This is a genomic window from Croceicoccus sp. BE223 (genome assembly GCF_031457155.1).
In the GTDB taxonomy this organism is placed as follows: Bacteria; Pseudomonadota; Alphaproteobacteria; order Sphingomonadales; family Sphingomonadaceae; genus Croceicoccus.
In genome coordinates this window covers 225,323-276,585 of record NZ_JAVDWB010000006.1, presented here as the reverse complement: position 1 = coordinate 276,585, position 51,263 = coordinate 225,323, and the positions used below count along the sequence as shown (strand labels likewise).

Below are 51,263 nucleotides of genomic sequence, written 5' to 3'. Positions count from 1 at the left end.
CGCCGGGTGGAAATCACCTACGGTCCGGGCTCGGGCATGTAAGCAACGCGCGTCACCGCAAACAGGAAAAGGGCCGGAGAAATCCGGCCCTTTTTCTTTGCCCGGCGCGGTGGCAGGGAGATTTACTCTCCACGCTCAATCGTCGGGGCAAAAATCACGTTTTAGGGGGCGATCTTCGCGTGGATCTTTGCCATAGCAGGCCCCAATGCGCCGCGATCACGACGGCGCACCGTCCTGTCAGCGGAGCCATTTTTCATGAGTGCCACCAAAGAAGCCCTCGTCACCGACGAGATGATCCAGCAGGCCCAGAAGGGCTCGCTTCGTGTTACCGAGGCGAGCGCGATCGCCATGGCCGGCGAACTCTACACGCGCGGCAAGTATCGCCAGGCCGAGAATGCCTGCCGCCAGATCATCGCGCACAAGCCGACCATTTCGGACGCGCACAACATCCTTGGCGTCGCGCTGAACGCGCAGGGCAAGGTCGAGGAGGGCATCGCCGCCATCCGCGAAGCGATCCGCCTCTCGCCCCGCATCGCCAGCTACTACGCCAATCTGGGCGAAGTGCAGCGGCTCGCGAAGATGACCGAGGAGGCGCAGGTCACGCTCGAGAAGGCGGTTCAGCTTGACGCCAGCAACGCCCAGGCGGCCAACAACCTCGGCATCGTCTATTACGAGCAGAAGGAGTTCGACAAGGCGATCGAGATGTACCGCCGCGCGATCGGCCTGAAGCACGACTTTCCCGAAGCGCACAACAATCTCGGCAATTCGCTGCGTGCCGCCGGCGAGCCTGATGCCGCGGTCGACGCCTATCAGACCGCCCTGGCCCAGCGCGAAGTCTATCCCGAGGCGTACAACAACCTCGGCACCCTGCTGCGCGAGCAGGGCAAGCCCGACCAGGCCCAGCACGCCTTGCGCAAGGCCCTGCAGCAGAGGCCCGACTACGTCGAGGCGCACAACAACCTGGCCGCGCTTCTCTATGGCGAGAAGCAGGAGGTCGAGGCGCTCCGTCAGCTCACCGACGTGCTGCGCATCGCACCGAACAACACGCGCAGCCTGCTGCTGACCGCGCGCATCCAGCTGCGCCGCGGCAATCATCGACCGGTCGAACAGGCTTGTCGGCTGGTCCTGAAGAACGAGGCCGACAATAGCGAAGCCTACACGATCCTGGGCCAGCTGATGCACGACCTCGACAAATACGAGCAGGCGATCGGGCTTCTCGAAAAAGCCCTCGAACTGAAGCCGGAGAATGCCGAGGCCCGCAATTTCTACGGCGTTGCGCTCAAATCGGTCGGCAGGCTCGACGAGGCGAGGGAGAACATCCTCAAGAGCATCGAGGCGAACGAGCAGATGTTCGCGGCCTATTCGAACCTCAACGACCTGGTCGACTACGCGAAGGAGCCGGAACTCTTCGAGCGCATCGAGCGGGTGATGGCCGAAGCGGAGAAGGACGACGCCGAACGCGTGCTGCCCCTCCACTTCGCCTACGGCAAGGCTCTCGACGATCGCGGCGAGCACGAAAAGGCGCTCGAGCACTATGTCGCGGGCGGCAAGCTCAAGCGCAAGACGCTCAGCTATGCCGAAGACAAGGTCGAACGTTTCTTCGACTCCATCAAGAAGCAGTTCACGGCCGAGATTTTCCGCGACCGCCCGTTCGAGGGACTGGATTCGCAACGTCCGGTCTTCATCGTCGGCATGCCGCGCTCGGGCTCGACCCTGTGCGAGCAGATCATCTCCGCGCACCCTGACGTCTTCGGCGCGGGCGAGGTAAAGGCGTGGAGCAGGTCGGTCCAGAACCTGCGCGATCGTTTCCCGGTCATGCCCAGCTATCCTGAGATGGTCGGCGCGATGAAGGACGAGCACTTCCGCCTGATCGGCGAAAACTACCTGAACGCGGTGGGTGCGCAGGCGGGAGAGGCAAAGCGTGTCACCGACAAGCTGCTGACCAACTACTTCTTCGTCGGGCTGATCCAACTTGTCTTCCCGCATGCGAAGATCATCAACACCCTGCGCAATCCGGTCGATACCTGCCTCTCGGCGTTCACCAAGCTGTTCAAGGATGACATGCCGCACAGCTACGACATGGGCGAACTCGGCCGCTACTACCGCCGCTACGAGGCGCTGATGGCGCATTGGCGCGATGTCCTGCCCGAAGGCGTCATGAAGACGGTTCGCTACGAAGACACGGTCGACAAGACCGAGGAGGTCGCCCGCGAACTCATCGAATTCATCGGCCTGCCGTGGGACGACGCCTGCCTGGCATTCCACAAATCGTCGCGTCCGGTAAAGACCGCCAGCGTCGCGCAGATCCGCAAGCCGATCTACACCAGCTCGGTCGAGCGCTGGCGCAAGTACGGCAAGGGCATGCAGCCGTTGCTGGACGCGCTCGAATACGAGGGCTGACGGCGCAAGGCGTGGCCCTGCGGCGACGCAGTAATCAGATAGGGCTCCCGGGCTGCGGCTCGGGAGCCCTTCTCGTGATACGCGGGGACTTGTACCGCGCGGATGCCAGACATGAGAAAGCCCGCAAGCGCCTGAGCACTTGCGGGCTTTCGCATGGTCAGCGGCCGGAAGTGCCGCCCTAAGACGAAGCCTTTATCGCCTCACGCCCGTAAAGGGCGGTGAATTACCGATAATGCCTCGTGATGGACTTCTCCGACCTCTTAGCTGAACCATGAGACATCGGATCACCTCCTTTCGCGCGGGGCCAAGTGTTGCCGCGTTCGCAAGCCCCCTTGAAGCCTTGCGTGCGGCGGGGCCGGGGCGGTGCTGAAGTCGAGGATTTCTGCCGTTCGCTCGGCCATCCCCGTCACCGCTCCGTCCTTGCTGACAAACATGATGATTCGCGCGCCGCTCGGCAAGACTTGCGTTGAATTTATTCGCTGTCATACTCGGGCACTTGGCGCATAGGGACCGAACCCCAACCGGCTGACCAGACGCGCTTTTTTCCGCCATTTCGCAGATCGGCACCGGCTCGGATCCGCGAGGTTCCGCCGGGTCCGGCGGGGCCAATTTCCAGCGACTCAGCGACTATCCACAGTTCCCTGAAACGCCTCGGTCAGCGGCAATCCTCGACCACCCTGGCGATCTCCGGCCAGCTAGGCAGGTAGAGCGTTTCCGTGCCCTGCACCTGCACCATGAAGCGGCCGCGGGTGAAGACCATGGCGTCGAGGATCGGGTCGTGCGGGGCGAGGGCGGCGACGATCTGAGGCAGGGTGCCGCCGCTCCGCTCCGTAGTCAGCGTGCGGGCGGCTTCGGTCGTCGTCACGCTCATCGCCGGCGAAGCCTCGCTCGCGGTCGTGTTCGGATTTGTGGTGCGCCACAGCTTCACCTGCCGCGTCGCCGGTTCGCAGGCGACGATGAAGCGCGCCTCCGAATTTGCGGGACCGAAGAGCGCCCGGCTGGCGCGGGCGTCGGAAACGTAGTGCCAGTCGCCCTGCGTCAGCGGCGCGTCGCGCCAGTCGGCGGGCACCGGAAGCGGCGCGGGCGCAGGGGCGGGCGACGGTGTCGGGGCCGGGCCGGGCGTGGCGACGGGCGGCGGCGCCGAGGTGCAGGCGGCAAGCCCAAGCCCCGTGGCCGCGATCATCCCGCCCGCCAGAAGCCAGCAGCGCCGCATTGCGGTACGGGCGATGGCGCGGCGTTCGGCGGGGTTCGGTTCTGCGGCAGTGAGATTGGAAACCGGGGCGGAGTTATCGTCGCTTGGCGTCATGACCCCGTTATGCGAAGGGCATGGGGCCGCTACAAGCCCCATCCGGCCAAGCGGTCTGTCTTTTCGCCCACCCGCGGTCCGCCGCCAGACGAAGACCATCCCGAGATCATGGAAAAACCCCCGAAGAACAAGGCCGCAAAGCAGCGCGTGGACCAGTTGCTGGTTGCCCGCGGCCATGCCGAGAGCCGCGCCCGGGCGCAGGCGCTGGTCATGGCCGGGCTGGTCTTTTCGGGGGAGACGAAAATCGCCAAGCCGGGCCAGGCGCTGGCCGAGGATGCGCCGCTCGACGTGCGCGGGCGCGACCACCCGTGGGTCAGCCGGGGCGGCATCAAGCTGGCCCACGCGCTCGAAACCTTCGCGCTCGATCCGGCAGGGGCCGTGGCGATGGACATCGGCAGTTCGACCGGCGGCTTCACCGACGTGCTGCTGACCCACGGGGCGGCCCACGTCTTCGCGGTGGACAGCGGCACCAACCAGCTCGCGTGGAAGCTGCGGCAGGACCCGCGCGTCACCGTGCTGGAACAGACGAGCGCGCGAATCCTCACGCCCGCCCACATCGACCGCGCTTGCGACTGGGTGGTCTGCGACGCCAGCTTCATCGGCCTGGCCAAGGTGCTCGAGGTGCCGCTGCGCCTCGCCGCGCCGGTCGCCACGCTCGTCGCGCTGATCAAGCCGCAGTTCGAGGTCGGGCGCGGCGAAGTGGGCAAGGGCGGGGTGGTGCGCGATCCGACTCTCCACGCCCGCGTCTGCGAGGACGTGTCGGACTGGCTCGTCGCATCGGGATGGACCGTGCAGGGCCTGGTGCCGAGCCCGATCACCGGGCCGGAAGGCAATGTCGAATTCCTGGTCTGGGCCTCGCGCGGTCGGTGAGACGGAACGGCGCGCCGTATCGTTCGTTCATCGTGCATGGACACCACCGACCACATCGCCACCCGCCCCGTCGCCCCGGCCGAGGCCGATCCCGCCGCCGCATCCCCTGCCGTCCCCTATGCTGACAGGCGCCCGGAAGCGCGATCCGTGCTGAAATGGGCGATCCTTACCGTGCCGCTCGTGGTCGTGCTCGGACTCGCTTCGGGCTGGGCCTCTGGGTCGGGCGCGAACAGTCCGTGGTTCGATGCGCTGGTCAAGCCCGACATCTATCCGCCCTCGTTCCTGTTCGGCATCGTCTGGACGATCCTCTACGTTCTCATCGGTTTTTCGCTGGCCTTCGTTCTCGCCACGCCGCCGCATCCCCTGAAACGGTTCGCGCTGACCGTCTTTGCCGCGCAGCTTTTCGTCAACGTCCTCTGGTCGCCGTTGTTCTTCGGCGCGCAACTGATCGCCTTCGCCTTTTTCTGGATCGTGCTGATGATCGCACTGGTCATCGCGACGATGGCCTATTTCGCGAAGATCAGCCGGATGGCCGCGCTGCTGCTGGTGCCTTACCTCGCGTGGATCAGCTTTGCCGCGGTGCTCAACCTCCAGTTCTGGCAGTTGAATTGATCGAACGAGAGGTCCATCTAGTCATTATGCAGAGCGACAATCCCCGTATCTCGGATCTCACCCGGATGTTCACCGCCGCCGCCGGCACCTTTGCGGGCATGGCGCAGGAATCGGCAGAAGCCGCGCGCGAACGGCTCAAGGAAGCCTTCGGCGGCCTCGATTTCGTCAGTCGCGAGGAGTTCGAGGCGGTGAAGGAAATGGCCGCCAAGGCGCGGGAAGAGAACGACGCGCTTTCGGCCCGCATCGCCGCGCTCGAAGCGGCGGCAGCGGCGCCCAAGCCCTCGGCCAGGAAGACTCCGCCCGCGCAGTAATGCGATGAAGCGAGGGGCGTTCGTGGAACGTCCGCATTGCCCTGCGGTTAAGTCGATGAATATCGGCCCCCGCAAGGAACCCGCCCTCATGTTTACGCAGCTCAATCCCACCATACCCGTCCACGTGCTGGGCCGGGGCGACGGCTATGCGATCGGCATGATCGACTACGGCCAGGAACATAACCTGATCTGGGTCACCGCCATCGACGAGACAGGCGAGATCTGGTGTGCCCCCAATGCCAAGGTGCGCCTGGGCCGCAACTGGACGATGGGGCGCAAGGAGAACCCGCAAGTCGCGGCCGACAAGGCGGCGATGAAGATCGAGGAGGAAATGACCGACGCGGCCTGTGCCTGCGGCAAGGACATCGCGTCCTGAGCTGACCGCTTGCACCGGGCCCTTGCCGTCGGCACAGCGGTGCAGCCATGGAAATCCGCGCCCCCGCCATTCTTTGCGCCAGCCGCCCGCATGGCGAAACCGCCGCCATCGTCCGGGTCCTGAGCCGCGAACACGGAATGCTGGCGGGCTATGTCGCCGGGGGGAGGGGGCGTCAATTGCGCCCTGTGCTGATCCCCGGAAACATCGTCGAGGCGGACCTGCGCGCCCGTTCGGCCAGCCAGCTTCCCTTCCTCAAGCTCGAACTGGTGCAAAGCCGCGGCCCGTGGCTGACCGAACCGTTGCCCGCCGGTGCGATCGGTTGGGCGACGACGCTCGCCGCCGCCGTCCTGCCCGAACACAATCCCTACCCCGCGCTGCACGATACGCTGGCCGCCTTGCTCGATGCGATCTGCCATGCGCCCTCTGCCCGGGGTTGGGCGCTGGCGATGGCGAAGTACGAGACACTGGTGCTGCGCGACATGGGTTACGGCTGCGACGCGCCGCTGCCGCCGGCCGAGGACTGGCCCGACATCATGGCCGCGCTCGACCTGTCGGGACGGCAATTATCCCACCGCCTGCTTGCGGATCGGCGCACGAATGTTATGGGCGCGCGCGAAGTGATGATGCAGCGGCTCGCCCGGATCGATGGGGCCGCGCCCGGCAAGTGAGGGAACATTGGCCATGAAGATCGCGGTATTCGCAGGCGACGGGATCGGACCCGAAGTCGTCGCCCAGGCCATTCGCGTGCTCGACGCGCTGCCCTTGCGGGTCTCGCTGCTCGATGGCGATGTCGGCGGCGTCGCCTACAGGAAGCACGGCCACCCGCTGCCCGCCGAAACGCTGGTCGCCGCGCGCGAGGCCGATGCCATCCTGTTCGGCGCGGTGGGCGACTTCGATTGCGACCATCTCGAGCGCCACTTGCGGCCCGAACAGGCGATCCTGGGCCTGCGCAGCGAACTCGGCCTCTTCGCCAACTTGCGCCCGGCCAAGGTCTTTCCGGGGCTGGAGGACCGTTCGGCGCTCAAGCCCGAGATCGCCGCCGCGATCGATCTCCTCATCGTGCGCGAGCTGAACGGCGACGTCTATTTCGGCGAGAAGGGCATGCGCACCACGCCTGCCGGCCTGCGCCAGGGCTACGACATCATGTCATATGACGAGGGTGAGGTCCGCCGCATCGCGATCGCCGGGTTCGAGGCCGCGCGCAAGCGGCGCGGCAGGCTGTGCAGCGTCGACAAGGCCAACGTGCTGGAAACCAGCCAGCTTTGGCGCGACGTGGTGATCGAGACGCACAAGGACTATCCCGACGTCGAGCTGACCCACATGTATGTCGACAACGCCGCGATGCAGCTGGTCAAGTCGCCCGGCCAGTTCGACGTCGTCGTCACCGGCAACCTGTTCGGCGACATCCTCTCGGACCAGGCCTCGATGTGCGTCGGTTCGATCGGCCTGCTCGCCAGCGCTTCGCTGGGCGAGCGCAAGACCGAATACGGCACTTTCGGCCTTTACGAACCGATCCACGGCAGCGCGCCGGACATCGCCGGAAAGGGGATTGCAAACCCGATGGCGACGATCCTGAGCCTTGCCGAACTTCTCCGCCATTCGCTGGGGCAGCACGAGCAGGCCGCCCGCATCGAGGCCGCCGTGGGCCGCACGCTCGCCGACGGGATCCTGGGCGGCGACCTCGGCGGAAACGCCGGTTGCAGCGAAATAGGTGACGCGGTGCTCGCAAGGCTGTAAGGTCTCGCCATCGGATCAAAGGGCTGGGGGGCCTCAAGATTGGAACGACAAGCTGATTTGGGGGATGGGCCGGCGGCGACGCCGCGGCCCTGTTGCGTCAAGGTTTTCGAAGGTCTGCATATCGCCGCCTTGCCGGTGGGCCTGCTGCTGTCGCCTGCCGGGCAGGCGTGGGATGCCCTGCCGTGGCTGGTGCTGATGCTGCTGGCCGCGCTCGCGATCTCGCGGTTGCGGCTCGCGCTCGTGTGGCTGCTGGCGACGGCGGTGGCGATCGGCTTCATGATCTTTGTGCCCATCGGCGTGGCGTTTCAGGCCGCGCGCCTGGTCGAGGCTCCGATGTCTTGGCTGCGCGTCGCCTATGTTCTTTTCGTCGCGTCGGGTTCGTTGTTCTTCCTGTGGCGGCGCGACACGATGGTGTGGATGCGGGAAAAGGGCGGCCGGTTGTCGATGGCGGTGTTCTGACGCTGGCCTTTGCGGCAAAAATTGGGCATTGGGCGCGCCATTGGAGGCCCGATGCTCAAACTCGCGATTATCCTGCCCACGCTCAACGAACGCGACAATCTCGCCCCGCTGGTCGAACGGCTGGCCGGTGCGCTTGACGGTCCGCTCGGTGCGGACGCCTGGGAGGCGATCTTCGTCGACGACAATTCGCGCGACGGCACGGCCGAGGAAGGTCGCCGCCTGTCGCAGGTCGACCCGCGCGTCCGCGTCATCCAGCGCATCGGCCGCCGCGGCCTTGCCAGCGCCGCGATCGAGGGGATGCTGGCGACCGCCGCGCCTTTCGTGGCGGTGATGGACGCCGATCACCAGCACGACCCGGCGCTGCTGCCGCCGATGCTTGCCGCGCTGCAGGCGGGGGAGGCCGATGCCTGCGTCGCCAGCCGCTTCGCGCCCGGCGCCAGCATGGAAGCCTGGGGTCGGCCGGACCGCGAAAAGCATTCGGCGCTCGCCAACGGCCTCGCCCGCAAGCTGACCGGCGTGACGCTGACCGATCCGATGAGCGGCTATTTCATGCTGCCCGCCGCAACCTTCCGCGAAGTGGCGCCGCATCTTTCCGGCATCGGCTTCAAGATCCTGCTCGACATCCTCTCGACCGTGCACGCGCCGCTGCGGGTCAAGGAATTTCCCCTGTCCTTTGCCGCGCGCGCCACCGGAGAATCCAAGTTGGACCAGGCCATCGCCTTCGAATTCCTCGTCGGGCTTTATGACAAGACTTTGGGCCGCTTCATCCCGACGCGGTTCGCGCTGTTCGGCACGATCGGCGCGATGGGCGTGGTCGTGCACCTTGCCGTGCTGTGGATGCTGTTCCGCGCGGGCGGGCTGCCGTTCCTCTATGGCCAGATCGGCGCGGTGATCGCGGCGCTGACCTTCAACTTCATCCTCAACAACGAACTGACTTACGCCGACAAGCGGCTGCGCGGCATGGGCCGGCTGACCGTCGGCTGGATCAAGTTCGCGCTGACCTGCTCGATCGGCGCCTTCGCCAACGTCGGCGTCGCCGAGGCGCTGGTGACCCGCGGCGTCCACTGGGTCCTGGCGGCAGTGGCCGGGATCGTCATCGGCTCGGTGTGGAACTACGCCTTGTCGAGCAAGTTCGTCTGGGGCCGGTTCTGAGCGGGGTGCGCCTCGCGCGGACCGAGGGAAACCCCTTAGTCTGAAATTAACCCCTTTGCGGTCCAATGGCGGCCGAAAGGGCAGGCCGTTGATTCACGCACGCATCAGGGCTCGGACGAAGGAGGCGGAGCGGCGCTGGCAAGTGCGCCGCGACGTTGCCATCGCCACGTCCGCGCGGTCCGGCGACGATGGCCCGGGGCACGCGGCGCTGATCCGCAACCTGTCGGAAAAAGGTCTGCTGATCGAGACCGAGGCGCCGCTGGGCCCGCGCGACAGTTTCGAGATCACCCTGCCCGATCATCACGCGGTGGCCGCCGAAGTGGTCTGGGCGCGGGGCGATCTCAAGGGCTGCCGCTTCTTCACGCCGATCCCGCGCGCGGTGGTGAGCGCCGCGGTGCTGCTGTCCCCGGCAGAGGGGGAGGCGCAGGACATCTACCGCGAGCTGCGCCAGGTCCGCAGCGAACTGGACCACCAGGAGGAACGCCACCTGCCGACCGCGCTGTCGGTGCCGGGGCTGGCGCTGCTGCTGGTGATCGAACTGCTCGTGGTGGCGCTGATCCTCGCGGGCTAGCGCCAGCTTTTCAGGATCGCGAAGACCGTGAACGCGCCCTTTCCAGCCAGCGGCAGGGCGGTCAGGATCTTGAAGAAATAGAGGAACACCGCGCCGTTCAGCGCGTGAAAGGCGATCGCCCAGCCGCGCTTCACCCGGCGGAACGGTTGCTGCCAGACCGCGGCATCGAGCACCAGCGCCAGCGCGATCGACAGGAACATCGCGCAGATCAGGTAGTGGTAGTAGAACTGCACCGGCTTGGGCGCGACGACCCACATGCCGATCGCCGCCATCCATCCGCCCGCCAGCACCAGGCAGTCCCAGCGCCGCCGCCGCAGGCCGAGCCACAGGCACCCGAGCAGGGCGACCAGCCCGACCCACATCTGCAACGGGTTGCCGATCATGAGCAGTCCGCGCCAGGCGCCTTCGTATTCCTGGTAGAAATACCAGATCGGCCGCAGGTCGAGCGCCCATTGCCACCATTGCGACATGTAGTTGTGCGGCTTGGTGACGCTTTCCTGCAGCTGCATCATGTACTGCTGCCATTCGACCGGTCCGGTGTAGCGCGGGTTGGGATAGCGAAGCAGCTTGATGGTTTCGAAGCTGACGAGGTAGATCGCCAGCGGCACGGCGCCGAGCCACCAGCCCGCCTCGAAGATGGTCATCTGCCCCAGCGGCCGCCGCGTCCAGCCGAAGCGGGCCAGCACGTTGCCGGCAAATATGCACAAGCCGGCATAGGCGATGACCGGCGCGCCGTTCCATTTCACCGCGAACGACAGGCCGAACAACAGGCCCGCCAGGATCACGCGCGCTCGGACCCACCTTTGCGTCGCCACCGCGGCGACCAGCGACCAGCAGCCCAGCAGCAGGAACGCCAGCATGAGCCCGTCGAGCATGGCGATGCGCGACTGGACCAGCAGGACGAAGTTGGTCGCGGTGAAGATACCCGCCGAAATCGTCGCGAAGCGCGACACGCTGGCGTGCCACGTGATGCGCATCACTGCCAGCAGCGACAGGCAGCCCGACACAGCCGCCGGAAACCGCCAGCCGAACGAATTGTCGCCGAACATGCGGATCGAAAGCGCCATGATCTGCTTGCCCAGCACCGGATGTTCCGGGTTCAGCAGCCGCAGACCGCCGACCCACGCGCGCGAGGCGGGGACGTAGTGGATCTCGTCGAACATCATGTTGGCGATGGTGTCGAGACCGCGGAAGACGATGATGGCAAAGGCCAGGACAATCGCCGCGATCCAGCCGCGCGGGTCGCGCACGCCGCCGGGCCCGACGGTGCGCGCCTGCGGATATCGGACCGGTGCGGATCGGGCGGCGCGCTGCATGGCGGGGGGCGCGATACTTTGCCTTGGAGGCGGGCGCAATCGGGATTGCGGTTGCCGGCACCATCCGGGTCCGGCAGCGATCGCGCGGGAACCCGATTGCCTAGCGGCAGGCGGCGCGCTAACGGCAGCGCCATGAAGCGCACGACAGGACAGGACCGCTCGATCACCCGCAACTGGCGCCCGGCGACGCAGGCGATGCGCGCCGGCACCTGGCGGTCGGAAATGGGCGAGACGAGCGAGGCGATCTTCGCCACCAGCGGCTATTCCTACGAGGATGCGGCCACCCCGGCGGCCCGTTTCGCGGGCGAGCGGGACGGCATGACCTACTCGCGCCTGCAGAACCCGACCGTGCAGATGCTCGAGGAGCGGATCGCGGTGATGGAAGGGGCCGAGGCCTGCCGCACCCAGGCCAGCGGCATGGCGGCGATGACCGCGGCGCTGCTGTGCCAGCTTTCGGCGGGCGACCACATCGTCGCCGCGCGCGCCGCGTTCGGGTCCTGCCGCTGGCTGGTCGACAGCCTGCTGCCGCGTTTCGGCGTGGAAACGACGGTGATCGATTCGACCGACGACGGGGCATGGGAACGCGCCATCCGGCCCAATACGAAGGTCTTCTTCTTCGAAACGCCCGCCAACCCGACGCTCGACATCGTCGATCTCAAGCTGGTCTGCGACGTGGCCCGGGCGCATGGCGTGACCACGGTCGTCGACAACGCCTTCTGCACGCCGATCATGCAACGCCCGCTCGATTTCGGCGCCGATGTCGTGGCCTATTCGGCGACGAAGCTGATGGACGGGCAGGGCCGCGTGCTGGCCGGAGCGGTCTGCGGGACCGAGGAGTTCATCAACGACAAGCTGCTGCCGTTCCAGCGCAACACCGGGCCGAACCTGTCGCCGTTCAACGCCTGGGTGGTGCTGAAGGGCATGGAGACGCTCGCCCTGCGCGCCCGGCAGCAGTGCGACAACGCGCTGAAGGTCGGGCAATTCCTCGAAGGACGCGTGCCGAAGATCCTGCACCCGGGCCTTGCCTGCCATCCCCGGCACGAGCTTGCCATGCGGCAGATGCTGATGCCCGGCTGCATCTTCTCGATCGTGCTCGACGGCGGGCGCGAACAGGCCCACGCCTTCCTCGATGCGCTGGAGCTGGTCGACATTTCGAACAACATCGGCGACTCGCGCTCCTTGATGTGCCATCCTGCCAGCACCACGCACCATTCGGTGGGGCCCGAAGCCCGCGCCGAGATGGGTGTGCCCGAAGGGATGTTGCGCCTGAATGTCGGACTCGAGGATGCGGACGATGTCATCGAGGATCTCGAACGGGGGCTGCGCGCTGTCGGACTCTGACGGGAACCGGGGCGGCATGCGGAACGTCATGCAGGCATGACGTGGATTTTCACTTGATGTCCTCCACCGATCGACCTGCCTCGGAAGGGGCATCGCCGACATCCACCAACGGCCCCGATGCGGACGAGGCGGCAAAGACCCTTGCCATGTCGCCCGAATCGCTGCTCGCCGCTGTCGTCGAGAACTCGGACGACGCGATCATTGCCAAGAGCGTCGACGGCACCGTCCTGTCGTGGAACCGCGGTGCCGAAGACTTGTTCGGCTGGTCGGCGGGGGAGATGATCGGGAAATCGGTGCGGATCATCATTCCCGATGACCGGCAGGCCGAGGAAGACGCCATCGTCCGCCAGATCGTCGCCGGCCAGCGGGTATCGGCGATGCACACCGTGCGACTGCGCAAGACAGGGGCGCGCGTGCGCGTTTCGGTCACCGTGTCGCCGGTGCGCGACGCCGATGGCAGGATCGTCGGCGCCAGCACCATCGCCCGCGATGTCGGCGCGCTGGAGCTGGCGCGGCAGCAGCTGGCCGAAAGCGAGCGGCGCTTCAAGATGCTGGCGGACAACATCTCGCAGCTGGCGTGGATTGCCGACCAGGACGGCTATATCTTCTGGTACAACAAGCGCTGGTTCGAATACACCGGTACGACGCTGGACCAGATGCAAGGCTGGGGCTGGGGAACGGTCCACCATCCGGATCATCTCGCAGAGGTTACCGAACGCTGGAAGACGCATCTGGCCGCAGGCTTGTCCTGGGAAGACACGTTTCCGTTGAAGGGCCGGGACGGCCAGTATCGCTGGTTCCTGTCGCGCGCGCGGCCGATCCACGACGAGGCGGGCGGCATCGTCTGCTGGTTCGGCACCAACACCGACATCACCGAACAGCGCGCCCAGGCCGAATCGATCCAGACCCTGCTCGACGAGGTCAATCACCGGTCGAAGAACATGCTCACCCTGATCCAGTCGCTGGCGCGGCGCTCCGCCCCCGGCAACGAGGAGTTTCTCAAGCGCTTCGTGCGGCGGCTCGATGCGCTCGCCGCGAACCAGGACCTGCTGGTCCGCCGGGCCTGGCGACGCGTGGCGATGGATGAGCTGGTGAGGGCGCAGCTTTCCTTCGCGACCGACATCGCCGAAGGGCAGATCGCGATCGACGGCCCGGCGCTTGACGTGACCGCCCGCTCTGCCGAGGTGATCGGGATGGCGCTGCACGAACTGGCAACCAACGCGCTCAAGTACGGCGCGCTGACGCGCGAGGGCGGGCGGGTCGTCGTCGACTGGGCCGTGCACGATGACGCGTTTTTGATGCACTGGCGTGAAAGCGGCGGACCGCAGGTGGATGCGCCGACGCGCGCGGGCTTCGGCACCAGCGTCATCCGCGACATTCCCGCCGTCTCGCTGGATGCGGTCGCAACGCTCGACTTCGCGCCGAACGGTTTGGTCTGGACGCTGCGCTGCGCCGCCGAACGGGTCCTGGCCGCCGCGGTCTGATCCGCGACACGGAAAAGGGCATTTGGTCGAGGTCGACCGGATTGGGGCGCGCATGATCGTGGGTTGCGGATGCGGCCCGATTGCGGGGCCGTCCATTCGGTTCTAGGCTGAACCTCATGATCGACCAGCTTTTCGACCACGTCGCCCACACCGCCGGCATCACCGTGCGCGTCGCCGCCAGTTTCCTGCCCGAACAATCGCAAGTGGCGGCGGGGCGCTGGTTCTGGGCCTATCACATCCGGATCGAGAACCACGGCGACGACACGGTGCGGCTGGTCAGCCGGCACTGGCGGATCACCGATGCCAACGGGCGCGTCAGCCTGGTCGACGGCGAAGGGGTGGTCGGCGAACAGCCGCTCCTCGCGCCGGGCGAAAGCCACGACTACGTTTCGGGCTGCCCGCTGGAAACGCCGCACGGGTCGATGGAGGGCTACTACGGCTTCATCCACGCCGACGGCGTCGCGTTCGAGGCGGCGATCCCTTTCTTCCCGCTCGCCGCGCCTGCCACCGCGCGCTGAAGCGATGACGGGCTAACGCCAGCGGCGCCAGAGCCGGCGGCGCGAGCACGACAGAGCAAAGACGACCCACAGCCAGAACGCGAAGCTGCCGAGAAAAGCCCCGCCGCGAAAGGTGTCTTCCGGGCCCGGGGCTTGGGGGACGGATACGGCGGGTCGGTCCGCGATAAACGGCGCTGGCCAGCCGGCAACGACGCGCGGTCGATAATTCTCCTCGGGCGGCCCCATGTTGCCGTATTGCGCGATCTCGTCCGTACCGGGCCTGACCATGAGACTGGCAAGTGTCAGGCCCAGTGCCATCACGCTCATCACCATCCAACGCAACACAGCAGATCCTTGCCAATTTTCGCCGTGTCTGTGCGCCCAGGAATGGCTCTGCGGTGAATGGGTGGTCCTGGCATGGTGCGGTTCATCGTTTCGGGCCAACCCTGCCACCGCAGTTGCCGCCATGCCTTGCGTGCGGAAAGCGCGCTGTCGATCGTCGCGAAACGCCGCCGTTCAGGGTCGCTGCCGATCATGGTCTTCACGACGCCCCGAACGCCGTTTCGTGACGGAAGCATGCCGGCGATCCGGGGATTGCCCACGGACGTATCGCCGCCTAAACCCCGCGCGACATGAAGCGGACGCATCTTCCTCTCAATGGCCTGCGCGTGCTCGACGCGGCGGCGCGGCATCTTTCGTTCACCCGCGCGGCGGACGAACTGGCGGTGACCCCGGCGGCGGTCGGCCAGCAGATACGCGCGCTGGAGGACCTGCTCGGCGTCGTGCTGTTTCGCCGCACGCCCAAGGGACTGGAACTGACTGACGAGGCGGAAGCGGGGCTCGATTCCCTGCGCGAAGGGTTCCTGCGGTTCGAGGAATCGGTGCAGGCGATGCAGGCGGGGCAATTGAGCCACATCTTCACGTTCGCCGCCCCGCGCGACTTCTTCGGCGCGTGGTTCGCGCGCCGGATCGGCGATTTCCGCGATGCCCATCCCGACACCCGCTTCCACATGGCAGGCGGCGCCAATGCCGATTTTACCGAGGCGAACCTCGATTTCGCGGTGCGGCTGGCCGAGGGGCCGGGCGATCTGGAGGGCGTGCCGCTGCGCCCCGCCCGGCAAGTCGTCGTTGCCGCGCCGGGGGCCCAGGATTCGTGGATCGCATGGCCCGGCGGCCCCGCGCCCGACGGTATCGACGCTACGATGCAGGTCGGCGCGTCGGGCCAGGCTCTGGCGGCGGTGGAAAGCGGGCTGGGTCGCACGATCCTGCCCTTGCAACTGGTCGAGGACGCGCTGGATAGCGGCAAACTCGTTGCGCTCGGCCCGGTGGAGGAGAGCCGTTACGGCTACTGGCTCGTCGCCCCGCGGCCGCAATGGCGGCAGAAGAAGGTGAAGGCGCTGGTCGAGTTCCTGCAGGGCCGGTGACCGACGCGATCGCCCGCACCGAACGCCTTGTCCTGCGCCCGCTGGCAAGGCGCGATATCGGCCCCCTGTTCGAAGGGTTCGGTGATGCGCCGACGATGACCTACTGGAGCCGCGCGCCCTTCGCGAGCGAGGGCGAACTCGCCGCCTGGGCCTTTCCCGCCGATCCGGGCGCCAGCCTCGTTTGTGTCGCCGCCGATCCGGTCGACGACGAGGCGCTGATCTACGCCACGCTGATGCCCCGTGCGCGGGGGCAGGCCGAAATCGGTTTCCTGTCGCGCCCTGTCGCGAGGGGGCGGGGCCTGGCGAGAGAGGCGCTGGGCCTGCTGATCGATCACGGTTTCCGTTCGCTGGGCCTGCGCCGCATTTTCGCCGACACCGATCCGGACAATGCCGGCGCCAACCGCCTGCTCGCCGCGCTGAGCTTTACGCTGGAGGGGCGACTGCGCGAGAACTGGGAAACGCATATCGGCCTGCGCGATTCCCACATATGGGGCCTTTTGCAGGGCGAATGGCGTCAGCCGCCGATCGCGCGCGCCGCGCCTTGACCCGGCGGCGAATCCCGCGTAGGGGCGCGACCAATCTTCGGGGCCGGAGTTTCCTGCGCCGCTGACCATAGAGCTGAACATTGCCGGTGAGTCGGGCGCCAAGGCCCCCGGTTATCCGTCAAAGTAACCTGCCCGGCAGGTGGAGCGTTTCGGTTCGTGCGGTGACTGACCGGCAGGCCCTTCATACAGGGGCGCTTGCCGCGTTCCGCGTGATCCTTCCTCCATTTCCGGCAAACGGCTCGGCCAAGGATTTTTGGCCCGATCCCATTCGCATCCTTTCGGAGCGCGGGGGAGGGCGCAACCCGACCGGGGAAACCCGGCGGCCAAGGAAGGAAGCATAATGCCCACTATCAACCAGCTGGTCCGCAAGGGCCGCGTTCCGCAGAAGGCCAAGAGCAAGGTTCCTGCGATGGAGCAGAACCCGCAGAAGCGCGGCGTCTGCACCCGCGTCTACACCACGACCCCGAAGAAGCCGAACTCGGCGCTTCGCAAGGTCGCCAAGGTGCGCCTGACCAACGGCCGCGAAGTCATCAGCTACATCCCGGGCGAAGGTCACAACCTGCAGGAGCACTCGGTCGTGCTCATCCGCGGCGGCCGTGTCCGCGACCTTCCGGGCGTGCGCTACCACGTCCTGCGCGGCGTGCTGGATACCCAGGGCGTCAAGGATCGCAAGCAGAGCCGCTCGAAGTACGGCGCCAAGCGTCCGAAGTAAGAACAACGCGGTGACGGACCGCTTTCCCTCCCGACCATCCAACGAGTTAAGCTCTGGGTGGTCGGGAGGGGGAGCGGGCCGGCACCGCAGGGCAGCCACGGATGTGGCTGACCACTCCGAAGGAGTACGAAAACATGTCACGTCGTCGTCGTCCCGAGAAGCGGGAAATCCTGCCCGATCCCAAGTTCGGGGATCAGATCCTGTCGAAGTTCATGAACAACCTCATGCTCGACGGCAAGAAGTCGGTCGCCGAGAAGATCGTCTATGGCGCGCTCGAAACCGTCGAGGCGAAGGCCAAGACCGATCCGGTGCAGCTGTTCCACGATGCGCTGGGCAACGTCATGCCGCAGATCGAGGTCCGCAGCCGCCGCGTCGGCGGTGCGACCTACCAGGTCCCGGTCGAAGTCCGCCCCGAGCGTGCGCAGGCGCTGGCCATCCGCTGGCTGATCACCGCCGCGCGCAACCGTCCGGAAACGACGATGGCCGCGCGCCTGTCGGGCGAACTGATGGATGCCTCGAACAACCGCGGCAACGCCGTGAAGAAGCGCGAGGACACCCACCGCATGGCCGACGCCAACCGCGCCTTCTCGCACTACCGCTGGTAAGATGGTTCCGGTGCGCGGCGGGGTGCACCCGCCGCGTCTTCGGATCGTCATATTAGTCACTATATGGGGCGGGTCCGGTCCGGACCTTCTCCGAACCCTCTCGAAGCCCCTCAAGGAATTTTCCATGGCGCGCGAATATCCGCTCGAACGCTACCGCAACATCGGCATCATGGCGCACATCGATGCCGGCAAGACCACCACGACGGAGCGCATCCTCTACTACACCGGCAAGTCCTACAAGATCGGCGAAGTCCACGACGGCGCCGCCACCATGGACTGGATGGAGCAGGAGCAGGAGCGCGGCATCACCATCACGTCGGCTGCGACCACCACGTTCTGGACGCCCGAAGACGCGACGATGGATCCCCGGTCCGAGCCTGAGGCGCTGCGCGCCAACCAGCCCAAGTACCGCATCAACATCATCGACACCCCCGGCCACGTCGACTTCACCATCGAAGTGGAACGTTCGCTGCGCGTGCTCGACGGTGCGGTCGCGGTGTTCGACGGCGTGGCCGGCGTGGAGCCGCAGTCCGAGACCGTGTGGCGCCAGGCCGACAAGTACGGCGTGCCGCGGATGTGCTTCATCAACAAGCTCGACCGCACCGGCGCCGACTTCTATTACTGCGTGAAGTCGATCGTCGACCGTCTCGGCGCGAACCCGCTGGTGCTCTATCTGCCGATCGGCGCGGAAAGCAGCCTCAAGGGCGTGGTCGACCTCGTCAACAACCGCGGCATCGTCTGGCAGGCCGAGGATCTCGGCGCCAAGTACGAGTTCATCGACATCCCCGAGGACATGGCCGACAAGGCGGCGGAATACCGCCAGCAGCTGCTCGACACCGTGGTCGAGCAGGACGACGAGGTGATGGAAGCCTATCTCGAAGGCAACGAACCCGACGTCGCGACCATCAAGAAGCTCATCCGCAAGGGCACGATGGCGCGCGATTTCGTGCCCGTGACCTGCGGCTCGGCGTTCAAGAACAAGGGCGTCCAGCCCCTGCTCGACGCGGTCGTCGATTACATGCCGTCACCGCTCGACGTTCCGGCGATCAAGGGCGTCCTGCCCGACAGCGACGAGGAGGCCGAGCGCCCCTCGAGCGACGATGCTCCGTTCGCGGCGCTGGCGTTCAAGATCATGAATGACCCCTTCGTCGGCTCGCTGACCTTCACCCGCATCTACTCGGGCAAGCTCACCAAGGGCCAGGTCCTGAACTCGGTGAAGGACAAGAAGGAAAAGATCGGCCGCATGCTGCTGATGCATTCCAACAACCGGGAAGACATCGAAGAGGCCTTCGCGGGCGACATCGTCGCGCTGGCCGGCATGAAGGACACGACCACCGGCGACACGCTGTGCGATCCGGCCAAGCCGATCATCCTGGAACGCATGGAGTTCCCGGAACCGGTCATCGAGCTGTCGGTCGAGCCCAAGACCAAGGCCGACCAGGAAAAGATGGGCATCGCGCTCAATCGCCTGGCGCAAGAAGACCCCTCGTTCCGCGTGTCGACCGATCACGAGAGCGGCCAGACCATCATCAAGGGCATGGGCGAACTGCACCTCGACATCCTCGTCGATCGCATGAAGCGCGAGTTCAAGGTCGAGGCCAACGTCGGTGCACCGCAGGTGGCCTATCGCGAATACCTCGCGAAGCCGGTCGACGTCGACTACACCCACAAGAAGCAGTCGGGCGGCTCGGGCCAGTTCGGCCGCGTCAAGGTCAAGGTCGAGCCGGGCGAGCGCGGCCAGGGCTTCGTCTTCAAGGACGAGGTCAAGGGCGGCAACATTCCGAAGGAATACATCCCGGCCATCGAGAAGGGCTTCCGCGAGCAGGCCGAGAGCGGCTATCTCGTCGGCTTCCCGATCATCGACTTCACCGTCTCGCTCTATGACGGTGCGTACCACGACGTCGACTCGTCGGCGATCGCCTTCGAGATCGCCGGTCGCGGCGCGATGCGCGAAGTGGCGCAGAAGTCGGGCATCAAGCTGCTCGAACCGATCATGAAGGTTGAGGTCGTCACTCCCGACGATTACCTCGGCGACGTGATCGGCGACCTCAACAGCCGTCGTGGCCAGATCCAGGGCACCGACACGCGCGGCAACGCGCAGGCCGTCGAGGCGTTCGTGCCGCTCGCCAACATGTTCGGCTACGTGAACGAGCTGCGGTCCTTCACCCAGGGCCGTGCGCAGTACACGATGCAGTTCAGCCACTATGACGAAGTCCCGGCCAACGTCGCGGCGGAAGTCAAGGAGAAGCTTGCGTAAGCTTCTCCAAGGGGCTAGGGGCGGCGCCTGATTCAGCGGGCTTCCGCCTTTCGTCCCGCCCGAAATCAAAACGATCACACGATCCAGACGAACAGAGGTTTTTGAAAATGGCGAAAGCTAAGTTTGAGCGGACCAAGCCGCACTGCAACATCGGCACCATCGGCCACGTCGACCACGGCAAGACCACGCTGACCGCGGCGATCACCAAGGTCCTCGGCGCCCCCGTCGACTTCGCGAACATCGACAAGGCTCCCGAAGAGCGCGAGCGCGGCATCACGATCTCGACCGCCCACGTGGAATACGAGACCGACGCCCGCCACTACGCGCACGTCGACTGTCCCGGCCACGCCGACTACGTGAAGAACATGATCACCGGTGCCGCCCAGATGGACGGCGCGATCCTGGTCGTGAACGCCGCTGACGGCCCGATGCCGCAGACCCGCGAGCACATCCTGCTGGCCCGCCAGGTCGGTGTGCCCGCGCTCGTCGTGTTCATGAACAAGGTCGACCAGGTTGACGATCCGGAACTGCTCGAGCTGGTCGAGCTGGAAATCCGCGAGCTGCTCTCGAGCTACGACTTCCCGGGCGACGATATTCCGATCGTTTCGGGTTCGGCGCTGGCCGCTCTTGAAGGTCGCGATCCGGAAATCGGCGAGGAGAAGATCCTCGAGCTGATGAAGGCCGTCGACGACTTCATTCCGCAGCCGCCGCGTCCGACCGACAAGCCCTTCCTGATGCCGGTCGAGGACGTGTTCTCGATCTCGGGTCGCGGCACCGTCGTGACCGGCCGTGTCGAAAGCGGCATCGTCAAGGTCGGCGAGGAAGTCGAGATCGTCGGTCTCAAGGACACCCGCAAGACCACCGTCACCGGCGTCGAAATGTTCCGCAAGCTGCTCGACCAGGGCGAAGCGGGCGACAACATCGGCGCGCTGGTTCGCGGCGTTGCCCGTGAAGACGTCGAGCGCGGCCAGGTTCTCTGCAAGCCGGGTTCGGTCACGCCGCACACCGACTTCAACGCCGAGGTCTACGTCCTCTCGAAGGACGAAGGCGGCCGTCACACGCCGTTCTTCGCCAACTACCGTCCGCAGTTCTACTTCCGCACGACCGACGTGACGGGCGAAGTGATCCTGCCGGAAGGCACCGAGATGGTCATGCCCGGCGACAACGTCACGATCGGCGTCAAGCTGATCGCGCCGATCGCGATGGATGAAGGCCTGCGCTTCGCGATCCGCGAAGGTGGCCGCACCGTCGGTTCGGGGGTTGTCAGCTCGATCACGAAGTAATATAGGCGCCGCACCGGCGGGGGTGATTCACTCCCGCCGGTCGGAATTTTCGGAAGGGCCGCCCCTTCCCGCACCGGCAACGGTGGTGGTGAGGCGGGGCGGTTCTTTCTTTTTGGGGAAGGGCCGCGGCCTTTCCTTTTTGGCTCTTTCGCATCGGTATTGGACATGGAAGCTCAGAACATCCGCATTCGCCTCAAGGCGTTTGACCACCGCGTGCTCGACCAGGCGACTGGCGAGATCGCAGAAACCGCCCGCCGCACGGGCGCGCTGATCCGGGGCCCCATTCCGCTGCCGACGCGTATCGAGAAGTTCACCGTGAACCGCGGTCCGCACATCGACAAGAAGTCGCGCGAGCAGTTCGAGGTGCGTACCTACAAGCGGCTGCTCGACATCGTGCAGCCCAACGCCGCCACCGTGGACGCGCTGATGAAGCTCGACCTCGCCGCCGGCGTGAACGTGGAGATCAAGCTGGCCTGATCGGCCGGTCTTAGGTCTTCGCTTCGAAGACTTAGGGATACCGCCGGAATTCTTCCGGGCTGCGTCCCCCGTCTTGCTCTTTCCCGCAAGGGGAGGGGCATTATCAGCCCGGACGGGGCGACGCATGAAATCTGGGCTGACACGCACCACGGGATGGGCCCGCGGTGCCTCTGTTAGGAGAACGGATCATGCGCACTGGCGTGATCGCTAAAAAGGTCGGGATGACCCGCCTGTTCCAGGAGGATGGACGTCACGTTCCCGTGACCGTCCTGGCCCTGGAAGACTGCCAGGTCGTTTCGCATCGCACGATGGACCGCGACGGCTATGTCGCCGTCCAGCTCGGTGCAGGCGAAGCGAAGCTGAAGAACGTCGCCAAGCCGCAGCGCGAGCATTTCGCCAAGGCCGAAGTGACCCCCAAGATGAAGGTTGCCGAATTCCGCCTCGAAGGCGAAGACGGCCTGCCGCCGGTCGGTTCGACGATCAGCGCCGAGCACTTCATCGCCGGCCAGAAGGTCGACATCACCGGCCACACGCAGGGCAAGGGCTTTGCCGGCGCCATGAAGCGCTGGGGTTTCGGGGGCATGCGCGCCACGCACGGCGTGTCGATCAGTCACCGTGCCCACGGTTCGACCGGTAACCGCCAGGATCCGGGCCGCGTCTTCAAGAACAAGAAGATGGCCGGCCACATGGGCGACCGCCAGCGCACGCAGCAGAACCTCGAGATCGTGCGCACCGACGCCGACCGCGGGCTGCTCTTCGTCAAGGGCTCTGTCCCGGGTGCGAAGAACTCGTGGCTCGTCGTCACCGACGCCGTGAAGCTGCCGCTTCCCGAGGGCCTGCCGTTCCCGGCCGCGCTGCTCGAGAAGAAGAGCTCGCAGCCCGAGCACGTCGAGGCGCCCGCCGGCATGGTCGAGGCCGCTGCCGAGCATGAAGTGCACGACGAGGTTTCCGTCGAGCAGCAGGAAGAACTGCTGAAGACGCAGGAAGCCGGCGCCGATGCCGACACCGCAACCGAAACGCCCGAAGCCGACGCCGGCTCGGACGCGAACAAGGAGGGCTGATCCGTGAAGGTGAAGGTCCAGAAACTCGACGGCAAGGCGTCGGGCGACATCGAGCTGAACGACGACGTCTTCGGCATCGAACCGCGTGCGGACATCCTGCACCGCGTCGTCACCTGGCAGCTGTGGAACCGTCGCGCCACGGCCCGCCCGACGCGCGAGCGTTCGGACGTGGCCCGCACCGGCAAGAAGTGGGGTCGCCAGAAGGGCGGCGGCACGGCTCGCCACGGTGACCGCGCTGCGCCCGTCTTCATCGGCGGCGGCAAGGCCCACGGTGCCCGCAAGCGCGATTTCGACATCTCGCTCAACAAGAAGGTCCGTGCACTCGGTCTGAAGATGGCGCTGTCGAGCAAGGCGAAGGACGGCCTCGTCGTCGTCGACTCGCTCGAACTCGCCGAAGCCAAGACCAAGGCGCTGAAGGCCCAGTTCGCGAAGCTCGGCTTTGCGGGCAAGGTTCTGGTGATCGACGGCGAGAGCGTCAACGACGGCTTCCGCAAGGCCGCGGGCAACCTGCCGGGCGTGAACGTCCTGCCGGTCGTGGGTGCGAACGTCTACGACATCCTGAAGCACGACACGCTGATCCTGACCAAGGACGCGGTCGCCAAGCTGGAGGCCCGTTTCAATGGCTAAGGCCCAGAAAAAGGCCGGGGAAATCGACGTGCGTCACTACGACGTGATCGTCGCCCCGCACATCACCGAGAAGACCACGCTCCTCTCGGAACACAACGCCGTCGTCTTCAAGGTGGCCGACACCGCGACCAAGCCGCAGATCAAGGAGGCCGTCGAGGCCCTGTTCGACGTCAAGGTTACCGGCGTGAACACCATGGTCCAGAAGGGCAAGACGAAGCGCTGGAAGGGCAAGCCCTACAAGCGCACCGACGTGAAGAAGGCGATCGTGACGCTGGCCGAAGGCCAGTCCATCGACGTCACCAGCGGTATCTGAGGCTAGGACATCATGGCACTCAAGAACTACAAACCGACTTCGCCGGCCCGTCGCGGCCTGGTGCTGGTCGACAAGTCGAGCCTGTGGAAGGGCAAGCCCGTCAAGGCGCTGACCGAAGGCAAGCGCAAGACCGGTGGTCGCAACAACAAGGGCCACGTGACCTCGCGCGGCATCGGCGGCGGCCACAAGCAGAAGTACCGCTACATCGACTTCAAGCGTCGCAAGTGGGACGTGCCCGGCACCGTCGAGCGGCTCGAATACGATCCGAACCGCACGGCGTTCATCGCCCTTGTCAAGTACGAGGACGGCGAGCAGGCCTACATCATCGCGCCGCAGCGCCTCGCCGTCGGTGACGTCGTCGTCGCCTCGGAAAAGGCGGACACGAAGCCGGGCAACGCGATGCTGCTGAGCCAGATGCCGGTCGGCACGATCGCCCACAACCTGGAGATGAAGCCGGGCAAGGGCGCGCAGATCGCGCGTTCGGCCGGCACGTACGCCCAGATCGTCGGTCGTGACCGCGGCCTGGTGATCGTGCGTCTCTCCTCGGGCGAGCAGCGCTATCTGCGCGGCGACTGCATGGGCACCGTCGGCGCCGTGTCGAACCCCGACAACAGCAACCAGACGCTGGCCAAGGCCGGTCGTCGTCGCTGGATGGGCGTGAAGCCGCTGACCCGCGGTGTCGCGAAGAACCCGGTCGACCACCCGCACGGCGGTGGTGAAGGCCGCACCTCGGGTGGCCGTCATCCGGTTACTCCGTGGGGCAAGCCGACCAAGGGCGCTCGCACCCGTCACAACAAGTCGACGGACAAGATGATCATTCGTTCGCGTCACGCGAAGAAGAAGAGGTAAGCGGTAATGGCTCGTTCGCTCCGCAAGGGTCCTTTCGTGGACCTCCACCTGCTGAAGAAGGCCGAGACCGCCCAGGATTCGGGCGGCCGTGCGCCGATCAAGACCTGGTCGCGCCGTTCGACGATTCTTCCGCAGTTCGTTGGCCTGACGATCAACGTCTACAACGGCCAGAAGCACATCCCCGTGTCCGTCAACGAGGACATGGTCGGCCACAAGCTTGGCGAGTTCGCGCCCACGCGCAACTTCCCGGGTCACGCCGCTGACAAGAAGGGCAAGCGCTGATGAGCAAGCAGTCAGCTCCGCGCCGCGTCGCCGAGAACGAAGCGCTGGCAGTCGGGACCACGATCCGTGGCTCGGCCCAGAAGCTGAACCTCGTCGCCGGCCTCATCCGCGGCAAGAAGGCCGAGGAAGCGATGAACATCCTCGCCTTCTCGAAGCGCGCCATGGCCCAGGACGCCCGCAAGGTCCTGGCCTCGGCGATCGCCAATGCCGAAAACAACCACAACCTGGACGTCGATGCGCTCGTCGTGGCGGAAGCCTCGGTCGGCAAGTCGATCACCATGAAGCGGTTCCACACGCGCGGTCGTGGCAAGTCCACCCGCATCCTGAAGCCGTTCAGCCGCCTGCGCATCGTGGTGCGCGAGACCGCTGACGAAGACGGGGAGGCCTGATCCATGGGTCATAAATCCAATCCGATCGGCCTGCGCCTGCAGATCAACCGCACCTGGGACAGCCGCTGGTACGCCGAAGGGCGCGACTATGCCGGCCTGCTCAAGGAAGACATCGAGATCCGCAAGTTCATCGTCGATACGCTGCCCCAGGCGGCGATCTCGAAGGTGGTGATCGAGCGTCCGGCCAAGCTGTGCCGCATCTCGATCTACGCGGCCCGTCCCGGTGTCATCATCGGCAAGAAGGGCGCGGACATCGAGAAGCTGCGCTCGAAGCTGGCCAAGATGACCGCCAGCGAAGTGAAGCTGAACATTGTCGAGATCCGCAAGCCGGAAATCGACGCCAAGCTCGTCGCCCAGGGCATCGCCGACCAGCTCGTCCGCCGCGTGGCGTTCCGCCGTGCGATGAAGCGTGCCGTGCAGTCGGCCCTTCGTCTCGGCGCAGAAGGCATCAAGATCACCTGCGGCGGCCGTCTCGGCGGCGCCGAGATCGCCCGCGTCGAATGGTACCGCGAAGGCCGCGTGCCGCTTCACACCCTGCGTGCCAACGTCGACTATGCCGAAGCCGAAGCGCTGACCGCGTACGGCATCATCGGCATCAAGTGCTGGATCTTCAAGGGCGAGATTCTCGGCCACGATCCGCTGGCGCAGGACCGTCTCATGATGGAGGCCCAGACCTCCGGCGTGCGACCGGCGCGCTGATAGGGACTTAAGGTAAGAGCAATGCTGCAACCGAAGAAAACCAAGTTCCGCAAGGCGTTCAAGGGCAAGCTCCATGGCGACGCCAAGGGCGGCACCACGCTCAACTTCGGGTCGTACGGCCTGAAGGCGCTGGAACCCGAGCGCGTCACCGCGCGCCAGATCGAGGCCGCGCGTCGTGCGATCACTCGCCACATCCGCCGTCAGGGCCGCCTGTGGATCCGCGTGTTCCCCGATCTTCCGGTGTCGAAGAAGCCGGCCGAAGTCCGTCAGGGCAAGGGCAAGGGTTCGATCGAATACTGGGCTGCCCGCGTGAAGCCGGGTCGCATCCTGTTCGAGCTGGACGGCGTTCCCGGCCCGCTCGCGGCCGAGGCGTTCAGCCGCGCCGCGATGAAGCTGCCGATCAAGACCAAGGTCGTCGCCCGCCTCGGCGACTCCTCGCACCTGGGAGGCGAATGATGGCCAACGTGACCGAAGACCTGCGCGCCAAGAGCGACGACCAGCTGACCGCTGATCTGACCGATCTCAAGCGCGAGCAGTTCAACCTGCGCTTCCAGGCCGCGACCAACCAGATCGAGCGTCCCGCTCGTATCCGGGAAGTCCGCCGCCAGATCGCGCGCATCAAGACGCTGCAGGGCGAACGCGCCCGCGTGGCGAAGTAAGGAAGAGACCATGCCCAAGCGTATCCTGATCGGGACCGTGGTTTCCGACAAGACCGACAAGACCGTGGTGGTCAAGGTCGAACGCAAGGTGAAGCACCCGCTCTACGGGAAGATCATCCGCCGCTCGAAGAAGTACCACGCCCACGACGCGGACAACACCTATCGCACCGGCGAAAAGGTCCGCATCGAGGAGGTCGCGCCGATCTCGAAGCTGAAGACGTGGAAGGTCCTCGACCGCATCGGCGGCGAAGCCGAGACCGCGATCGAAGCCGATCTCGACGTCGCGGCCGCCAACGGCTGATCGAACAAGTTTTGGAACTACCGGGCCGAGCTTCGGCAAGGTCCCGGCAAGCCGAGTAGGAAGGAACCGGATCGATGATCCAGATGCAATCCAACCTTGACGTGGCTGACAACAGCGGCGCCAAGCGCGTCCAGTGCATCAAGGTGCTGGGCGGATCGAAGCGGCGCACCGCCAGCGTCGGCGACGTGATCGTCGTCTCCGTCAAGGAGGCGCAGCCGCGCGCCAAGGTCAAGAAGGGCGACGTTCACCGCGCGGTGATCGTGCGCACCAAGAAGGACGTGCGCCGTCCCGACGGCAGCGTCATTCGCTTCGACAGCAACGCCGCGGTCCTCGTCAACAAGAACGAGGAGCCGATCGGAACCCGTATCTTCGGCCCCGTTGTCCGCGAACTGCGCGGCAAGGGCTTCATGAAGATCATCTCGCTTGCTCCGGAGGTGCTGTGATGGCCGGCGCGAAGATCAAGAAGGGTGACAGCGTCGTCGTGCTGTCGGGCAAGGACAAGGGCAAGACCGGCAAGGTCGCCCAGGTCATGCCGAAGGCCGGCAAGGTCGTGGTCGAGGGCGTCAACGTCGCCACCCGCCACCGCAAGCCCACCCAGGTGAACCCGCAGGGCGGCATCGACCGCAATCCTGCGCCGATGGCGATCAGCAAGGTCGCTGTCGCCGATCCCAAGGACGGCAAGCCCACCCGCGTTCGCTTCGAGGAGCGTGACGGCAAGAAGGTGCGCGTCGCCGTCAAGTCCGGGGAGACGATCGATGGCTGATAGCTACACCCCGCGCCTGCGCGCCAAGTACGATGCGGAAATCGCCAAGGCGATGACCGAGAAGTTTGGCTATAAGAACCAGATGGAAGTCCCCAAGCTGACCAAGATCACGCTCAACATGGGCGTGGGCGAGGCGAGCCAGGACAAGAAGAAGGTCCAGACCGCCGCGGCGGAAATGGAGCTGATCGCCGGCCAGAAGCCCGTGATCACCAAGGCGAAGAAGTCGATCGCGCAGTTCAAGCTGCGCGAAGGCATGCCGATCGGCTGCAAGGTCACCCTGCGCCGCGAACGCATGTACGAATTCCTCGATCGTCTGGTCACGATCGCGATGCCCCGCATCCGCGACTTCCGTGGCCTGAACCCCAAGTCGTTCGACGGCCGTGGCAACTACGCCATGGGCCTGAAGGAGCAGATCATCTTCCCGGAGATCAGCTACGACAAGATCGAGAAGGTGCGTGGCATGGACATCATTGTCACCACCACTGCCAAGACCGACGAGGAAGCGCGCGAACTGCTGCGTCTTTTCGGTTTCCCGTTCCCCGCCGAAGAAGGTGCGGAACAGAAGGAAGCGGCGTGAGCCGCTGAGGAAGAGAGCTTAAGTCCATGGCGAAACTGAGTTCCGTGAACAAGAACGAGCGTCGCAAGAAGCTCGTCAAGAAGTACGCTTCGCAGTACGCGAAGCTGAAGGCGATTGCCGACGACGAGTCTGTCGACGATTCCGAGCGCTGGGTCGCGCGTCTCAAGCTGGCCGAGATTCCCCGCAACGGGAATCCGACCCGCGTGCGCAACCGCTGCAACACCACCGGCCGCCCGCGCGGTTACTACCGCAAGTTCGGCCTTTGCCGCATCGAACTCCGCGATCTTGCCAACAAGGGCATGATTCCGGGCGTGACGAAGTCGAGCTGGTGAGGATCTGAAAGATGGCATTGACTGATCCCCTGGGTGACATGCTCACCCGCATCCGCAACGGCCAGCGCGCGAAGAAGGACTCGGTCCTCTCGCCCGCGTCGAAGCTGCGTGCGAACGTGCTCGAAGTGCTCCAGCGCGAAGGCTACATCCGTGGCTACAGCGAGGACGCCACCGGGAAGCACCCGGCGCTGCGCATCGAGCTGAAGTATTTCGAGGGCGAACCCGCGATCAAGCACGTCGCCCGTGTCTCGAAGCCCGGCCGCCGCGTCTACTCGGGTTCCAAGGAACTGCCGAGCATCCGCAACGGTCTTGGCATCACCATCGTCTCGACGCCGCGTGGCGTGCTTTCGGATGCCGAAGCGCGCGCCCAGAACGTCGGCGGCGAAGTGCTGGCGGAGGTGTTCTGATGAGCCGCATCGGCAAAAGGCCGGTCGCGATCCCGAGTGGCGTGACCGCGCAGATCGAGGGCAACGAGCTTTCGGTGAAGGGGCCCAAGGGCACCCTCGCCATGGGCCTGTCGGACCTCGTCACTTACAACGTCGAGGATGGCGCGATCGCGGTGACCCCCGCGAACGACACCAAGGCGGCGCGCAGCCATTGGGGCATGCAGCGCACGCTGGTCTCGAACCTCGTCGAGGGCGTGACCCAGGGCTATACCAAGGTCCTGGAAATCACCGGCGTCGGCTATCGTGCGAACGCGCAGGGCAAGCGGCTCAAGCTGCAGCTCGGCTACTCGCACGACGTCGATCTCGAAGTGCCCGAGGGCCTCGAGGTGAAGACCCCCGACCAGACCACCGTGGAGATCTCGGGCATCGACAAGCAGGCCGTAGGCCAGTTTGCCGCCGAGGTCCGTCGCTGGCGCAAGCCCGAACCCTACAAGGGCAAGGGCATCAAGTACCGCGGCGAGTATATCTTCCGCAAGGAAGGGAAGAAGAAGTAAGATGGCCAAGCTATCCCTTTTCGAACGCCGCCGTCGCCGCGTCCGCACCACTCTCCGCGCCCGCTCGGGCGGCAAGCCCCGCCTGTCGGTGCACCGCACCGGCAAGCACATCTACGCGCAGGTCATCGATGACGCCTCGGGCAAGACCGTGGCCGCGGCGAGCACACTGGGGTCGAAGACCTCGGGCGCCAACATCGATGCCGCTTCGCAGGTCGGCAAGGACATCGCCGCTGCTGCCAAGAAGGCCGGCGTGACCACCGTCGTGTTCGATCGCGGCGGCTTCCTGTTCCATGGCCGCGTCAAGGCGCTGGCCGACGCCGCCCGCGAAGGCGGGCTGGAGTTCTGATCATGGCTGACGAAAACAACAACGCGACCCCGGAACAGACCGTGGCGGACAACGCCGGCAGCACGCCGACCCCCACCACGGCCACCACCGAGGCCTTCGACAACCAGTCGACCGCCGGCGGCGATCCGTCGCAGCCGCGCGAAGCCCGTGACGGTGGCCGTGGCCGCCGTGGCGGCGGTGATCGTGGTGGCGAGCGGGGTGGCCGTGGCCGCCGCGACCGTCGCGACGACCGTCGCGGCAACCGTGACGAGGACCAGGGCGAAGAGCTGATCGAGAAGCTCGTCCACATCAACCGCGTGTCCAAGACGGTGAAGGGCGGCAAGCGCTTCGGTTTCGCCGCGCTGGTCGTGGTGGGTGACGGCAAGGGCCGCGTTGGCTTCGGCCACGGCAAGGCCCGCGAGGTTCCCGAGGCGATCAACAAGGCGACCGCCGCCGCGAAGAAGAAGATGGTCCGCGTTCCGCTCAAGGACGGCCGTACCCTGCACCATGATGGCCGCGGCCGTTTCGGCGCCGGCAAGGTCAATGTCCGCTCGGCACCGGCCGGTACCGGCATCATCGCCGGCGGCCCGATGCGCGCCGTCTTCGAATCGCTGGGCGTGGCCGACGTGGTGACCAAGTCGGTCGGCACCTCGAACCCCTACAACATGATCCGCGCCACCTTCGACGCGCTGACCGACCAGACTTCGCCGAAGTCGGTCGCCCAGCGTCGTGGCAAGAAGGTCGTCGACCTTCTCGGCCGTGGCGGCGCGAGCGAGGCGGAGGCCGAAGCCGACGCCGCCGCTCTGGTGGAGTAAGCGAACATGGCTACCATCAAGCTGAAGCAGATCGGTTCGCCGATCCGTCGTCCGGAGAGCCAGAGGAAGATCCTCATCGGCCTCGGCCTCAACAAGATGCACCGCGTCGTCGAGCTGCAGGACACCCCCGAGGTGCGTGGCGCGATCGCCAAGCTGCCGCACCTGGTCCAGGTCGTCGACTGACACCTGCGTCCGGTGTGACCAACGACTGGGCCCCGGCGGCAACGCCGGGGCCTTCGTCTTTGGGCAAGGCGCGCCCCCGTGGCCGCCCTTTGCCATCGAAGTCCGCCGTTTCGCTCGTCAGTTCGGGGGCGTAGCGCGAACGCGGCAAGGCCCGCCCCGGGCCGCCATCCGCAGGAAGGCCGGACGGCAGGGGGTGACAACGGCGCCGCGCCCGGCTAAGGCGCGCGCTTCCCGGGCCGATTCCGGCTCATCAACGCGAAGAAAAGCGAAAGCGAGTGTTGCTATGAAACTGACTGATATCCGTGACAACGAAGGTGCCCGTCATCGCCGCATGCGCGTCGGCCGTGGCATCGGTTCGGGCAAAGGCAAGACCTCGGGCCGCGGCCAGAAGGGCGCCAAGGCGCGTTCGGGCGTTTCGATCGCCGGATTCGAAGGCGGCCAGATGCCGCTGCACATGCGCCTTCCCAAGCGCGGCTTCAACAACCCGTTCGGCAAGGACTATGCGCAGGTCAACCTGGGCATGATCCAGAAGTTCATCGACGCCGGCAAGCTCGACGCCTCGGCCCTCATCGACCACGACGCGCTGCAGGCCGCCGGTCTCGCCCGTGGCGGCAAGGACGGCGTCCGGCTGCTGGGCAAGGGCGAACTGACCACCAAGGCGAGCTTCAAGGTTGCCGGCGCGTCGAAGGGCGCGCGCGAGCAGGTCGAGAAGCTCGGCGGCAAGGTCGAGACGACCGCGCCGGCCAAGGCCGAAAAGGCCGACGCCTGATTTCGAGGGAGTTGCCGGGCGGGGGTGTTTGCATCTCCGCCCGCGCCCTATATGGGCTGTTTCCGACGGCGGGCCGCTGGCCATAGGCAAGCTCTGGCGCCCAGACCTGCCCTGAACCTCTAAGGCACAGATTCACCGACATGGCATCACGCGCCGACAACATCGCGAGCAACCTCTCCCTGGCCAATTTCGGCAAGGCGACCGAGCTCAAGCAGCGCATCTGGTTCACGCTGGGTGCCCTCATCGTGTTCCGCTTCCTCAGCTTTGTGCCGCTTCCCGGCGTGAACCCGCTGATCCTGCAGGACCTCTACGCGCAGACGCGCGGCGGCGTGCTCGACCTGTTCAACACCTTCTCGGGCGGCAGCCTCGAGCGCATGAGTCTCATCGCGCTCGGCATCATGCCGTACATCACCGCCTCCATCGTCGTGCAGCTGGCCGCCGCGCTCCACCCGGCGCTCGCCGCGATGAAGAAGGAAGGCGAGAGCGGCCGCAAGAAGCTCAACCAGTACACCCGCTACGGCACTGTCGGCCTGACCGCGGTGCAGGGCTATTTCCTCGCGGTCGGCCTTGAGAGCTTCGCGGCGTCCAGCGGGCTTCAGGCGGTCGTCGCGCCGGGCCTGATGTTCCGCGTCGGCGCGGTCGTCAGCCTTGTCGGCGGCACCATGTTCCTGCTGTGGCTGGGCGAGCAGATTACCTCGCGCGGGATCGGCAACGGCACGTCGCTGATCATCATGGCGGGCATCATCGCCCAGTTCCCGACGATCACTGCGCAGCTGTTCGAAGGCGGTCGCTCGGGTTCGATCTCGCCGTTCCTGATCATCGCGCTGTTCGTCGTGATCATCGGCCTCATCCTCTTCATCTGCTTCATGGAGCGGGCGCAGCGCCGGCTGCTGATCCAATATCCCAAGCGGGCGAGCCAGCGCGGCATGATGCAGGCGGATCGTTCGCACCTGCCGCTCAAGCTCAACACCGCCGGCGTCATCCCGCCGATCTTCGCCTCCTCGCTGCTGCTGCTTCCGCTGACCATCACGCAGTTCGCTCAGAGCTCGATCTCGCCCGACAGCACGGCGGGTGCGGTCCTGGTCACGCTGAACCAGTACCTGCAGCACGGCCAGCCGATCTACCTGACGCTCTATGCTATCGGCATCGTCTTCTTCGCGTTCTTCTACACCGCGGTGGTCTTCAACCCCGAGGAAACGTCGGAGAACCTGAAGCGCAACGGGGGCTTTATTCCCGGCATCCGCCCGGGCAAGCGCACCGCCGACTATCTTGACCATGTGCTGACCCGCATCACCGTGATCGGTGCCGGCTACCTGGCGCTGGTCTGCGTTCTGCCGGAATACGTCATCGGCCAGACCGGCCTGCCGTTCTTTCTCGGCGGCACTAGCCTGCTGATCGTCGTCAACGTGACCGTCGACACGATCGCCCAGATTCAGAGCCACCTGCTGGCGCACCAGTACGGCGATCTCATCAAAAAGGCGAAGTTGAAAGGTCGCCTGCGCTGATCTAGGCCCGAGAGGCAACAGGGAGAGTCTTTTTCCGTGAACATCATCCTCCTCGGGCCTCCGGGCGCCGGCAAGGGCACCCAGGCGCAGCGTCTCGTCGACAGGTACGGCATGCGCCAGCTCTCGACCGGCGACATGCTCCGCGCTGCGGTCAAGGCGCAGACACCGGTCGGCGTCCAGGCGAAATCGGTGATGGACGCGGGCGGCCTCGTGTCCGACGAGATCGTCTCGGCGCTGATCGGCGACGAACTGGCGGCGATGGGCGATGACGTCGGTGCCATCTTCGACGGCTATCCCCGGACCGAGGCGCAGGCTCACAGCCTCGACGCGATCCTGAAGGAGCACGGCCGCACGCTCGACCACGTGATCGAACTGGACGTGGACGAAGACGCGCTGGTCGAGCGCATCACCGGGCGGTTTACCTGCGCGTCCTGCGGCAAGGGTTATCACGACACGTTCGAGCAGCCGCGCCAGGTCGGCGTCTGCGACCGTTGCGGCGGAACGGAGTTCAAACGCCGCCCCGACGACAACGAGCAGACCGTCCGCACCCGTATGGCCGAGTATCGCGCCAAGACCGCGCCGATCCTGCCGGTCTACGAAGCGCGCGACATCGTCAGCCGGGTCGACGGCATGGCCGATATCGACGAGGTGACGGCGGCCATCGGCCGGATCCTCGACTGATTCGAGCGCGCAGGCCCATCCGGTCCGCGCAACAGCGGCAGGATGGGCATCGGTGAATCGGCGTGCTAGCCTCCCGGCGTGACAGGGGGAGGGCCCGGACCATGAAGCGCCTCGCATTTGCCGCCGCCACCGCTGCGGCTCTGATTGCCAGGCCCGCACTCGCCGAGATCAAGCCGGTCGGCACCGAGGGATTCGTGGTCAGCCACGAAGCGGTCGTTCCGGTGGCTCCGGACCAGGCCTGGGACAGGCTCGTCAAGCCCGCCCTGTGGTGGAGCGGCGAGCATACCTTTTCCGGAAATCCGGCAAACCTGTCGCTGATCGCTTCCGCGGACGGCTGCTTCTGCGAAGCGCTCCCCGTCGGCCCCGCGCGGACGCGGCCCGGCAGCGTGCGGCACATGACCGTGATCTTCGCCGATCCCGGCCAGGTCCTGCGCCTGACCGGTGCGCTCGGCCCGCTGCAGGGCGAGCCGGTCAACGCGGTCATGACCGTCACGCTCAAGGGCGAGGGGACGGGGACGCGGATCGCGCTCGAGTATGTCGTGGGTGGGAGCCTGCGTTTCGCGCGCGAGCAGAGCGGTCCCGCGGTTGACAAGGTTCTCGGCGAGCAGCTGGCGCGGCTTGCCGCCTCGTTCCCGGCGGCGGCGCCTGGGGGCGACCTTGGCAGCGACTTCCTCAGCGGGGTCGGGGCGCGGCCCTGACCATGGCCCCGGACCGGGCGGTCCACCCGGCCGGACGGTCCTGCCAACCGATTTCCGATGAGACTTTTGACGCGGATGCGACGGTGCGCTATCCAGGGCCTGTCGCGGCGCGATCCTGCCGCCGCGGGAAGGGGATACCTTCCCGTTGACTTGGCGCGCGAATCACCGTAAGCGCGCCCTTCGCTCGTCATAAATCGGGTCAGTCCGGCCGGTCCGTGCGTCGTCACGGTCCATCCGGGCCTTTTGCCGTTTCAGGCCCCGATCCGGTTCATGCACGGGCAGCAACAGCGTTGAGATAGGGGCCGGCACGACGTCGCCCCTGTGGAGCATGGAGAACTAAGTGGCTCGTATTGCCGGGGTCAACATCCCCACCAACAAGCGCGTGATCATCGCGCTCACCTATATCCACGGTATCGGCCCCAAGTCGGCCAAGGACATCGCCGCCAAGCTGGGCATCGACGCATCGCGCCGGGTCCAGGACCTGTCCGACGCCGAGGTGCTGCAGATCCGCGAGGCGATCGACGCCCAATACATCGTCGAGGGTGACCTTCGTCGCGAGACCGCGATGAACATCAAGCGCCTGATGGACCTGGCCTGCTATCGCGGCCTGCGTCACCGCAAGGGCCTGCCGGTTCGCGGTCAGCGCACGCACACCAACGCCCGCACCCGCAAGGGCAAGGCGAAGCCGATCGCCGGCAAGAAGAAGTAAGCCGCGCCTTTCCGGCCGCAGGCTGACCCTTCCTTCAGGATACAGGAAACACAATCATGGCACGCGAACCCCAGCGCATCCGGCGCCGCGAACGCAAGAACATCTCGAGCGGCGTCGCGCACGTCAACGCCAGCTTCAACAACACGATGATCACCATCACCGACGCCCAGGGCAATGCGATCAGCTGGTCCAGCGCCGGCATGATGGGCTTCAAGGGCAGCCGCAAGTCGACCCCCTACGCGGCGCAGGTCGCGGCGGACGACGCCGGCAAGAAGGCCGCCGAACACGGCGTCCGCACCCTCGAGGTCGAAGTCAAGGGACCGGGTTCGGGCCGCGAAAGCGCGCTGCGGGCGTTGCAGGCGGTGGGCTTCACCATCACCTCGATCCGCGACGTGACCCCCATCCCGCACAACGGCGTCCGCCCTTCGAAGCGTCGCCGCGTCTGATCCCTTCTGGCGAGGGGCGGGCCGACGGATCCACGGCCCGCCCGCCGCACACGCCGAACGGGAACAGACATCTGGGGCAAGTTCGCTGTCCCTCGCAGCGTCCGCTCCAACCAAGAACCGACAAACCCTAGGGGAAGTCCATGTCCGTCAATATCAAGAACTGGCAGGAACTGAAGAAGCCCAACAGCCTTGAGATCAAGCCGCAGGGCGATGCCAAGCTGCGCGCGACTTTCGTTGCCGAGCCGCTGGAGCGTGGCTTCGGCCTGACGCTGGGCAATGCTCTGCGCCGCGTGCTGCTTTCCAGCCTGCAGGGCGCCGCGATCACGTCGATCAAGATCGACAACGTCCTGCACGAGTTCTCGTCCCTCGCCGGCGTGCGCGAGGACATCACCGACATCGTCCTCAACATCAAGCAGGTCGCGCTGAAGATGGAAGGCGAGGGCATGAAGCGCCTGCAGCTTTCCGCCACCGGTCCGGCCGAAGTCACCGCCGGCGACATCCAGGTCTCGGGCGACATTGAGGTGATGAACAAGAGCCTCGTGATCTGCCACCTGGACGAGGGCGCGACGCTCAACATGGAGCTGACCTGCGACACCGGCAAGGGCTACGTCCCGGCCGTGCAGAACCGCATGCCCGACGCGCCGATCGGTCTGATCCCGGTCGACTCGCTCTATTCGCCGGTTCGCCAGGTCTCGTACAAGGTCGAGAACGCCCGCGTCGGCCAGGAGCTGGACTACGACAAGCTGTCGCTGACGGTCGAGACCGACGGCACCGTCACGCCGGAAGACGCGGTGGCCTACGCCGCCCGCATCCTGCAGGACCAGCTCGCGCTGTTCGTCCACTTCGAGGAAGGCATTCCGCAGGGCGTCCCGCAGACCGCGGGTGTCGCCGTCGCTCCGGAAGAGAGCGATGCCAACCAGCTCAACCGCTACCTCCTCAAGAAGGTGGACGAGCTGGAGCTGTCGGTCCGTTCGGCCAACTGCCTCAAGAACGACAACATCATCTACATCGGCGACCTGGTCCAGAAGACCGAGGCCGAGATGCTCCGCACGCCGAACTTCGGCCGCAAGTCGCTCAACGAGATCAAGGAAGTCCTTTCCTCGATGGGCCTGCGCCTCGGCATGGACATCCCCGGCTGGCCGCCGGAAAACATCGAGGAAATGGCCAAGAAGCTTGAGCAGGAGCTTCTCGGCTGACAGCCGAGACGCGGTCGCGCCGACCCAACGATCGGTTGGCGAAGGACAGCGACCTGCTCGGCCGGCGAGCCGGAGGCTTGTTCGACGTCACGGGATCCACTCCCGTGACGTGCCAGGCCGCACGATTACGGTGAAGGTGCCGACCGCAAACGGGCACCAGCACTGGGCTACCTAGAACGGGCCCTTTACGAACGAAGGAAGAGACAATGCGTCACAAGATGGGTGGGCGTAAGCTCCAGCGTAAGACCGGCCACCGCAAGGCCCTCCTGCGCAACATGGCCGCGGCCCTGATCAAGCACGAGCAGATCAAGACCACGACCCCCAAGGCCCGCGAACTGCGTCCCTACATCGAGAAGCTGATCACGCTGGCCAAGCGCGGCGGCCTTTCGAACCGTCGCCTCGCGCAGTCAAAGCTGCTCGACGATGCGCAGCTGGCCAAGCTGTTCGACGTCCTGGCCGAGCGTTATGCCGGTCGCGAAGGCGGCTACACCCGCATCATCAAGGCCGGCATCCGTGCTTCGGACGCCGCGCCGATCGCAATCATCGAACTGGTCGACCGCGACGTCTCGGCCAAGGGCCAGGACTCCGGCCCGGTGATGAACGATGAAGAGGAATACGAAGCCGCCTGATCGGGCCCGTTTCGAACCTGACAAGGGCGTCGGTCGTGTCACGACCGGCGCCCTTTTCGTTGGGATATTCAGAAAACAGGTAGATTTCCTGAACGATGGCTGTCGCACGGATTCAGGATCGCATCAGCGTCGAATCGCTATCCAGAGCTTGTCCGGGCCGAAACCCGTTCTGAGCAAAGGATCGCACCGATGAACACTCTTTCCAAAACCCTTGTCGGCGCTACTGCCGCCGGCGCGATGGCCCTGGCCTCCGCCACCCCCGCTTTCGCCCGCGACCGCTATGACCACGACCGGATCGACGCCGGTGACGTGATCGCCGGCGCGCTGATCATCGGCGGCATCGCCGCCATCGCCAGCGCCGCCAGCAAGGATCGCGACGGTCGTTATTACGATGACCGCTACGGCGACCGCCATGACCGTGACGATCGCGATTACCGCGACGGCCGCTACTACAACGGCGGCGGTGCCCGCCGTGCGGTCGAACAGTGTGTCGCCGCTGCCGAACGCGACGTGCGCCGCTCCGGCTTCCGCGACGGCGACGTCACCGACATCCGCAAGGTCGATCGCCGCAACGGCGGCTATCGCATCAGCGGCCGGATCGCGGTCGACACCGGCTGGCGGGGCGGTCGCTACGGCAATGGCTGGGATCGCGACTATCGGGGCTGGAACAGCCGCATGAGCGGTTGGGACAGCGGCAAGTTCACCTGCGATGTCCGTTACGGCCAGGTTCGCGATCTCGACTTCCAGGGCATTCGCGGCATGCGCTGAGCGCATTTCTCCTGATGACGCGAATGACCTAGAACGGGCCCGGCGAGATCCCCCACTCGCCGGGCCTTTTTCATGCCTGTGTCAATTGTCGCACAGGCGGTTCAGGATCACGAAACCCGACTCGGGATAAGCTCCACGGCGCCAGGCGTCCGTCGACGCATCTGGGAGGGATCGCCAACATGTCCATTCGCATTCGCAAGTCCGCCGGGATCGCCGCCATCCTGGCCTCCGCCACGCTCGCCCTGCCGGCCCAGGCCGCACAGACCCATGCCCCTGTCGCCGGCGCCGTCGGACACTGGAGCGCCGCCGACGAGACCGCCCATGGCTGGCGCAGCCGCGGGGGCTGGGGCGGCTATTACGGAGGGCGCTGGGGCGGTCACGGCCACGTTAACGGCGGCGACGTGCTGGCCGGAATCCTCATCGTCGGCGGTGCGCTGGCGGTGGTGAAGGCGATCGAGAATTCGAACGACCGTCGCTATCGCGCCAGTTATCCCGACCGCGACTACCGCGACCGGGACTATCGCTATCGCGATCGCGATGCGCGCTATCCGGATTACCGCGACGATGGTCGTGATTACCGGGGGTCCCGCGACAGCCGGTATGACGGCGACCCGCGCCGCGGCATTGACGGCGCGATCGAGGATTGCGTCAGCGAAGTGCAGCGGGACAGCCGCGTCGCCACGGTCGACACGGCCGAGCGGAACGAGGACGGCTGGCGCGTCGCCGGCGATCTTGCGCGCGGCGGCCGCTATTCGTGCAAGTTCGGCAACGACGAGCGGGTGCGCGACATCGACATCGACATGGGCAGGTCCTCCTCGCGCGACGAGCCGGTGTACGAGGCGCGCCGCGAGGACGACCGCGCTTACGAGGTTCGCCGTGACGATGCGGGGCGCGACAGCCAGTACGACGAAGGGTACTACGCCAGCGCCCGCGAGCGGATGGGCGATCAGGCTCCCGACATGCGCAGCGCCGAGGCGCCGCCGGTCGACGCGCCGGACATGGCCGCACCTGCCGAGGATGGCGACCGCAGCTGGCAGCGCGGCGAGGCGGACGACCGCTACGACACCGCCGCGGTCTCTGGCGACTACGCGCTCGCCCGCAAGTAAGGGCGTCGCGCCTGTTTCAGGGTTCTTCCCGCCTGCGTCCGTCGGCAAGCCGGGCGTAGGCGGGAAGCTCGATCTTCCAGACGATCGCCGCGCCGCGCAGGGCGAAACCCGCCACCGTCGCCATGACCCATGCCACGGTCGCGGGGAGGCCGCCCAGCGTGGCCATTGCATAGAGCGTGGCCGATAGCGCCGCTGCGGTCACATAGAGCTCGGGCCGCATCAGGATCGACGGCACGCCGGCCAGCACGTCGCGGATGATGCCGCCGACACACCCCGTCACCACCCCCAGCACGATCGCCGGAACGGGCGCGACGCCCAGCGCCAGCGCCTTTGCCGTGCCGAGCGCGGAAAAAGCCGCAAGGCCCACCGCGTCGGCCCATTCGAGCAGGCCTGCGGGCCAGATTCGCTCCGGCGTGAACCACGCGAGCAAGGCGACGGCAAAGACCGCCGGGGCGACCCAGGGCGAGGCCAGCCAGAAGGCCGGCACCCCGATCAGCGCGTCGCGCACCGAACCGCCGCCGACGCCGGTGACCAGCGCAAAGAAGGCGAGCGTCACGAAGCTCTGCCGCATGCGAGCCGCGGCCAGCGCGCCCGAAAGCGCGAACACGGCGGTGCCCGCGACATCGAGCAGCGGCGGCAGGGCGGGAAGCGCGGCGGAGGTCATGCCGGATCGGTCGGCACGGCATCGGGCGCCGGCTTGCGCCGGTTGCGGAACAGGAGGACGCTGCCGATCACCGCCATCAGCAACGCCAGCGCGGCAAAGCCGACGAGCAGCGGGTGGTGCGTGTTCTTACGGCCTTCGAGGTCCATGATGTGCAGGCCCCACATCAGGTCGTGCAGCCGCCACCAGCCCGTCCGGATCGCCTCGATCTCGCCGCTCTCGCGCCCGATGTAGACGCGCGTGCCGTCACTCAGGACGACTTGCCAGACAGGGATCGCGCGCCGCAGGTCGGCGGGCGGATGGTCGGCGTCGAAGGCGGTGATCGAGGCGATGTCGTCGCCGCCCTTGATTTCCATCGCCGCGATGGTGCGCGCGGCGGCGAGGTCGATTTCCGGTACCGGCTGGCCCGATCGGGCGAAGTAGCGTTCGACCTTGCCGTCGGCATAGATCGCGCTGGTCACCGGGGAATTGCCCTGCATCCGGGTGCGCAGCTCGACCGGGCGGTCCTCTCCGTCGATCAGCTGGGCGGCGAGCCATCCGGCCGGGATGGGGCGGGGCTGGGTGTTGCGGCGATAGTCCTCGCCGCGCACGTCCTTGATCGGGCGGGCGACCATGACGAGGCCGCTGACCGTCCAGATCAGCAGCGGCACCGCGATCAGCCAGCCGAGCCAGATGTGAAGTTTCGCCAGAACCCGCATGAAAAACCCTCCGTCCGCGCATGTCGCGCAGACGAAGGGTTTCCTGTCAATTCGGTTGACCCCGATCTGTGGATGCCGATCAGATGTGGATGGGCAGGCCGCGTACCGCCATCGCCGCTTCCTTGATCGCTTCCGAATGGGTCGGGTGCGCGTGGCAGGTGTAGGCGATGTCTTCGCTCGTCGCGCCGAATTCCATGGCCTGCGCGATCTGTGCGATCATCGTGCCGGCCAAGCTGGCGACGACCCAGGCGCCCAGCACGCGGTCGGTCTCGGCATCGGCGATGATCTTGACGAAGCCTTCGGTGTCGCGGTTGGTCTTGGCGCGGCTGTTCGCCATCATCGGGAAATTGCCGACCTTGACGGTATGGCCCGCTTCCTTCGCGGCTTCCTCGGTCAGGCCGACGCCGGCGATTTCCGGCATCGTGTAAACGACGCTGGGGATCACGGCATGGTTCACGATGCCGGTCTCGCCCGCAATGTTTTCGGCCACGGCGATGCCCTCGTCCTCGGCCTTGTGCGCCAGCATCGGGCCGGGGATGACGTCGCCGACGGCCCAGACGCTGTCGATCTTGGTGCGGAACTCGTGGTCGGTCTCGATCTGGCCGCGCTGGTTGGTGGCAAGGCCGATGGCGTCGAGATTGAGCCCTTCGGTGTTGGGACGCCGCCCGATGGCGACGAGGACGCAGTCGGCCTCGATCGTCTCGGCCTCTCCGCCCGCCGCCGGTTCGAGGGTGAGCGTCGCCTTGCCGCCATCGACGCTGGCGCCGGTCACCTTGGTCGAGAGTTTGAGCTCCATGCCCTGCTTCTTGAAGATCTTGGCCGCTTCCTTGCGTACGGTGCCGTCCATGCCGGGCAGCAGCTGGTCGAGGAATTCGACGACCGTGACTTGCGCCCCGAGCCGCCGCCAGACCGAGCCCAGTTCCAGCCCGATCACGCCGCCGCCGATGACGACCATCTTTTGCGGCACCCGGTCCAGCGCCAGCGCGCCCGTCGAATCGACGATGACGCCGCCGTCGTTATCGACCGTGACGCCCGGCAGCGGAGTGACCGACGAGCCGGTGGCGATGACCACGTTCTTCGCGGTGTGCTGCGAGTCGCCCACCTGCACGGTGTGCTTGTCGATGAAGGCGCCCATGCCTTTCAGCCAGGTGACCTTGTTCTTCTTGAACAGGAAGGCGATGCCGCCGGTCAGTTCCTTGACCGCGGTGGCCTTTTCGCCCTGCATCGCGACAAGGTCGAGCTCGGGCGCGGGGATCTTCACGCCGAACTTGGCGAGCGTGCCGTCGTTCGCTTCCTCGAACAGTTCCGATCCGTGGAGCAGCGCCTTCGACGGGATGCAGCCGACGTTGAGGCAGGTCCCGCCCAGCGTGTCGCGGCTTTCCACGCAGGCGGTCTTGAGGCCGAGCTGCGCCGCGCGGATGGCCGCGACGTATCCGCCGGGGCCCGAGCCGATGACGATCACGTCGAAGTCGAATTCAGCCATTGTCTTGTCTCGCTTCTGTCCGGTGCTCAGAGATCGATCAGGAGCCGGGTCGGATCCTCGATCGCGTCCTTGATGATCTTCAGCGCGGTCACCGCCTCGCGCCCGTCGATGATACGGTGGTCGTAGGACAGCGCGATGTACATCATCGGGCGGATCACGATCTCGCCGTTGACGACGACCGGGCGGTCCTCGATCCGGTGCAGGCCGAGCACGGCGCTCTGCGGGGGGTTGATGATCGGGGTCGACATCAGCGAGCCGAACACGCCGCCGTTGGAGATGGTGAACGTGCCGCCCTTCATGTCCTCCATCGTCAGCGTGCCGTCCTTGGCGCGCTTGCCGAAGTCGGCGATGTCCTTCTCGATCTGCGCGAAGCCCTTCTTGTCGGCATCGCGCACGACCGGCACGACGAGGCCGTTGGGGGCCGAGACCGCCACCGAGATGTCGACGAAATCGTGGTAGAGGATCTCGTCGCCCTCGATCTGGGCGTTGACGCTCGGCACGTCCTTCAGCGCCAGGCACGATGCCTTGGCGAAGAAGCCCATGAAGCCGAGGCGCACGTCGTGCTTCTTGGCGAACAGGTCCTTGTACTTGTCGCGCGCCTCCATGACCGCGGTCATGTCGACGTCGTTGAAGGTGGTGAGCAGCGCGGCGGTGTCCTGCGCGCTCTTCAGCCGCTTGGCGATCGTCTGGCGCAGGCGGGTCATCTTCACCCGTTCCACATTGCGGCCCGCACCGGCGGGCGCGGCGACCGGGGCAGGGGCCGGGGCAGCGGCGGCAGGCGCGCCGCTCTTCTTTGCCTCGGCCGCGGCCAGCACGTCTTCCTTGGTCAGGCGGCCGTCCTTGCCGGTGCCCTTGACCGTGGTCGGGTCGATGCCGTGTTCCAGCACCGCGCGGCGCACCGCGGGCGACAGCACGACCGCGTCGTCGTCTGTCGCTTCGGGCACGGTCTGCGAGGGAACGGACGCGGTTTCGTCCTTGCGCGGGGTCACCTGCTGGTCGCCGGCACCGGCGTCGTCGGTGATCGTGGCGATGACCGCGCCCACGGTGACGGTGTCGCCGGCGGCGGCGAGCTGTTCGCCCATCACGCCCGAAGTCGGCGCACCGACGTCGATCGCGACCTTGTCGGTCTCGAGGCTGCAGATGGGCTCGTCCTGCTTCACCGCCTCACCGGGCTTCTTCAGCCATTCGCCGACGGTGGCTTCGGTGATCGATTCGCCGAGAACGGGGACCTTGACTTCGGTGCTCATCGCTTGGTGTCCTTAGGGAGCTTATTTCTGGCGCGCGGCGATGACGTCCTCGACCGAAAGGCCGAGGGCATCCGCAACGAGCGCGTTCTGCTGTTCGACATGCCGCCGGGCGAGGCCGGTGGCGGGCGATGCCGCCGGGGCGCGGCCGGCGTAGCGGGCGCGCGAGACCGGCGCGCCGGCCTCTGCCAGCGCCTGCTCGATCTGGCTTTCGACGAAGAACCACGAACCGTTGTTCTTCGGTTCTTCCTGGCACCAGATCACCTTCTTCAGGTTCTTCATCCGCGACAGGCGCAGCGCCAGCGGTTCGCCGGGGAAGGGGTAGAGCTGCTCGATCCGCACGATCGAGGCGTTGTCCAGCCCCGCCGCGTCGCGCGCCTCGATCAGGTCGTAGGCGACCTTGCCCGAACAGAGCACCAGCCGCTCGACGTTCTCGTCGGCGATGTCCTTGGTGTCGGACACGATCCGCCGGAAGTGGCTCTCGCCCAGGAACTCCTCGCGCTCCGACCGGGCCATCGGATGGCGCAGCAGCGACTTGGGCGTCATGATGATCAGCGGCTTCCGGAACGAGCGCAGCATCTGCCGGCGCAGCACGTGGAAGTAGTTCGCCGGGCTGGTGATGTTGCAGACCTGGATGTTGTCGCCCGCGCAAAGTTGCAGGAACCGTTCGAGCCGCGCCGACGAATGTTCCGGCCCCTGGCCTTCGTAACCGTGCGGCAGCAGCATGACGAGGCCGTTGGCGCGCAGCCACTTGGCCTCGCCCGCGGCGATGAACTGGTCGATCATGATCTGCGCGCCGTTGGCGAAATCGCCGAACTGCGCTTCCCACAGCACCAGCGACTTGGGATCGGCAAGGGCATAGCCGTATTCGAAGCCGAGCACCCCGTATTCGGACAGCGGGCTGTCGTAGACCTCGAAATGGCCGTGCGGCACCTGGCACAGCGGGATGTATTTCGCTTCGGTCTCCTGGTCGGTCCAGACGGCGTGGCGCTGGCTGAACGTGCCGCGCCCCGAATCCTGGCCCGACAGGCGCACCGCGAACCCTTCGGCCAGCAGCGAGCCGAAGGCCAGCGCCTCCGCCGTCGCCCAGTCGAAGCCGACGCCGCTGTCGAACATCTCGCGCTTGGCATCGAGCACGCGCTGCAGCGTCTTGTGGATCTTCACGCTGTCGGGAACGGTGGTCAGCGTTCGGCCGAGGCTGTCGAACAGCTTGCCCTCGATCCCGCTGGCGATGTTGCGCCGCGCGGTTTCGGGGTCGACCGGCTTGTTGAGCCCGGCCCAGCGCCCGCCGAACCAGTCGGCCTGGTTCGCCTTGTAGGTCTTGCCCGCCTCGAACTCGTCCTCGAGCAGGGCGTTGAAGCTCTCGATCGCGGCGTCCTCGAACCCGGCATCGATCGCGCCTTCCTCCATCAGCCGCTTCGCATAGAGCGAGGCGACGCCGGGGTGCTGGCGGATCTGCTTGTACATCAGCGGCTGGGTGAAGCTGGGCTCGTCGCCCTCGTTGTGGCCGAAGCGGCGGTAGCACCACATGTCGATGACGATGTCGCGGCCGAACTTCTGGCGGTATTCCATCGCCAGCTTGCAGCAGAAGGTCACCGCTTCCGGATCGTCGCCGTTGACGTGCAGGATCGGCGCCATCACGCCCTTCGCCACGTCGGACGGGTAGGGCGACGAACGCGCGAACTGCGGGCTGGTGGTGAAGCCGATCTGGTTGTTGATGACGAAGTGGATGCAGCCGCCGGTGTTGTAGCCGCGGATGCCCGAGAAGCCGAGGCATTCCCACACGATGCCCTGGCCGGCGAAGGCGGCGTCGCCATGGATCAGCACCGGCAGCACGGTCTGGTGCTTGCCCTTGCCGATGTCGTCGCGGAACTGCTGCTGCGCGCGCACCTTGCCGAGCACGACCGGGTCCACCGCCTCGAGGTGCGAGGGGTTGGGGACCAGGCTCATGTGAACCTTGATGCCGTCGAAGTCGCGGTCGGTGCTGGTGCCGAGGTGATACTTGACGTCGCCCGAGCCGCCGACGTCGTCGGGGTTGGCGCTGCCGCCCGAGAATTCGTGGAAGATGACCTTGTAGGGCTTGCCCATCACGTTGGCGAGAACGTTGAGCCGGCCGCGGTGGGCCATGCCGAAGACGATTTCCTTCACGCCGGACGCGCCGCCGTGCTTGATCACCGCCTCGAGCGCGGGGATCATCGATTCGCCGCCGTCGAGGCCGAAGCGCTTGGTGCCGACGTACTTCTTGCCGAGGAACTTCTCGTACTGCTCGCCGCGGATGACGGCCTGCAGGATCGCCTTCTTGCCCATCAGGGTGAAGTCGATCGAGGCGTCCTTGCCCTCCATCCGCTCCTGCAGGAAGCGGCGCTCCTCGACATCGGCGATGTGCATGTATTCGAGGCCGACCTTGCCGCAGTAGTTGGCGCGCAGGATGTCGACCATCTCGCGCACGGTCGTCCACTCGAGCCCCAGGTTGCCGCCGATGTAGACCGGTCGGTCGAGGTCGTCGGGACCGAAGCCGTGCCATTCGGGCGTCAGGTCTGCGGGAAGGTCGCGGTGCGACAGGCCCAGCGGATCGAGATCGGCGGCCAGGTGCCCGCGCACGCGATAGGTGCGGATCAGCAGCATGGCGCGCACCGAATCGTCGCACGCCGCCTCGATCGCCTTGGGGTCGAGCGCCGTGCCCTTCTTCTGCGCCGCGACCGCGATGTCGGCGCGCATGCGGGTGGGGTCGAGCGAGGCGGTCAGGTCGTCCGCGCCGCCCATGTCGAGCGGCCAGCCCTTGCGCGCCCACGACGGGCCTGGCTGCGGGCCATCGGGCTCCAGCTCGGGAAGGAAGGACTGGTTCTCTTTACCCATTTCTCGTCACCCGCATTTGGCCGGCAATTCCGGCTCAGGCGTGTCGGTGCGGCGTGGCGGGGGTTGAGGGACCACCCGCCGCGCCGCGGTCGTTCAGGCCATTTCCTTGAGCAGCGCGTCGAGCGTCTCGCCCAGCAGCGACGGCGAGGGGGAGACGCGGATGCCCGCTTCCTCCATCGCCGCGATCTTGTCCTCGGCGCCGCCCTGGCCGCCCGAGACGATCGCGCCGGCGTGGCCCATGCGGCGGCCCGGAGGCGCCGTGCGGCCCGCGATGAAGCCGACCATCGGCTTCTTGCGACCGCGCTTGGCTTCGTCCTTCAGGAACTGCGCCGCTTCCTCTTCGGCCGAGCCGCCGATCTCGCCGATCATGATGATCGACTTCGTCTCGTCGTCCGCCAGGAACAGTTCGAGCACGTCGATGAAGTTGGTGCCGTTGACCGGGTCGCCGCCGATGCCGACCGCGGTGGTCTGGCCGAGGCCAATGTTGGTGGTCTGGAACACCGCTTCATAGGTGAGCGTGCCCGAGCGCGAGACGACGCCGACCGAGCCCTTCTTGAAGATGGAGCCGGGCATGATGCCGATCTTGCATTCGCCGGGCGTCAGCACGCCGGGGCAGTTCGGGCCGATCAGGCGCGACTTCGAACCTTCGAGGCGGCGCTTGACCTTGACCATGTCGAGCACCGGAATGCCCTCGGTGATGGCGACGATCAGCTCCATCTCGGCGTCGATCGCCTCGATGATCGAATCCGCCGCGAACTTGGGGGGGACGTAGATGCACGAAGCGGTCGCGCCGGTCGCGTCCTTGGCTTCGGCGACCGAGTTGAACATCGGCAGGCCGATGTGGGTCGTGCCGCCCTTGCCGGGGGTCACGCCGCCGACCATCTGGGTGCCGTAGTCGAGCGCCTGCTGCGTGTGGAACGTGCCGGTGGCGCCGGTCATGCCCTGGGTGATGACCTTGGTATTCTTGTCGACGAGGATGGACATTCTATTTCCCCTCTCTGGATTGATCTTGAGCGACTGATGATTTGGATGCGGCTTCGCGGGCCGGGCCGATCGTGTCGATCTTCATGGCCAGCCCGTTGAAATGGACCATTTCCTCCAGCGGACTGCCCGCCGGGATGAAGTAGTAGTCGAAGCTGTCGATGCCTGGCGCGGGGGCCTCGAACTTGACGATGGTATTGCCCTCGCGCAGCAGTTCGCTGGCCGGTTGCCGACCGATCAGTGCGACGATGGCATCCTTGCCCGCGTCGCGCGTCTCGCCCGCATCGAACAGGCGGCAGCCGGTGACGCGCCCGCCGTGGATCGTGACTTCGGTGACGACGATGGCCAGCGCTTCGCCTGCGACGGATCGTGTGAACACGCCGACCGGCGAGAGGGCGCCGCCTTCATCGGCGACGGCGGCCTTGCCGGACTTTTCGGCGAAATCGAGGAAACCGGTCAGCGCAGGAACCCCCGCGGCATCCGTGCGCTGCCATCCCGCCCCGGCCACATGGTCGACGGTGCCCGACCAGTCGGGCACCGTGCCGCACGCCTCGCGGAAGGCGGCATGGACCTCTGCGACCGGATAGGCCCCGTCCTGCGCCGTTGCCGGGGCGGGAAGGGCCATCAGGGTCGCCAGCGCGGGGAGGGAAAGGGCGCGCACGAAGGACTGCGTCAGCCGAGGCTGGGCTCGATGCCCTTGCAGGCCACGAGCAGTTCCCTGACCGCGTCGACCGAGACCTGGAAGTTGCCCTTCGCCTCGTCGTCGAGAGCGATCTCGATGACTTCCTCGGCGCCGTTCGCGCCGATCACCACCGGCACGCCGACATAGAGGCCGTCGAGGCCGTACTGCCCGTCGACATAAACCGCGCAGGGCAGGATGCGCTTCTGGTCGCCCAGGTAAGCCTCGGCCATCGCGATGGCCGACGTGGCGGGCGCGTAGTAGGCCGAGCCGGTCTTGAGCAGGCCGACAATCTCGCCGCCGCCCGAACGGGTGCGCTGCACGATCTCGTCGAGGCGTTCCTTTGACGACTTGCCCATCTTGACGAGGTCGGTGACCGGGATGCCGCTGACCGTCGAGTATTCGAGCACGGGGACCATGGTGTCGCCGTGGCCGCCCAGAACGAACGCGTTCACGTCCTTCACCGAAACGCCGAATTCCCAGGCGAGGAAGGTGGCGAAGCGGGCCGAATCGAGCACGCCGGCCATGCCGACGACCTTGTTGTGCGGCAGGCCCGAGAATTCGCGCAGCGCCCAGACCATCGCGTCGAGCGGGTTGGTGATGCAGATCACGAAGGCGTCGGGCGCGTGGGCCTTGATGCCTTCGCCGACCGACTTCATCACCTTGAGGTTGATGCCGAGCAGGTCGTCGCGGCTCATGCCCGGCTTGCGCGGCACGCCGGCGGTGACGATCACGACATCGGCGCCGGCGATGTCGGCATAGTCGTTGGTGCCCTTGATGGCGGCGTCGAAGCCTTCGATCGGGCCGCACTGCGCCAGGTCGAGCGCCTTGCCCTGCGGCATGCCTTCGGCAATGTCGAAAAGGACGATGTCGCCCATTTCCTTCTTCGCGGCGAGATGGGCGAGCGTGCCGCCGATCATGCCTGCACCGATCAGGGCAATCTTCTTGCGTGCCATCGTATGGGCCTCCCTTCGTGTCGCATTCACAGTCGCGTCGCGGGCGAATTCGCGTAACAGCAGTTTCAGCACGCGGCGGCGGCCCGCAGAAATTCGTGCGCCACGGCGGGGTTCGGGGCACGGCCCTAAGCCCCCGGGATAGGGATTGCAACCGCCAAAAGGACAGGGCGACCAAGTATCTTTGCAATCAGTTCGCAATAGCAAGAGGGCGCTGTGCCGCATCTTGCCGAGCGCCGCTTGCCTCGTTGCCGCAATGGTCCTAAGGGGCCGGCGACGTTACGGGTTCGCCTGTCGCCGCAAGCGGCGGGCGCTAAGAGGGAAGTCCGGTGCGAACGGTCCTGTCACGGGTCCGTTCCAGGCCGGCGCTGCCCCCGCAACTGTAACCGGGTAGTGCGTTCTCGATACGCCACTGGACGTTGGTCCGGGAAGGTGAGGGCGCATGACGATCCGGGAGCCAGGAGACCTGCCCGCAACGGTCGTTCCAGTCGTCGGGCGGGGTGTACCGGTGGCAGCAGGCAAGGCGCGATGAGGCGCTTTTCCCGCCGTGAGCGACGTGTTCGTTCATGACGGGAGTCCCTTATCTTGCGTACCAAGACCGTTCTTCTTGCCAGCGTCCTCGTTTCCGCCACGGCGCTTTCGCCGCTGGCCGCGCAGGCTCAGTCCCAGTCCCAGGCCCAGGACGATACCGCCTACGATCCGTCGATCGCCTATGCCGAGGCGATGCCCGCCGCGGCCGACCCCGGCGCGATCGTCGTCGTCGCCACCGGCATCCCGATCGACATCGCAGAGACCGGCCAGCCGGTCAGCGTCATCGGCCTCGACGAGATCGAGAGCGTGCAGGGGCCCGACCTGACCCGCGTGCTGCAGCGCCTGCCCGGCACCGCGATCAGCCGCAACGGCGGCCTCGGCAGCTTCACCGGGGTGCGGGTGCGCGGCGCGTCCTCGGAACAGCTCCTCGTCCTGATCGATGGGGTGAAGGTCAACGACGTCGCCGCGCCCGGCGGCGGGTTCGATTTCGGCAACGTGCTGGCCGGTGACATCGAGCGGATCGAGCTGCTGCGCGGGCCGAACTCGGTCGTCTGGGGATCTGACGCGATGGGCGGGGTGATGAACCTGTCGAGCCGCGTCGCCGACGGCCTCTTCGCCAGCGGCGAATACGGCAGCCACGACACGGTCTACGCCACGCTCGGCGGCGGCGTGCGGACCGGTGCGCTGGAGGCGGGTATTTCCGGCAGCTACATGGACAGCGACGGCTACAGCGCCGCCAGCGTCGGGACCGAGAAGGACGGGTTTCGCCAGTGGCAGGTGACCGGGCGGGCGCGTTACGCGCTGGCCGACGGCTTCGCGCTCGTCGCCAACGCCCGCTATGCCGACGGCAAGGTCGGACAGGACGGCTACCCCGCGCCGCTCTACGCCTTTGCTGATACCCACGACGTGCAGGACACCAAGGAGAAGTCGGGCCGCGTCGGGTTCGAATATCTCGGCGATGCGCTGACGCTTCGCGGCGGATATGCGCGTTCGCAGACGGAACGCGTCTATTCGGGCGAGAGCTACGTCTGGTACGAGAACGGGGTCTACGCCACTGACGGCCGTGCCGACCGTGCCGAGCTGTTCGGGCAGTATCGCCTCGCCGGGCCGATCCGCCTCGATTTCGGTGCCGACCGAGAATGGACCCGGTTCGAGGACGAGGGCGCGACGCGCAAGGCCCGCACCGCCAGCGGCCATGCCATGCTCGGTTTCTACACCCCGGTCGCCACCCTGGCGGCGGGCGCGCGCTATGACGATCACTCGCTGTTCGGCGGGGAATGGACCTTCGGCGCGAACGGCGCGGTCCGCTTCGCGGCGGACCTGCGTTTGCGGGCGAGCTACGGAGAAGGGTTCAAGGCGCCCTCGCTCTACCAGCTCTACAGCCTTTATTACGGCGATCTCGGACTGCAGCCCGAAACCAGCAAGGGCTTCGACGTCGGCCTCGAAAAGGGCAGCCGCGCCGAAAGTTTCTTCGCCGCGGTCTCCCTGTTCCGCCGCGACAGCCGCAACCTCATCGACTTCGACCTGACGAACTACGTCTACTACAACATCGGCAGGGCGCGCGCGCAGGGGGCGGAGCTGGAACTGGCGGCGCGCCCGTCCGATCGCTGGCGCACCGGCCTCGTCTATTCCTATACCGAAGCGAAGGACCGCACCGTAGGCGGCCTCTACGAAGGCAACGACCTCAATCGCCGTCCGCGCCATGCCCTGACCGCCAGCGTCGACTGGGCCACGCCGCTGGGCGTCGAGCTTGGCGCCGATGCGCGACTGGTCGGCGACGCCTTCGACGATCGCGGCGAATTCGTGCGGCTGGACGGCTA

The 51,263-nt window shown here is 66.4% G+C and carries 62 protein-coding genes and 1 riboswitch (1 of these 63 cut by a window edge); of the genes, 50 read left to right on the top strand and 12 right to left on the bottom strand.

Annotation, left to right across the window (positions count from 1 at the left end; all coding sequences use genetic code 11):
• Nucleotides 1–255 precede the first annotated feature (255 nt).
• A complete protein-coding gene (locus J2X37_RS13740; protein WP_310022277.1) occupies nucleotides 256–2,400 on the top strand; it encodes a sulfotransferase in 2,145 nt (714 codons plus the stop codon).
• A 655-nt stretch (nucleotides 2,401–3,055) separates the two neighbouring features.
• Here J2X37_RS13740 and J2X37_RS13735 read toward each other — a convergent pair.
• The gene (locus J2X37_RS13735; protein ID WP_310022275.1) at nucleotides 3,056–3,706 is read right to left on the bottom strand and encodes a hypothetical protein; all 651 of its coding nucleotides are present in this window, start codon (nucleotides 3,704–3,706) and stop codon (nucleotides 3,056–3,058) included.
• A gap of 108 nt (nucleotides 3,707–3,814) precedes the next feature.
• Here J2X37_RS13735 and J2X37_RS13730 point away from each other — a divergent pair, with 108 nt between their 5' ends.
• The 9 genes from J2X37_RS13730 to J2X37_RS13690 all read left to right on the top strand — a co-directional run bounded on the left by J2X37_RS13730 (nucleotide 3,815) and on the right by J2X37_RS13690 (nucleotide 9,794).
• Complete coding sequence (locus J2X37_RS13730) at nucleotides 3,815–4,576, top strand: TlyA family RNA methyltransferase (RefSeq protein ID WP_310022273.1); 762 nt, start codon at nucleotides 3,815–3,817, stop codon at nucleotides 4,574–4,576.
• Between the two features lie 36 nt (nucleotides 4,577–4,612).
• Entirely contained in the window at nucleotides 4,613–5,188 is a 576-nt protein-coding gene (locus J2X37_RS13725) for a TspO/MBR family protein (protein ID WP_310022271.1), read from the top strand.
• Between the two features lie 26 nt (nucleotides 5,189–5,214).
• Nucleotides 5,215–5,499 carry an accessory factor UbiK family protein gene (locus J2X37_RS13720; RefSeq protein WP_310022269.1) on the top strand — a complete coding sequence of 95 codons (285 nt, stop codon included), beginning with the start codon at nucleotides 5,215–5,217 and terminating at the stop codon, nucleotides 5,497–5,499.
• An 88-nt stretch (nucleotides 5,500–5,587) separates the two neighbouring features.
• On the top strand, nucleotides 5,588–5,875 hold the full coding sequence (locus J2X37_RS13715; protein ID WP_310022293.1) for a hypothetical protein: 288 nt from the start codon (nucleotides 5,588–5,590) through the stop codon (nucleotides 5,873–5,875).
• A 47-nt stretch (nucleotides 5,876–5,922) separates the two neighbouring features.
• A complete protein-coding gene (locus J2X37_RS13710; protein ID WP_310022267.1) occupies nucleotides 5,923–6,543 on the top strand; it encodes a recombination protein O N-terminal domain-containing protein in 621 nt (206 codons plus the stop codon).
• Between the two features lie 13 nt (nucleotides 6,544–6,556).
• The gene (gene leuB / locus J2X37_RS13705) at nucleotides 6,557–7,612 is read left to right on the top strand and encodes a 3-isopropylmalate dehydrogenase (RefSeq protein WP_310022265.1); all 1,056 of its coding nucleotides are present in this window, start codon (nucleotides 6,557–6,559) and stop codon (nucleotides 7,610–7,612) included.
• Between the two features lie 135 nt (nucleotides 7,613–7,747).
• On the top strand, nucleotides 7,748–8,071 hold the full coding sequence (locus tag J2X37_RS13700) for a hypothetical protein (RefSeq protein WP_310022263.1): 324 nt from the start codon (nucleotides 7,748–7,750) through the stop codon (nucleotides 8,069–8,071).
• A 51-nt stretch (nucleotides 8,072–8,122) separates the two neighbouring features.
• Nucleotides 8,123–9,223, top strand: coding sequence for a glycosyltransferase family 2 protein (locus J2X37_RS13695; protein ID WP_310022261.1), 1,101 nt, complete (start codon nucleotides 8,123–8,125; stop codon nucleotides 9,221–9,223).
• Between the two features lie 88 nt (nucleotides 9,224–9,311).
• Nucleotides 9,312–9,794 (top strand): PilZ domain-containing protein, encoded by a 483-nt coding sequence (locus J2X37_RS13690; protein WP_310022260.1) that lies wholly within the window; start codon nucleotides 9,312–9,314, stop codon nucleotides 9,792–9,794.
• Here J2X37_RS13690 and J2X37_RS13685 read toward each other — a convergent pair.
• Nucleotides 9,791–11,110, bottom strand: coding sequence for a glycosyltransferase family 39 protein (locus J2X37_RS13685; protein ID WP_310022258.1), 1,320 nt, complete (start codon nucleotides 11,108–11,110; stop codon nucleotides 9,791–9,793). The genes J2X37_RS13690 and J2X37_RS13685 overlap by 4 nt on opposite strands.
• Nucleotides 11,111–11,242: 132 nt before the next feature.
• Between J2X37_RS13685 and J2X37_RS13680 the strand changes: the two genes are divergently transcribed.
• From J2X37_RS13680 to apaG, 3 genes are all read left to right on the top strand, one after another.
• The gene (locus J2X37_RS13680) at nucleotides 11,243–12,451 is read left to right on the top strand and encodes an aminotransferase class I/II-fold pyridoxal phosphate-dependent enzyme (protein WP_310022256.1); all 1,209 of its coding nucleotides are present in this window, start codon (nucleotides 11,243–11,245) and stop codon (nucleotides 12,449–12,451) included.
• A gap of 56 nt (nucleotides 12,452–12,507) precedes the next feature.
• Entirely contained in the window at nucleotides 12,508–13,935 is a 1,428-nt protein-coding gene (locus tag J2X37_RS13675) for a PAS domain S-box protein (protein ID WP_310022254.1), read from the top strand.
• 119 nt (nucleotides 13,936–14,054) lie between these two features.
• Complete coding sequence (gene apaG, locus J2X37_RS13670) at nucleotides 14,055–14,453, top strand: Co2+/Mg2+ efflux protein ApaG (protein ID WP_310022291.1); 399 nt, start codon at nucleotides 14,055–14,057, stop codon at nucleotides 14,451–14,453.
• A gap of 12 nt (nucleotides 14,454–14,465) precedes the next feature.
• Here the strand turns inward: apaG and J2X37_RS13665 are convergent, their stop codons facing one another.
• Both J2X37_RS13665 and J2X37_RS13660 read right to left on the bottom strand, forming a co-directional pair.
• Nucleotides 14,466–14,759 (bottom strand): hypothetical protein, encoded by a 294-nt coding sequence (locus J2X37_RS13665; RefSeq protein WP_310022251.1) that lies wholly within the window; start codon nucleotides 14,757–14,759, stop codon nucleotides 14,466–14,468.
• Complete coding sequence (locus tag J2X37_RS13660; protein ID WP_310022249.1) at nucleotides 14,759–14,977, bottom strand: hypothetical protein; 219 nt, start codon at nucleotides 14,975–14,977, stop codon at nucleotides 14,759–14,761. The genes J2X37_RS13665 and J2X37_RS13660 overlap by 1 nt, the downstream gene beginning before the upstream one ends.
• 87 nt (nucleotides 14,978–15,064) lie before the next feature.
• Between J2X37_RS13660 and J2X37_RS13655 the strand changes: the two genes are divergently transcribed.
• The 36 genes from J2X37_RS13655 (at nucleotide 15,065) to J2X37_RS13480 (ending at nucleotide 39,357) form a co-directional block, all read left to right on the top strand.
• Nucleotides 15,065–15,856 carry a LysR family transcriptional regulator gene (locus J2X37_RS13655; RefSeq protein ID WP_310022248.1) on the top strand — a complete coding sequence of 264 codons (792 nt, stop codon included), beginning with the start codon at nucleotides 15,065–15,067 and terminating at the stop codon, nucleotides 15,854–15,856.
• A complete protein-coding gene (locus tag J2X37_RS13650; protein WP_310022246.1) occupies nucleotides 15,853–16,401 on the top strand; it encodes a GNAT family protein in 549 nt (182 codons plus the stop codon). The genes J2X37_RS13655 and J2X37_RS13650 overlap by 4 nt, the downstream gene beginning before the upstream one ends.
• A gap of 340 nt (nucleotides 16,402–16,741) precedes the next feature.
• Nucleotides 16,742–17,113, top strand: a complete 372-nt coding sequence (gene rpsL / locus J2X37_RS13645; RefSeq protein WP_047820267.1) for a 30S ribosomal protein S12 — start codon at nucleotides 16,742–16,744, stop codon at nucleotides 17,111–17,113.
• A 134-nt stretch (nucleotides 17,114–17,247) separates the two neighbouring features.
• A complete protein-coding gene (gene rpsG, locus J2X37_RS13640) occupies nucleotides 17,248–17,718 on the top strand; it encodes a 30S ribosomal protein S7 (RefSeq protein WP_310022241.1) in 471 nt (156 codons plus the stop codon).
• A gap of 124 nt (nucleotides 17,719–17,842) precedes the next feature.
• Nucleotides 17,843–19,975 carry an elongation factor G gene (gene fusA, locus J2X37_RS13635; RefSeq protein ID WP_310022239.1) on the top strand — a complete coding sequence of 711 codons (2,133 nt, stop codon included), beginning with the start codon at nucleotides 17,843–17,845 and terminating at the stop codon, nucleotides 19,973–19,975.
• A gap of 107 nt (nucleotides 19,976–20,082) precedes the next feature.
• Nucleotides 20,083–21,258, top strand: coding sequence for an elongation factor Tu (gene tuf, locus J2X37_RS13630; protein ID WP_310022236.1), 1,176 nt, complete (start codon nucleotides 20,083–20,085; stop codon nucleotides 21,256–21,258).
• 165 nt (nucleotides 21,259–21,423) lie between these two features.
• Nucleotides 21,424–21,735 carry a 30S ribosomal protein S10 gene (gene rpsJ, locus J2X37_RS13625; RefSeq protein ID WP_047820271.1) on the top strand — a complete coding sequence of 104 codons (312 nt, stop codon included), beginning with the start codon at nucleotides 21,424–21,426 and terminating at the stop codon, nucleotides 21,733–21,735.
• Between the two features lie 188 nt (nucleotides 21,736–21,923).
• Nucleotides 21,924–22,796: a 50S ribosomal protein L3 gene (gene rplC / locus J2X37_RS13620; RefSeq protein ID WP_310022232.1), complete on the top strand. Its 873-nt coding sequence runs from the start codon at nucleotides 21,924–21,926 to the stop codon at nucleotides 22,794–22,796.
• A gap of 3 nt (nucleotides 22,797–22,799) precedes the next feature.
• Nucleotides 22,800–23,423 (top strand): 50S ribosomal protein L4, encoded by a 624-nt coding sequence (rplD, locus tag J2X37_RS13615; protein ID WP_310022230.1) that lies wholly within the window; start codon nucleotides 22,800–22,802, stop codon nucleotides 23,421–23,423.
• The gene (locus tag J2X37_RS13610) at nucleotides 23,416–23,736 is read left to right on the top strand and encodes a 50S ribosomal protein L23 (protein ID WP_310022228.1); all 321 of its coding nucleotides are present in this window, start codon (nucleotides 23,416–23,418) and stop codon (nucleotides 23,734–23,736) included. The genes rplD and J2X37_RS13610 overlap by 8 nt, the downstream gene beginning before the upstream one ends.
• A gap of 12 nt (nucleotides 23,737–23,748) precedes the next feature.
• Nucleotides 23,749–24,585: a 50S ribosomal protein L2 gene (gene rplB / locus J2X37_RS13605; RefSeq protein WP_310022226.1), complete on the top strand. Its 837-nt coding sequence runs from the start codon at nucleotides 23,749–23,751 to the stop codon at nucleotides 24,583–24,585.
• Between the two features lie 6 nt (nucleotides 24,586–24,591).
• Nucleotides 24,592–24,867 carry a 30S ribosomal protein S19 gene (rpsS, locus tag J2X37_RS13600; RefSeq protein ID WP_310022225.1) on the top strand — a complete coding sequence of 92 codons (276 nt, stop codon included), beginning with the start codon at nucleotides 24,592–24,594 and terminating at the stop codon, nucleotides 24,865–24,867.
• Nucleotides 24,867–25,256 (top strand): 50S ribosomal protein L22, encoded by a 390-nt coding sequence (gene rplV / locus J2X37_RS13595; RefSeq protein ID WP_310022222.1) that lies wholly within the window; start codon nucleotides 24,867–24,869, stop codon nucleotides 25,254–25,256. The genes rpsS and rplV overlap by 1 nt, the downstream gene beginning before the upstream one ends.
• A 3-nt stretch (nucleotides 25,257–25,259) precedes the next feature.
• Complete coding sequence (gene rpsC / locus J2X37_RS13590; protein WP_310022218.1) at nucleotides 25,260–25,955, top strand: 30S ribosomal protein S3; 696 nt, start codon at nucleotides 25,260–25,262, stop codon at nucleotides 25,953–25,955.
• A 21-nt stretch (nucleotides 25,956–25,976) separates the two neighbouring features.
• Nucleotides 25,977–26,411, top strand: coding sequence for a 50S ribosomal protein L16 (rplP, locus tag J2X37_RS13585; protein ID WP_310022214.1), 435 nt, complete (start codon nucleotides 25,977–25,979; stop codon nucleotides 26,409–26,411).
• The gene (rpmC, locus tag J2X37_RS13580; protein ID WP_310022210.1) at nucleotides 26,411–26,614 is read left to right on the top strand and encodes a 50S ribosomal protein L29; all 204 of its coding nucleotides are present in this window, start codon (nucleotides 26,411–26,413) and stop codon (nucleotides 26,612–26,614) included. The genes rplP and rpmC overlap by 1 nt, the downstream gene beginning before the upstream one ends.
• Nucleotides 26,615–26,624: 10 nt before the next feature.
• Nucleotides 26,625–26,915: a 30S ribosomal protein S17 gene (gene rpsQ / locus J2X37_RS13575; protein ID WP_310022206.1), complete on the top strand. Its 291-nt coding sequence runs from the start codon at nucleotides 26,625–26,627 to the stop codon at nucleotides 26,913–26,915.
• A gap of 74 nt (nucleotides 26,916–26,989) precedes the next feature.
• Nucleotides 26,990–27,358, top strand: a complete 369-nt coding sequence (gene rplN / locus J2X37_RS13570) for a 50S ribosomal protein L14 (RefSeq protein WP_310022203.1) — start codon at nucleotides 26,990–26,992, stop codon at nucleotides 27,356–27,358.
• Nucleotides 27,358–27,678 carry a 50S ribosomal protein L24 gene (rplX, locus tag J2X37_RS13565; RefSeq protein ID WP_310022201.1) on the top strand — a complete coding sequence of 107 codons (321 nt, stop codon included), beginning with the start codon at nucleotides 27,358–27,360 and terminating at the stop codon, nucleotides 27,676–27,678. The genes rplN and rplX overlap by 1 nt, the downstream gene beginning before the upstream one ends.
• Complete coding sequence (rplE, locus tag J2X37_RS13560) at nucleotides 27,671–28,255, top strand: 50S ribosomal protein L5 (RefSeq protein ID WP_310022198.1); 585 nt, start codon at nucleotides 27,671–27,673, stop codon at nucleotides 28,253–28,255. The genes rplX and rplE overlap by 8 nt, the downstream gene beginning before the upstream one ends.
• 26 nt (nucleotides 28,256–28,281) lie before the next feature.
• Entirely contained in the window at nucleotides 28,282–28,587 is a 306-nt protein-coding gene (gene rpsN, locus J2X37_RS13555; protein ID WP_310022195.1) for a 30S ribosomal protein S14, read from the top strand.
• 11 nt (nucleotides 28,588–28,598) lie between these two features.
• Nucleotides 28,599–28,994, top strand: a complete 396-nt coding sequence (rpsH, locus tag J2X37_RS13550; RefSeq protein WP_310022192.1) for a 30S ribosomal protein S8 — start codon at nucleotides 28,599–28,601, stop codon at nucleotides 28,992–28,994.
• Nucleotides 28,994–29,527 (top strand): 50S ribosomal protein L6, encoded by a 534-nt coding sequence (gene rplF, locus J2X37_RS13545; RefSeq protein WP_310022189.1) that lies wholly within the window; start codon nucleotides 28,994–28,996, stop codon nucleotides 29,525–29,527. Before rpsH ends, rplF begins: the two co-directional genes overlap by 1 nt.
• Before the next feature lies 1 nt (nucleotide 29,528).
• Nucleotides 29,529–29,873, top strand: a complete 345-nt coding sequence (gene rplR, locus J2X37_RS13540; protein WP_310022186.1) for a 50S ribosomal protein L18 — start codon at nucleotides 29,529–29,531, stop codon at nucleotides 29,871–29,873.
• A gap of 2 nt (nucleotides 29,874–29,875) precedes the next feature.
• On the top strand, nucleotides 29,876–30,667 hold the full coding sequence (gene rpsE / locus J2X37_RS13535; protein ID WP_404979625.1) for a 30S ribosomal protein S5: 792 nt from the start codon (nucleotides 29,876–29,878) through the stop codon (nucleotides 30,665–30,667).
• A 6-nt stretch (nucleotides 30,668–30,673) separates the two neighbouring features.
• Nucleotides 30,674–30,850 carry a 50S ribosomal protein L30 gene (gene rpmD / locus J2X37_RS13530; RefSeq protein WP_310022184.1) on the top strand — a complete coding sequence of 59 codons (177 nt, stop codon included), beginning with the start codon at nucleotides 30,674–30,676 and terminating at the stop codon, nucleotides 30,848–30,850.
• Between the two features lie 283 nt (nucleotides 30,851–31,133).
• Nucleotides 31,134–31,619 (top strand): 50S ribosomal protein L15, encoded by a 486-nt coding sequence (gene rplO / locus J2X37_RS13525; RefSeq protein ID WP_310022181.1) that lies wholly within the window; start codon nucleotides 31,134–31,136, stop codon nucleotides 31,617–31,619.
• Nucleotides 31,620–31,759: 140 nt separating this feature from the next.
• On the top strand, nucleotides 31,760–33,124 hold the full coding sequence (gene secY / locus J2X37_RS13520) for a preprotein translocase subunit SecY (protein ID WP_310022178.1): 1,365 nt from the start codon (nucleotides 31,760–31,762) through the stop codon (nucleotides 33,122–33,124).
• A gap of 36 nt (nucleotides 33,125–33,160) precedes the next feature.
• Nucleotides 33,161–33,805 carry an adenylate kinase gene (locus tag J2X37_RS13515; RefSeq protein ID WP_310022175.1) on the top strand — a complete coding sequence of 215 codons (645 nt, stop codon included), beginning with the start codon at nucleotides 33,161–33,163 and terminating at the stop codon, nucleotides 33,803–33,805.
• A 101-nt stretch (nucleotides 33,806–33,906) separates the two neighbouring features.
• The gene (locus tag J2X37_RS13510; protein ID WP_310022172.1) at nucleotides 33,907–34,503 is read left to right on the top strand and encodes a hypothetical protein; all 597 of its coding nucleotides are present in this window, start codon (nucleotides 33,907–33,909) and stop codon (nucleotides 34,501–34,503) included.
• Nucleotides 34,504–34,843: 340 nt separating this feature from the next.
• Entirely contained in the window at nucleotides 34,844–35,212 is a 369-nt protein-coding gene (gene rpsM, locus J2X37_RS13505; RefSeq protein WP_310022169.1) for a 30S ribosomal protein S13, read from the top strand.
• 56 nt (nucleotides 35,213–35,268) lie between these two features.
• Nucleotides 35,269–35,658, top strand: coding sequence for a 30S ribosomal protein S11 (gene rpsK / locus J2X37_RS13500; protein ID WP_047820301.1), 390 nt, complete (start codon nucleotides 35,269–35,271; stop codon nucleotides 35,656–35,658).
• Nucleotides 35,659–35,798: 140 nt separating this feature from the next.
• Nucleotides 35,799–36,854, top strand: a complete 1,056-nt coding sequence (locus tag J2X37_RS13495; RefSeq protein ID WP_310022162.1) for a DNA-directed RNA polymerase subunit alpha — start codon at nucleotides 35,799–35,801, stop codon at nucleotides 36,852–36,854.
• Nucleotides 36,855–37,060: 206 nt separating this feature from the next.
• Complete coding sequence (rplQ, locus tag J2X37_RS13490; RefSeq protein WP_310022160.1) at nucleotides 37,061–37,483, top strand: 50S ribosomal protein L17; 423 nt, start codon at nucleotides 37,061–37,063, stop codon at nucleotides 37,481–37,483.
• A gap of 189 nt (nucleotides 37,484–37,672) precedes the next feature.
• Nucleotides 37,673–38,251 carry a hypothetical protein gene (locus J2X37_RS13485; RefSeq protein ID WP_310022158.1) on the top strand — a complete coding sequence of 193 codons (579 nt, stop codon included), beginning with the start codon at nucleotides 37,673–37,675 and terminating at the stop codon, nucleotides 38,249–38,251.
• A gap of 179 nt (nucleotides 38,252–38,430) precedes the next feature.
• Nucleotides 38,431–39,357 carry a hypothetical protein gene (locus tag J2X37_RS13480; RefSeq protein WP_310022156.1) on the top strand — a complete coding sequence of 309 codons (927 nt, stop codon included), beginning with the start codon at nucleotides 38,431–38,433 and terminating at the stop codon, nucleotides 39,355–39,357.
• Between the two features lie 16 nt (nucleotides 39,358–39,373).
• On the opposite strand, the gene J2X37_RS13475 is transcribed toward J2X37_RS13480, so the two are convergent.
• The 8 genes from J2X37_RS13475 to mdh form a co-directional block, all read right to left on the bottom strand.
• Nucleotides 39,374–40,021: a trimeric intracellular cation channel family protein gene (locus tag J2X37_RS13475; RefSeq protein ID WP_310022154.1), complete on the bottom strand. Its 648-nt coding sequence runs from the start codon at nucleotides 40,019–40,021 to the stop codon at nucleotides 39,374–39,376.
• Complete coding sequence (locus J2X37_RS13470) at nucleotides 40,018–40,854, bottom strand: PepSY domain-containing protein (protein WP_310022287.1); 837 nt, start codon at nucleotides 40,852–40,854, stop codon at nucleotides 40,018–40,020. Before J2X37_RS13470 ends, J2X37_RS13475 begins: the two co-directional genes overlap by 4 nt.
• The gene (gene lpdA / locus J2X37_RS13465; protein ID WP_310022152.1) at nucleotides 40,796–42,199 is read right to left on the bottom strand and encodes a dihydrolipoyl dehydrogenase; all 1,404 of its coding nucleotides are present in this window, start codon (nucleotides 42,197–42,199) and stop codon (nucleotides 40,796–40,798) included. The genes J2X37_RS13470 and lpdA overlap by 59 nt, the downstream gene beginning before the upstream one ends.
• A gap of 26 nt (nucleotides 42,200–42,225) precedes the next feature.
• Entirely contained in the window at nucleotides 42,226–43,446 is a 1,221-nt protein-coding gene (odhB, locus tag J2X37_RS13460; RefSeq protein WP_310022150.1) for a 2-oxoglutarate dehydrogenase complex dihydrolipoyllysine-residue succinyltransferase, read from the bottom strand.
• A 21-nt stretch (nucleotides 43,447–43,467) separates the two neighbouring features.
• Nucleotides 43,468–46,299 (bottom strand): 2-oxoglutarate dehydrogenase E1 component, encoded by a 2,832-nt coding sequence (locus J2X37_RS13455; RefSeq protein ID WP_310022148.1) that lies wholly within the window; start codon nucleotides 46,297–46,299, stop codon nucleotides 43,468–43,470.
• A 93-nt stretch (nucleotides 46,300–46,392) separates the two neighbouring features.
• Nucleotides 46,393–47,283 (bottom strand): succinate--CoA ligase subunit alpha, encoded by an 891-nt coding sequence (gene sucD, locus J2X37_RS13450; RefSeq protein WP_310022146.1) that lies wholly within the window; start codon nucleotides 47,281–47,283, stop codon nucleotides 46,393–46,395.
• Nucleotide 47,284: 1 nt separating this feature from the next.
• A complete protein-coding gene (locus J2X37_RS13445; protein ID WP_310022143.1) occupies nucleotides 47,285–47,941 on the bottom strand; it encodes a hypothetical protein in 657 nt (218 codons plus the stop codon).
• Nucleotides 47,942–47,952: 11 nt separating this feature from the next.
• Entirely contained in the window at nucleotides 47,953–48,915 is a 963-nt protein-coding gene (mdh, locus tag J2X37_RS13440) for a malate dehydrogenase (protein ID WP_310022141.1), read from the bottom strand.
• 271 nt (nucleotides 48,916–49,186) lie between these two features.
• Nucleotides 49,187–49,401, top strand: a riboswitch (cobalamin riboswitch).
• Nucleotides 49,402–49,497: 96 nt separating this feature from the next.
• On the opposite strand from mdh, the gene J2X37_RS13435 reads away from it, so the two are divergent.
• A protein-coding gene (locus J2X37_RS13435) for a TonB-dependent receptor domain-containing protein (RefSeq protein WP_310022138.1) crosses the window boundary here: on the top strand, nucleotides 49,498–51,263 show its 5' portion. It continues 151 nt past the right edge of the window; only the first 1,766 of its 1,917 coding nucleotides appear in the window; it begins with the start codon at nucleotides 49,498–49,500; its stop codon lies beyond the right edge, outside the window.

What these genes read in the sequence shown, in the direction of transcription:
- secY (WP_310022178.1), top strand. Translation starts at nt 31,760, where the DNA reads ATGGCATCACGCGCCGACAACATCGCGAGCAACCTCTCCCTGGCCAAT.
- J2X37_RS13480 (WP_310022156.1), top strand. Translation starts at nt 38,431, where the DNA reads ATGTCCATTCGCATTCGCAAGTCCGCCGGGATCGCCGCCATCCTGGCC.
- rplB (WP_310022226.1), top strand. Translation starts at nt 23,749, where the DNA reads ATGGCACTCAAGAACTACAAACCGACTTCGCCGGCCCGTCGCGGCCTG.
- rpsQ (WP_310022206.1), top strand. Translation starts at nt 26,625, where the DNA reads ATGCCCAAGCGTATCCTGATCGGGACCGTGGTTTCCGACAAGACCGAC.
- rpmC (WP_310022210.1), top strand. Translation starts at nt 26,411, where the DNA reads ATGGCCAACGTGACCGAAGACCTGCGCGCCAAGAGCGACGACCAGCTG.
- leuB (WP_310022265.1), top strand. Translation starts at nt 6,557, where the DNA reads ATGAAGATCGCGGTATTCGCAGGCGACGGGATCGGACCCGAAGTCGTC.
- J2X37_RS13715 (WP_310022293.1), top strand. Translation starts at nt 5,588, where the DNA reads ATGTTTACGCAGCTCAATCCCACCATACCCGTCCACGTGCTGGGCCGG.
- rpsE (WP_404979625.1), top strand. Translation starts at nt 29,876, where the DNA reads ATGGCTGACGAAAACAACAACGCGACCCCGGAACAGACCGTGGCGGAC.
- J2X37_RS13695 (WP_310022261.1), top strand. Translation starts at nt 8,123, where the DNA reads ATGCTCAAACTCGCGATTATCCTGCCCACGCTCAACGAACGCGACAAT.
- rpsK (WP_047820301.1), top strand. Translation starts at nt 35,269, where the DNA reads ATGGCACGCGAACCCCAGCGCATCCGGCGCCGCGAACGCAAGAACATC.
- rplQ (WP_310022160.1), top strand. Translation starts at nt 37,061, where the DNA reads ATGCGTCACAAGATGGGTGGGCGTAAGCTCCAGCGTAAGACCGGCCAC.
- rpsJ (WP_047820271.1), top strand. Translation starts at nt 21,424, where the DNA reads ATGGAAGCTCAGAACATCCGCATTCGCCTCAAGGCGTTTGACCACCGC.
- J2X37_RS13680 (WP_310022256.1), top strand. Translation starts at nt 11,243, where the DNA reads ATGAAGCGCACGACAGGACAGGACCGCTCGATCACCCGCAACTGGCGC.
- J2X37_RS13475 (WP_310022154.1), bottom strand. Translation starts at nt 40,021, where the DNA reads ATGACCTCCGCCGCGCTTCCCGCCCTGCCGCCGCTGCTCGATGTCGCG.
- sucD (WP_310022146.1), bottom strand. Translation starts at nt 47,283, where the DNA reads ATGTCCATCCTCGTCGACAAGAATACCAAGGTCATCACCCAGGGCATG.
- rplO (WP_310022181.1), top strand. Translation starts at nt 31,134, where the DNA reads ATGAAACTGACTGATATCCGTGACAACGAAGGTGCCCGTCATCGCCGC.
- rplP (WP_310022214.1), top strand. Translation starts at nt 25,977, where the DNA reads ATGCTGCAACCGAAGAAAACCAAGTTCCGCAAGGCGTTCAAGGGCAAG.
- rplR (WP_310022186.1), top strand. Translation starts at nt 29,529, where the DNA reads ATGGCCAAGCTATCCCTTTTCGAACGCCGCCGTCGCCGCGTCCGCACC.
- rpsL (WP_047820267.1), top strand. Translation starts at nt 16,742, where the DNA reads ATGCCCACTATCAACCAGCTGGTCCGCAAGGGCCGCGTTCCGCAGAAG.
- J2X37_RS13725 (WP_310022271.1), top strand. Translation starts at nt 4,613, where the DNA reads ATGGACACCACCGACCACATCGCCACCCGCCCCGTCGCCCCGGCCGAG.
- J2X37_RS13730 (WP_310022273.1), top strand. Translation starts at nt 3,815, where the DNA reads ATGGAAAAACCCCCGAAGAACAAGGCCGCAAAGCAGCGCGTGGACCAG.
- fusA (WP_310022239.1), top strand. Translation starts at nt 17,843, where the DNA reads ATGGCGCGCGAATATCCGCTCGAACGCTACCGCAACATCGGCATCATG.
- rplN (WP_310022203.1), top strand. Translation starts at nt 26,990, where the DNA reads ATGATCCAGATGCAATCCAACCTTGACGTGGCTGACAACAGCGGCGCC.
- rplV (WP_310022222.1), top strand. Translation starts at nt 24,867, where the DNA reads ATGAGCAAGCAGTCAGCTCCGCGCCGCGTCGCCGAGAACGAAGCGCTG.
- J2X37_RS13740 (WP_310022277.1), top strand. Translation starts at nt 256, where the DNA reads ATGAGTGCCACCAAAGAAGCCCTCGTCACCGACGAGATGATCCAGCAG.
- J2X37_RS13455 (WP_310022148.1), bottom strand. Translation starts at nt 46,299, where the DNA reads ATGGGTAAAGAGAACCAGTCCTTCCTTCCCGAGCTGGAGCCCGATGGC.
- J2X37_RS13665 (WP_310022251.1), bottom strand. Translation starts at nt 14,759, where the DNA reads ATGAGCGTGATGGCACTGGGCCTGACACTTGCCAGTCTCATGGTCAGG.
- rplC (WP_310022232.1), top strand. Translation starts at nt 21,924, where the DNA reads ATGCGCACTGGCGTGATCGCTAAAAAGGTCGGGATGACCCGCCTGTTC.
- J2X37_RS13675 (WP_310022254.1), top strand. Translation starts at nt 12,508, where the DNA reads ATGTCCTCCACCGATCGACCTGCCTCGGAAGGGGCATCGCCGACATCC.
- J2X37_RS13685 (WP_310022258.1), bottom strand. Translation starts at nt 11,110, where the DNA reads ATGCAGCGCGCCGCCCGATCCGCACCGGTCCGATATCCGCAGGCGCGC.
- rplX (WP_310022201.1), top strand. Translation starts at nt 27,358, where the DNA reads ATGGCCGGCGCGAAGATCAAGAAGGGTGACAGCGTCGTCGTGCTGTCG.
- rplE (WP_310022198.1), top strand. Translation starts at nt 27,671, where the DNA reads ATGGCTGATAGCTACACCCCGCGCCTGCGCGCCAAGTACGATGCGGAA.
- rpsN (WP_310022195.1), top strand. Translation starts at nt 28,282, where the DNA reads ATGGCGAAACTGAGTTCCGTGAACAAGAACGAGCGTCGCAAGAAGCTC.
- odhB (WP_310022150.1), bottom strand. Translation starts at nt 43,446, where the DNA reads ATGAGCACCGAAGTCAAGGTCCCCGTTCTCGGCGAATCGATCACCGAA.
- rpsH (WP_310022192.1), top strand. Translation starts at nt 28,599, where the DNA reads ATGGCATTGACTGATCCCCTGGGTGACATGCTCACCCGCATCCGCAAC.
- J2X37_RS13735 (WP_310022275.1), bottom strand. Translation starts at nt 3,706, where the DNA reads ATGACGCCAAGCGACGATAACTCCGCCCCGGTTTCCAATCTCACTGCC.
- J2X37_RS13610 (WP_310022228.1), top strand. Translation starts at nt 23,416, where the DNA reads ATGGCTAAGGCCCAGAAAAAGGCCGGGGAAATCGACGTGCGTCACTAC.
- rpsS (WP_310022225.1), top strand. Translation starts at nt 24,592, where the DNA reads ATGGCTCGTTCGCTCCGCAAGGGTCCTTTCGTGGACCTCCACCTGCTG.
- J2X37_RS13485 (WP_310022158.1), top strand. Translation starts at nt 37,673, where the DNA reads ATGAACACTCTTTCCAAAACCCTTGTCGGCGCTACTGCCGCCGGCGCG.
- J2X37_RS13495 (WP_310022162.1), top strand. Translation starts at nt 35,799, where the DNA reads ATGTCCGTCAATATCAAGAACTGGCAGGAACTGAAGAAGCCCAACAGC.
- rpsG (WP_310022241.1), top strand. Translation starts at nt 17,248, where the DNA reads ATGTCACGTCGTCGTCGTCCCGAGAAGCGGGAAATCCTGCCCGATCCC.
- rpsC (WP_310022218.1), top strand. Translation starts at nt 25,260, where the DNA reads ATGGGTCATAAATCCAATCCGATCGGCCTGCGCCTGCAGATCAACCGC.
- lpdA (WP_310022152.1), bottom strand. Translation starts at nt 42,199, where the DNA reads ATGGCTGAATTCGACTTCGACGTGATCGTCATCGGCTCGGGCCCCGGC.
- rpmD (WP_310022184.1), top strand. Translation starts at nt 30,674, where the DNA reads ATGGCTACCATCAAGCTGAAGCAGATCGGTTCGCCGATCCGTCGTCCG.
- mdh (WP_310022141.1), bottom strand. Translation starts at nt 48,915, where the DNA reads ATGGCACGCAAGAAGATTGCCCTGATCGGTGCAGGCATGATCGGCGGC.
- rplF (WP_310022189.1), top strand. Translation starts at nt 28,994, where the DNA reads ATGAGCCGCATCGGCAAAAGGCCGGTCGCGATCCCGAGTGGCGTGACC.
- J2X37_RS13510 (WP_310022172.1), top strand. Translation starts at nt 33,907, where the DNA reads ATGAAGCGCCTCGCATTTGCCGCCGCCACCGCTGCGGCTCTGATTGCC.
- J2X37_RS13710 (WP_310022267.1), top strand. Translation starts at nt 5,923, where the DNA reads ATGGAAATCCGCGCCCCCGCCATTCTTTGCGCCAGCCGCCCGCATGGC.
- tuf (WP_310022236.1), top strand. Translation starts at nt 20,083, where the DNA reads ATGGCGAAAGCTAAGTTTGAGCGGACCAAGCCGCACTGCAACATCGGC.
- J2X37_RS13655 (WP_310022248.1), top strand. Translation starts at nt 15,065, where the DNA reads ATGAAGCGGACGCATCTTCCTCTCAATGGCCTGCGCGTGCTCGACGCG.
- J2X37_RS13720 (WP_310022269.1), top strand. Translation starts at nt 5,215, where the DNA reads ATGCAGAGCGACAATCCCCGTATCTCGGATCTCACCCGGATGTTCACC.